Annotated in this window: 60 protein-coding genes and 1 pseudogene (2 of these 61 cut by a window edge); 29 read left to right on the top strand and 32 right to left on the bottom strand. The window is 50.7% G+C overall.

Annotated features, from left to right (window positions below; genetic code table 11):
• From GY634_RS02170 to GY634_RS02110, 13 genes are all read right to left on the bottom strand, one after another.
• Window positions 1-1372, bottom strand: the 5' portion of a protein-coding gene (locus GY634_RS02170) for a class I adenylate-forming enzyme family protein (RefSeq protein WP_166406921.1). The gene continues 143 nt to the left of window position 1, outside the view; the window shows 1372 of its 1515 coding nt (coding positions 1-1372); it begins with the start codon at window positions 1370-1372; the stop codon falls past the left edge of the window.
• Between the two features lie 3 nt (window positions 1373-1375).
• Window positions 1376-1792, bottom strand: a complete 417-nt coding sequence (locus GY634_RS02165) for a PaaI family thioesterase (protein ID WP_166406920.1) — start codon at window positions 1790-1792, stop codon at window positions 1376-1378.
• Between the two features lie 15 nt (window positions 1793-1807).
• Complete coding sequence (locus GY634_RS02160) at window positions 1808-2590, bottom strand: ABC transporter permease (protein WP_166406919.1); 783 nt, start codon at window positions 2588-2590, stop codon at window positions 1808-1810.
• Window positions 2590-3357, bottom strand: a complete 768-nt coding sequence (locus GY634_RS02155) for an ABC transporter permease (RefSeq protein WP_166406918.1) — start codon at window positions 3355-3357, stop codon at window positions 2590-2592. Before GY634_RS02155 ends, GY634_RS02160 begins: the two co-directional genes overlap by 1 nt.
• 17 nt (window positions 3358-3374) lie before the next feature.
• Window positions 3375-4130: an ABC transporter ATP-binding protein gene (locus tag GY634_RS02150; RefSeq protein WP_166406917.1), complete on the bottom strand. Its 756-nt coding sequence runs from the start codon at window positions 4128-4130 to the stop codon at window positions 3375-3377.
• A 22-nt stretch (window positions 4131-4152) separates the two neighbouring features.
• The gene (locus tag GY634_RS02145) at window positions 4153-5214 is read right to left on the bottom strand and encodes an ABC transporter substrate-binding protein (RefSeq protein WP_166406916.1); all 1062 of its coding nucleotides are present in this window, start codon (window positions 5212-5214) and stop codon (window positions 4153-4155) included.
• A 44-nt stretch (window positions 5215-5258) separates the two neighbouring features.
• Window positions 5259-5882, bottom strand: a complete 624-nt coding sequence (locus GY634_RS02140) for a VOC family protein (protein WP_166406915.1) — start codon at window positions 5880-5882, stop codon at window positions 5259-5261.
• Window positions 5883-5890: 8 nt separating this feature from the next.
• Window positions 5891-6979 carry a DUF2817 domain-containing protein gene (locus GY634_RS02135; protein ID WP_166406914.1) on the bottom strand — a complete coding sequence of 363 codons (1089 nt, stop codon included), beginning with the start codon at window positions 6977-6979 and terminating at the stop codon, window positions 5891-5893.
• Between the two features lie 179 nt (window positions 6980-7158).
• Entirely contained in the window at window positions 7159-8355 is a 1197-nt protein-coding gene (metC, locus tag GY634_RS02130) for a cystathionine beta-lyase (protein WP_242683578.1), read from the bottom strand.
• A gap of 299 nt (window positions 8356-8654) precedes the next feature.
• On the bottom strand, window positions 8655-8969 hold the full coding sequence (locus tag GY634_RS02125; RefSeq protein WP_166406913.1) for a DMT family transporter: 315 nt from the start codon (window positions 8967-8969) through the stop codon (window positions 8655-8657).
• Window positions 8970-9068: 99 nt separating this feature from the next.
• Window positions 9069-10010, bottom strand: a complete 942-nt coding sequence (locus GY634_RS02120; protein WP_341352803.1) for a DMT family transporter — start codon at window positions 10008-10010, stop codon at window positions 9069-9071.
• 134 nt (window positions 10011-10144) lie between these two features.
• The gene (gene mdtI, locus GY634_RS02115; protein WP_166406912.1) at window positions 10145-10474 is read right to left on the bottom strand and encodes a multidrug/spermidine efflux SMR transporter subunit MdtI; all 330 of its coding nucleotides are present in this window, start codon (window positions 10472-10474) and stop codon (window positions 10145-10147) included.
• 3 nt (window positions 10475-10477) lie between these two features.
• Complete coding sequence (locus GY634_RS02110) at window positions 10478-10822, bottom strand: DMT family transporter (RefSeq protein WP_242683577.1); 345 nt, start codon at window positions 10820-10822, stop codon at window positions 10478-10480.
• A gap of 97 nt (window positions 10823-10919) precedes the next feature.
• Between GY634_RS02110 and GY634_RS02105 the strand changes: the two genes are divergently transcribed.
• Window positions 10920-11795 carry a LysR family transcriptional regulator gene (locus GY634_RS02105; protein WP_166406911.1) on the top strand — a complete coding sequence of 292 codons (876 nt, stop codon included), beginning with the start codon at window positions 10920-10922 and terminating at the stop codon, window positions 11793-11795.
• A 17-nt stretch (window positions 11796-11812) separates the two neighbouring features.
• Here the strand turns inward: GY634_RS02105 and GY634_RS02100 are convergent, their stop codons facing one another.
• Window positions 11813-13336: an MFS transporter gene (locus tag GY634_RS02100; protein ID WP_242683588.1), complete on the bottom strand. Its 1524-nt coding sequence runs from the start codon at window positions 13334-13336 to the stop codon at window positions 11813-11815.
• Window positions 13337-13371: 35 nt separating this feature from the next.
• The gene (locus tag GY634_RS02095) at window positions 13372-14256 is read right to left on the bottom strand and encodes a DMT family transporter (protein ID WP_166406910.1); all 885 of its coding nucleotides are present in this window, start codon (window positions 14254-14256) and stop codon (window positions 13372-13374) included.
• 142 nt (window positions 14257-14398) lie between these two features.
• Between GY634_RS02095 and GY634_RS02090 the strand changes: the two genes are divergently transcribed.
• Entirely contained in the window at window positions 14399-15139 is a 741-nt protein-coding gene (locus GY634_RS02090; protein ID WP_166406909.1) for a glutamine amidotransferase, read from the top strand.
• A gap of 55 nt (window positions 15140-15194) precedes the next feature.
• On the opposite strand, the gene GY634_RS02085 is transcribed toward GY634_RS02090, so the two are convergent.
• Window positions 15195-15836, bottom strand: a complete 642-nt coding sequence (locus GY634_RS02085; protein ID WP_166406908.1) for a CoA transferase subunit B — start codon at window positions 15834-15836, stop codon at window positions 15195-15197.
• Between the two features lie 5 nt (window positions 15837-15841).
• On the bottom strand, window positions 15842-16549 hold the full coding sequence (locus GY634_RS02080; protein WP_166406907.1) for a CoA transferase subunit A: 708 nt from the start codon (window positions 16547-16549) through the stop codon (window positions 15842-15844).
• Between the two features lie 159 nt (window positions 16550-16708).
• Between GY634_RS02080 and GY634_RS02075 the strand changes: the two genes are divergently transcribed.
• The gene (locus GY634_RS02075; protein WP_166406906.1) at window positions 16709-17254 is read left to right on the top strand and encodes a PAS and helix-turn-helix domain-containing protein; all 546 of its coding nucleotides are present in this window, start codon (window positions 16709-16711) and stop codon (window positions 17252-17254) included.
• 5 nt (window positions 17255-17259) lie between these two features.
• Here the strand turns inward: GY634_RS02075 and GY634_RS02070 are convergent, their stop codons facing one another.
• A complete protein-coding gene (locus tag GY634_RS02070; protein WP_242683576.1) occupies window positions 17260-18234 on the bottom strand; it encodes a LysR family transcriptional regulator in 975 nt (324 codons plus the stop codon).
• 190 nt (window positions 18235-18424) lie between these two features.
• Here GY634_RS02070 and GY634_RS02065 point away from each other — a divergent pair, with 190 nt between their 5' ends.
• The 6 genes from GY634_RS02065 (at window position 18425) to maiA (ending at window position 23590) form a co-directional block, all read left to right on the top strand.
• Window positions 18425-18964 carry a VOC family protein gene (locus GY634_RS02065; protein WP_166406905.1) on the top strand — a complete coding sequence of 180 codons (540 nt, stop codon included), beginning with the start codon at window positions 18425-18427 and terminating at the stop codon, window positions 18962-18964.
• A gap of 15 nt (window positions 18965-18979) precedes the next feature.
• Entirely contained in the window at window positions 18980-19474 is a 495-nt protein-coding gene (locus GY634_RS02060) for a TRAP transporter small permease (protein WP_166406904.1), read from the top strand.
• A 1-nt stretch (window position 19475) separates the two neighbouring features.
• The gene (locus GY634_RS02055) at window positions 19476-20759 is read left to right on the top strand and encodes a TRAP transporter large permease (protein WP_166406903.1); all 1284 of its coding nucleotides are present in this window, start codon (window positions 19476-19478) and stop codon (window positions 20757-20759) included.
• Window positions 20760-20790: 31 nt separating this feature from the next.
• A complete protein-coding gene (locus GY634_RS02050; RefSeq protein WP_166406902.1) occupies window positions 20791-21801 on the top strand; it encodes a DctP family TRAP transporter solute-binding subunit in 1011 nt (336 codons plus the stop codon).
• Between the two features lie 62 nt (window positions 21802-21863).
• Window positions 21864-22877: a fumarylacetoacetate hydrolase family protein gene (locus GY634_RS02045; RefSeq protein WP_166406901.1), complete on the top strand. Its 1014-nt coding sequence runs from the start codon at window positions 21864-21866 to the stop codon at window positions 22875-22877.
• 62 nt (window positions 22878-22939) lie between these two features.
• The gene (gene maiA / locus GY634_RS02040) at window positions 22940-23590 is read left to right on the top strand and encodes a maleylacetoacetate isomerase (RefSeq protein ID WP_166406900.1); all 651 of its coding nucleotides are present in this window, start codon (window positions 22940-22942) and stop codon (window positions 23588-23590) included.
• 585 nt (window positions 23591-24175) lie between these two features.
• On the opposite strand, the gene GY634_RS02035 is transcribed toward maiA, so the two are convergent.
• Genes GY634_RS02035 through hppD form a run of 4 tightly spaced genes read right to left on the bottom strand, consistent with a single transcriptional unit; the run spans window position 24176 to window position 27290 of the window.
• Window positions 24176-24880 carry an SDR family NAD(P)-dependent oxidoreductase gene (locus GY634_RS02035; RefSeq protein WP_166406899.1) on the bottom strand — a complete coding sequence of 235 codons (705 nt, stop codon included), beginning with the start codon at window positions 24878-24880 and terminating at the stop codon, window positions 24176-24178.
• Window positions 24881-24919: 39 nt separating this feature from the next.
• Window positions 24920-25822 (bottom strand): phenylalanine 4-monooxygenase, encoded by a 903-nt coding sequence (gene phhA / locus GY634_RS02030; protein WP_166406898.1) that lies wholly within the window; start codon window positions 25820-25822, stop codon window positions 24920-24922.
• Between the two features lie 29 nt (window positions 25823-25851).
• Window positions 25852-26169, bottom strand: coding sequence for a 4a-hydroxytetrahydrobiopterin dehydratase (locus GY634_RS02025; protein WP_242683575.1), 318 nt, complete (start codon window positions 26167-26169; stop codon window positions 25852-25854).
• 35 nt (window positions 26170-26204) lie between these two features.
• A complete protein-coding gene (gene hppD / locus GY634_RS02020; RefSeq protein WP_166406897.1) occupies window positions 26205-27290 on the bottom strand; it encodes a 4-hydroxyphenylpyruvate dioxygenase in 1086 nt (361 codons plus the stop codon).
• Window positions 27291-27425: 135 nt separating this feature from the next.
• Here hppD and GY634_RS02015 point away from each other — a divergent pair, with 135 nt between their 5' ends.
• Window positions 27426-27905, top strand: a complete 480-nt coding sequence (locus GY634_RS02015) for an Lrp/AsnC family transcriptional regulator (protein WP_166406896.1) — start codon at window positions 27426-27428, stop codon at window positions 27903-27905.
• Window positions 27906-27976: 71 nt separating this feature from the next.
• Here GY634_RS02015 and GY634_RS02010 read toward each other — a convergent pair whose 3' ends face one another.
• The 4 genes from GY634_RS02010 to GY634_RS01995 are packed head-to-tail and all read right to left on the bottom strand — an operon-like array spanning window position 27977 to window position 31583.
• Window positions 27977-28642: an ABC-type transport auxiliary lipoprotein family protein gene (locus GY634_RS02010; protein ID WP_166406895.1), complete on the bottom strand. Its 666-nt coding sequence runs from the start codon at window positions 28640-28642 to the stop codon at window positions 27977-27979.
• Between the two features lie 13 nt (window positions 28643-28655).
• Complete coding sequence (locus GY634_RS02005; protein WP_166406894.1) at window positions 28656-29597, bottom strand: MlaD family protein; 942 nt, start codon at window positions 29595-29597, stop codon at window positions 28656-28658.
• Window positions 29598-30449, bottom strand: coding sequence for an ABC transporter ATP-binding protein (locus tag GY634_RS02000; RefSeq protein ID WP_166406893.1), 852 nt, complete (start codon window positions 30447-30449; stop codon window positions 29598-29600).
• Between the two features lie 3 nt (window positions 30450-30452).
• Window positions 30453-31583 (bottom strand): MlaE family ABC transporter permease, encoded by a 1131-nt coding sequence (locus tag GY634_RS01995; RefSeq protein ID WP_166406892.1) that lies wholly within the window; start codon window positions 31581-31583, stop codon window positions 30453-30455.
• Between the two features lie 141 nt (window positions 31584-31724).
• Between GY634_RS01995 and GY634_RS01990 the strand changes: the two genes are divergently transcribed.
• The gene (locus GY634_RS01990; RefSeq protein WP_166406891.1) at window positions 31725-32324 is read left to right on the top strand and encodes a helix-turn-helix domain-containing protein; all 600 of its coding nucleotides are present in this window, start codon (window positions 31725-31727) and stop codon (window positions 32322-32324) included.
• Here GY634_RS01990 and GY634_RS01985 read toward each other — a convergent pair.
• Complete coding sequence (locus tag GY634_RS01985) at window positions 32321-32623, bottom strand: hypothetical protein (protein WP_166406890.1); 303 nt, start codon at window positions 32621-32623, stop codon at window positions 32321-32323. The genes GY634_RS01990 and GY634_RS01985 overlap by 4 nt on opposite strands.
• A gap of 231 nt (window positions 32624-32854) precedes the next feature.
• Between GY634_RS01985 and GY634_RS01980 the strand changes: the two genes are divergently transcribed.
• The 12 genes and pseudogenes from GY634_RS01980 (at window position 32855) to GY634_RS01920 (ending at window position 46168) form a co-directional block, all read left to right on the top strand.
• Window positions 32855-33901 carry a mechanosensitive ion channel family protein gene (locus tag GY634_RS01980; RefSeq protein ID WP_166406889.1) on the top strand — a complete coding sequence of 349 codons (1047 nt, stop codon included), beginning with the start codon at window positions 32855-32857 and terminating at the stop codon, window positions 33899-33901.
• A gap of 115 nt (window positions 33902-34016) precedes the next feature.
• A complete protein-coding gene (locus GY634_RS01975; RefSeq protein ID WP_166406888.1) occupies window positions 34017-34703 on the top strand; it encodes a GntR family transcriptional regulator in 687 nt (228 codons plus the stop codon).
• 22 nt (window positions 34704-34725) lie between these two features.
• A complete protein-coding gene (gene ilvD / locus GY634_RS01970; RefSeq protein ID WP_166406887.1) occupies window positions 34726-36444 on the top strand; it encodes a dihydroxy-acid dehydratase in 1719 nt (572 codons plus the stop codon).
• A complete protein-coding gene (locus GY634_RS01965; protein WP_166406886.1) occupies window positions 36441-37331 on the top strand; it encodes an NAD(P)-dependent oxidoreductase in 891 nt (296 codons plus the stop codon). The genes ilvD and GY634_RS01965 overlap by 4 nt, the downstream gene beginning before the upstream one ends.
• An 18-nt stretch (window positions 37332-37349) precedes the next feature.
• On the top strand, window positions 37350-38159 hold the full coding sequence (locus GY634_RS01960; protein ID WP_166406885.1) for a hydroxypyruvate isomerase family protein: 810 nt from the start codon (window positions 37350-37352) through the stop codon (window positions 38157-38159).
• Window positions 38150-39109 (top strand): NAD-dependent epimerase/dehydratase family protein, encoded by a 960-nt coding sequence (locus GY634_RS01955; protein WP_242683574.1) that lies wholly within the window; start codon window positions 38150-38152, stop codon window positions 39107-39109. The genes GY634_RS01960 and GY634_RS01955 overlap by 10 nt, the downstream gene beginning before the upstream one ends.
• Before the next feature lie 33 nt (window positions 39110-39142).
• On the top strand, window positions 39143-40192 hold the full coding sequence (locus tag GY634_RS01950) for a TRAP transporter substrate-binding protein (RefSeq protein WP_166406884.1): 1050 nt from the start codon (window positions 39143-39145) through the stop codon (window positions 40190-40192).
• A gap of 24 nt (window positions 40193-40216) precedes the next feature.
• Window positions 40217-40702 carry a TRAP transporter small permease gene (locus GY634_RS01945; protein ID WP_166406883.1) on the top strand — a complete coding sequence of 162 codons (486 nt, stop codon included), beginning with the start codon at window positions 40217-40219 and terminating at the stop codon, window positions 40700-40702.
• Window positions 40695-41990 (top strand): TRAP transporter large permease, encoded by a 1296-nt coding sequence (locus tag GY634_RS01940; RefSeq protein WP_166406882.1) that lies wholly within the window; start codon window positions 40695-40697, stop codon window positions 41988-41990. Before GY634_RS01945 ends, GY634_RS01940 begins: the two co-directional genes overlap by 8 nt.
• 18 nt (window positions 41991-42008) lie before the next feature.
• Window positions 42009-42977: a 2-hydroxyacid dehydrogenase gene (locus tag GY634_RS01935; protein WP_166406881.1), complete on the top strand. Its 969-nt coding sequence runs from the start codon at window positions 42009-42011 to the stop codon at window positions 42975-42977.
• A gap of 483 nt (window positions 42978-43460) precedes the next feature.
• Window positions 43461-45431 (top strand): annotated as a pseudogene (locus GY634_RS01930) (ribonucleoside triphosphate reductase).
• A gap of 5 nt (window positions 45432-45436) precedes the next feature.
• Complete coding sequence (locus tag GY634_RS01920) at window positions 45437-46168, top strand: anaerobic ribonucleoside-triphosphate reductase activating protein (RefSeq protein WP_166406878.1); 732 nt, start codon at window positions 45437-45439, stop codon at window positions 46166-46168.
• Here GY634_RS01920 and GY634_RS01915 read toward each other — a convergent pair.
• The 3 genes from GY634_RS01915 to GY634_RS01905 form a co-directional block, all read right to left on the bottom strand.
• Complete coding sequence (locus tag GY634_RS01915; RefSeq protein ID WP_242683573.1) at window positions 46165-46797, bottom strand: DUF6436 domain-containing protein; 633 nt, start codon at window positions 46795-46797, stop codon at window positions 46165-46167. The genes GY634_RS01920 and GY634_RS01915 overlap by 4 nt on opposite strands.
• Before the next feature lie 19 nt (window positions 46798-46816).
• Window positions 46817-47098 carry a hypothetical protein gene (locus tag GY634_RS01910; RefSeq protein ID WP_166406877.1) on the bottom strand — a complete coding sequence of 94 codons (282 nt, stop codon included), beginning with the start codon at window positions 47096-47098 and terminating at the stop codon, window positions 46817-46819.
• Window positions 47099-47192: 94 nt separating this feature from the next.
• Window positions 47193-48617, bottom strand: coding sequence for an aminotransferase-like domain-containing protein (locus GY634_RS01905; protein ID WP_166406876.1), 1425 nt, complete (start codon window positions 48615-48617; stop codon window positions 47193-47195).
• 198 nt (window positions 48618-48815) lie between these two features.
• Between GY634_RS01905 and cyoA the strand changes: the two genes are divergently transcribed.
• The 6 genes from cyoA to GY634_RS01875 all read left to right on the top strand — a co-directional run bounded on the left by cyoA (window position 48816) and on the right by GY634_RS01875 (window position 54270).
• Window positions 48816-49724 carry a ubiquinol oxidase subunit II gene (gene cyoA, locus GY634_RS01900; RefSeq protein WP_207625458.1) on the top strand — a complete coding sequence of 303 codons (909 nt, stop codon included), beginning with the start codon at window positions 48816-48818 and terminating at the stop codon, window positions 49722-49724.
• 5 nt (window positions 49725-49729) lie between these two features.
• On the top strand, window positions 49730-51706 hold the full coding sequence (gene cyoB, locus GY634_RS01895; RefSeq protein ID WP_166406875.1) for a cytochrome o ubiquinol oxidase subunit I: 1977 nt from the start codon (window positions 49730-49732) through the stop codon (window positions 51704-51706).
• Window positions 51707-51713: 7 nt separating this feature from the next.
• Entirely contained in the window at window positions 51714-52346 is a 633-nt protein-coding gene (cyoC, locus tag GY634_RS01890) for a cytochrome o ubiquinol oxidase subunit III (protein WP_207625453.1), read from the top strand.
• A 1-nt stretch (window position 52347) separates the two neighbouring features.
• The gene (cyoD, locus tag GY634_RS01885; RefSeq protein ID WP_166406874.1) at window positions 52348-52683 is read left to right on the top strand and encodes a cytochrome o ubiquinol oxidase subunit IV; all 336 of its coding nucleotides are present in this window, start codon (window positions 52348-52350) and stop codon (window positions 52681-52683) included.
• Between the two features lie 87 nt (window positions 52684-52770).
• On the top strand, window positions 52771-53670 hold the full coding sequence (gene cyoE, locus GY634_RS01880) for a heme o synthase (protein ID WP_166406873.1): 900 nt from the start codon (window positions 52771-52773) through the stop codon (window positions 53668-53670).
• Between the two features lie 12 nt (window positions 53671-53682).
• Window positions 53683-54270 carry an SCO family protein gene (locus GY634_RS01875; protein ID WP_166406872.1) on the top strand — a complete coding sequence of 196 codons (588 nt, stop codon included), beginning with the start codon at window positions 53683-53685 and terminating at the stop codon, window positions 54268-54270.
• A 497-nt stretch (window positions 54271-54767) separates the two neighbouring features.
• Here the strand turns inward: GY634_RS01875 and GY634_RS01870 are convergent, their stop codons facing one another.
• Entirely contained in the window at window positions 54768-55190 is a 423-nt protein-coding gene (locus tag GY634_RS01870; protein WP_166406871.1) for a F0F1 ATP synthase subunit epsilon, read from the bottom strand.
• 9 nt (window positions 55191-55199) lie between these two features.
• Window positions 55200-56575: the 3' portion of a F0F1 ATP synthase subunit beta gene (atpD, locus tag GY634_RS01865; protein ID WP_166406870.1), read on the bottom strand. The gene runs 43 nt beyond the window's last position; only the last 1376 of its 1419 coding nucleotides appear in the window; its start codon lies off the right edge, out of view — the gene reads right to left on this strand; its stop codon occupies window positions 55200-55202.

The raw sequence follows: 56575 nt of genomic DNA, 5'->3' as shown, positions 1-56575 counted from the left end.
CTTCTTCGTTAATGAGCGATGCATGACGCTTCACCACAAAGGCCGCTGGCACTTTCCCCTTAATAGGGTCTGATACAGCTACGACGGCCACTTGCACCACATCGGGATGTTTCATCAACAGTTTTTCTACATCGCTGGGGTAAATGTTTTCCCCACCGCAGACAAACATGTCGTCTACCCTACCTACAAAGTAGAAAAAACCATCGTCGTCACGGCGCATCACATCGCCGGTTTTGTACCAGCCGTCCTGCAAGGCTTTGGCCGTTTCATCGTCGCGGTTTAAGTAGCCCGGCATGACAGCACGACTGCGTACCCACAACTCGCCTTCCTCGGTGTTATCCGCACCCAAACGCACTTCCACATCAGTAATGGGATGCCCCAACGACAAGGCTGGTCGCGTCAGGCCATCAGGATGCGGTCCGAACACAGCAGGACCCGTTTCAGTGGTACCCCAGTTGTTGTTCACGGTGGCATTGGGGAACAAGGCACTCACACTACGATGCAACTCGTCTGTAATAGGCGAAGAACCCATTGCCACACTCACTACCGAACTGAAGTCATAATGCTTGGGGGATTCCTCCAGCGCTCGTAATGCCATGGCCAACATAGTAGGTACTGCCGTTACCACTTGGCAGTGGTGATCTTGGCAGGCCTGCAAAAAGCTGTGTGCCGTGAATTTCTTCAACAACACCAAGGTGCCGCCATAGGAGGTCACCAGCTTGGACAGGAACAACGCATTCATGTGCGACAACGGTGCAGCACACAACACTTTGGCCTGACTAGTCTGGAAAAACTCGCCCCCATTCACACGCATTTTTTGCAGTGCCCACACATAGCCACCATGGGTTAGGGGCACCCCTTTAGGTACCCCGGTAGAACCCGAGGTGTACAAAATGGTTGCTGCATCGCTAGGCTGCTGCTCCACTACCCCTGCGCTGGCATGAGTCTGACTAACCGTGGTTAATAGCGGAGGCAAACTACTGTGTGCCACACCTTCCGGCAACAAGTGAGCAAACTCGTCATCACACAGTACCGTCTGCACAGCCGCATCACGCACAATGTAGTGAATAGTTTCTGGCGCCAACTTAAAACCAATGGGTACGGCGCAGTAGCCCGCTTGCATGATGCCGTAATAGGCCAGCAAGTATTCGGCACTGTTTAGTCCCATCAGCCCTACACGCGCACCGTGAGGCAAGCCTTGCTGCTGTAAGAAGCCTGCAATCTTAGCGGCCTGGTTTCGTAAGTCTTGGTAGCTAAACACACGCTCTTGGCCTTGTGCATCTACCTCAATTAACCAAGCCTGCTGCGGGTCGACGTGTTCAGCAATGGCTCCACCCAGATTGCTACTTTGTGGAAATTGTTTCGTAGACATAACTTAGCCCTTTTGCGCGCTGTAGCAGCCGCGACCAATGGCCGTCAATCTGCCTTGCTCGTCGTACACATCCACATCTGCTACCCCTACCGAGCGCCCCACACGACGGGCAACGGCTTTAGCAATCAGGTATGGGCCACCGGATGGGCGAATAAAATCGACGCGGAAGTTAATGGTAGGTACAGCACCGCCCACACTTAAGGCAACCGCCAAATCACCCGCGGTATCAATCAATGATGCGATGGCACCACCGTGAAACTGCGTTGCAGCTTTATCGCGAGCTAAATTCGGTAACAGCGGCATTTTCATGTCCACCGACCCCGCTTCCACATTCAAATCTACCACTTCCATGCCACAACTTTGGATGAAGGGTGATTCTTCAATTAGGCTATCGAAGAGTTGACGCAATTCTTGACTCATAGTGTTCTCCTGTTCTTACTGTTTGCTGTATTTCCAAAAAACCAAACGGTGATGCAAGACCCTGACTGAAAACGCCAGTAAGGTCGCTAAAAGTGCCAGCACAAACACAGCTGAAAACATGGCTGTTGCATCAATATCGTAGGAAGCAGCCCGCAGGTAATACCCTATCCCTGCTTTGGCGGCCAAAAACTCCCCCACCACACACAAGATGAAGCTCAAGGCTGCGCAAACCTCTAGGCCACTGAACACATAATCCAGAGCCGACTTAATTTTCACTAAAAACACAATGCGCCAACGCCCACCCCCAAATGCTTTTGCCATGTCTACGAGTTCAGACGACACAGCGCGCATTCCCGCCACCGTATGAATAAACATGACAAAAAACGTACCAATGGCCACTAACGCAATTTTTGACGCCAACCCTATGCCAAACCACACGATGACTAAGGGTGCGATAGCCACTACCGGCATAGCCTGTAAGGCCTGCACGATGGGGTGAAACACGCGATACAGGGTTTCCACTTCGCTCACTACAATGCCAAACAAAAAACCCAAGCTGGCACCTATAACTAACCCCACCAAGGTGGCGATCACCGTGGCAACGAAATGGGTTTCAAACCATCCTTGCCCACCCCATGCCGCCACGTTTTTAAAAACGCTAATGGGGTCTGGCATCAACGTGGGATTCGCCACTACGTACGTAGCCAGGTAATACCAACCTGCCAGCAATATCAACACGCCAACAATGGGAAACACCGTCCGCTGCCAGCGAGGCGCGTAAAAATAGTTGTCACTCATTAGCGTTGCCCCCCTTCCCAGAACACCAGCTTTTCTTTGGCATAGGTAAGCAAAGCGCCACCCACATAGCCCAACACACCTAACAACACCATGGCTGTCACCGCTGTTGTGGTATCTAAGGAGTTCGCCGAGTTATCTATTAAGAACCCTGCCCCGCCCATCCCCACGATGAATTCCATTACTACACACCCCACCAGTGCGAAACCCCAACCCACTTGCAATCCCGAAATGATGGAACCTGCCGCATTCGGTAAGCAGCAATGCCAGTACAGTTTCAGTGCATTGGCGTTTAGGCTTTTAAACAGGTCTAGCAAGACAGGTGGCGTGGCACGTATACCTACAAAAGTGCCTACAAAAATAGGGAAGAAACAAATCAGTGCCACCAATACCACCGTGCTTTTTGTTTCGTACCCTAACCACAGCAAAATCAACGGTGCGATGGCTACTTTAGGCACAGCTTGCAACACCACCACCACGGGGTACATCAACAGCTCTACCCGCTTGTACATAGCCAACACACTGCCAAACCCTATCGCTAGAACCGTACCTAACAAAAATCCTAAAACGGTACTTTGCAAGGTTTGTGATAAATGCGGCCACAGGTCTGCATCCTTAATCAACCCGTGATAAATACGCTCCAACACGGCTTCTGGACCTGGAAAGACGCGATTGGGGATATGAAACAAGGCAATCACGCAGTACCAAATCACAAAAAATGCGACCACTGGCAATAGCGGCAATAGCACTCTTTTCAACGCTTGGTTCATGAGCACTGCTCCCTCACTTACTCGTGATCATCGAAAATTGATCGCAGGTGGTTAGACATAGCGATAAATTCCGGGCTGTATAAGGTGTCGATGCTACGAGGACGAGGAATGTCTATCTTCACGTCGGCCACAATTTTGCCGGGCCTGCCACTCATCACCACAACACGGTCAGATAAGAAAACTGCTTCCTGAATGGAGTGCGTAATGAACAGTACAGATGGCTTTTTCTCTAGCCAAATACGCTGCAGCTCTACCATCATGTTTTCGCGAGTCATGGCGTCTAGCGCTGAAAACGGTTCATCCATCACCAGCACCGACGGGTTACGTATTAACGAGCGAGCAAGCGATACCCGCTGTTGCATGCCACCAGATAGCTCGAAGGGGTAACGATCGTGAAACCCTTTTAGCCCTACCAGATCCAGTAGGTCACGTGCCTGCTCTTGATGCAGACGCGGTGACTTACCCGTTAAGCTCATGGGTAGCAACACGTTATCCAGTGCTGTTTTCCATGGCAGCAATGCTGCCTGTTGGAAAGCCACCCCCACGTCGTCCCGTGCCCCTTTAATGACTTGGCCGTTAAACTCCACCTGACCTGCAGTAGGTTTTAACAACCCTGACACCAAACGCACCAACGTAGACTTACCGCAGCCTGAAGGCCCTAACACCGACACAAATGAGGAAGACTCTACTGATAAGTTCAACTTATCCAGAGCCAACACCTCACCACGTTTACTGGGATAGCTGACAACAATATCTTTCAACGTTAACGACATGACTCAATCCTGACTGTTGGTCTTAGTTAGGTAGCTGCTGCACTGTTTTGCGCACGGCTTCCGCATCAAAATTGTTGATACCTTCAATGAAGCGGTTGGTGTAGAGCGTTTCCACATCAAAATCGGTAGTAGAAATCTGCTCACCTTCGTGCAGTTTCTGTACGAATTTTTCCCAATCAGCTTTGTTGTACTGACCAAAGTTTTCTTTGATGTCGTACAAACCAATGATGTTGTAGGTGCCGTCATTCACTGCCGAGAAGGTATCCACCCACTTGGCTTCGTTTGCCGCATCAGGCCTAGAACTTGGGTCTACTTGCCAGTAGGCTTTCACGCACTTCTCGGTGTCCGTAGCGCACGCTACAAAGGACTTCGCAATGGCACGGCCCATACGTTCTACCAACTCGGGGTTGGACTGAATCAGTTGCTCGCTCGTCGCTACGCCGTTAGCAAACAAATTGGCGAACTCTTCAGGAATAGGCAAACGACGAATGGCGGTGCCGTCTTTTTCCATCATCACGTTTTGCGGTGCAGGCAGATTCAGCGCATCAACACTACCGGACTTCATACGCTGCCACGCGGCAGGGCCCACACCCACGGGCATCACTTGCACGTCTTTCATCCAGGTCACGCCCGCATCGCCCAGCATCAGGCGACTCATAGGCAAGTTGCCCCAGCTCAACGCACCCACACCCATTTTCTTGCCTTTAAGATCGGCCAAGGTTTTGATGTCGCTGTCGGCTAATACCGTGATCTCAAAAATATTGCGTGGGTAGAAGTTATAGAAAAACTGAATAGGGAATTTTTCATCTTTAGCCGCCGCAATCACCGATAGATCGGGGCTCATAATGCCGAACTCTACCGAACCGTTAGCTACCTGTGGCAGCAATACGGCAGTACCTTGTACCGATACGTATTCCAGCTCTAGGCCTTCTTCTTTGAAAAAGCCCAAGGTATCACCAAAGGGAATGGCCGCTTCTACTGCTGACCATGCGGGTGGAAAACCTATACGTACTTTTTCTAAACCGTCTGCTGCGTACACATTGCTGCTGGCTAACAGAGCTAAACCTACTGCGATTTTTTTCATGACTAACACCGCCTCTTTGGAGGAATTTGTTTACTGTGACAATTTCAAGGGAGCTGAATAGCACCCTGTGGCGACTGAATTTTGATCTTCAGTTCTGGTTGTTCTGCGTAGATGACGGGGATAGACACCCCCAAGGCATTCCACAATTGCTGCACTACATTGGGTTCAGGATGAGCCGCCTCGCAGGACAGCAAACTAAACTGATCTGTTAAGCGCTCTGAAGGGTGCTGTGCGTCACCCCAATCAATAAAATAAGGGGCTAATACTCCTAACGCGTTGGGCCTAGGAATCAATAAATGCCAATGCAACATTTCGCCGGTTTGGCTTTCACGGGATAACGCCACCACATCCGCCTCTATACCTACTGCAGCATAGGCTGCCGTTAACGCATCAAAGTCAGATAAGGTTGCTCGCACAATAAACCGGTGTAATGTGGGTTGATGTAGCGCCTCTAGCTCACTGCGCAACACACTGCTCGCGTCCGACTGCTCATCGGGGGCAATCAACTCCACATACGGGCTAGACCCGCCGCCTATTAGCTGGTTGTACGTACCAAACGAACGGTGTTTTCCACCTGTTTCAGCACTTAAACCCGCTTTTAAGGCGAAAGCTTCCGCTAGAGGCGGCAATTTCTTGGCGCCAAACATAAAATGATCAATTTTTCGCATGATGTTTTCTAGTTCATACTGTGCAGTGCACGTTCACTAATACGTAGTCCTTCTTGCAGGACATCTTGTCGCCACGCAGAGGCTAACGGACAAAACGCATCAAAAGCTTCTGCCTTTAAACGCTCTCGTTCGGCATCACTGAGGCTAGTGTCAAAACGCAGTCGGTTATCGGCTTGCAGACCGCTAATGGTGTATTCGGGTGGTGTAGTACCAAACTCAATCACGGCCCCTACAAAACGCGCTTCACCCACAAAGCTGCGTACACCGTTAAACACCAAGCCTGAATATTTAGGCCGTTCGCTGCCATCAAAACCGGCTTTGGTTTCTATATTGTCTTGGCCCCACATGTCGCAGCATTCGCGCCATTCGCTACTACCCGGCTCGTTAAAGCACAGATAAAACGCTTGACCGTACTCTCCAAGGCCAGTGTGCCAATCAATAAACACCACCTTGTCTTTATGCTGCAGAAATTTCTGGGCTACATTTTCTAACGCGTGGTTTGACCATTGGCGGGCATTACCGCCATAAATCAACCCTTCCGCAATGTCGTATTGCCCATCGAACAACGCACGGAAAAAATTGTTTTTCCCCTGTTCAGAAATCCATTGCTGCAAGGCGTGAGCGTTTGCTTGCTGCTGCTGTGGCGAGGTGGCACCGCACAACAACGGATGTATTTGGGCATACAGTGGGTTGGCGGGCGTGGGGGTAGAAAAATCGATGAAGTTTCGGTTTAGGTCTACGTTGCGTTCGTTAGTACGCAGCATGTATGAAAAACCATAGGGATTCACTGCATGCACTAACACTACGGCAACCCCAGTAGGCAAGGCTATGGTTTTATTACCCACTGCATCTAAAAAAGCCGTGAGCAATGCCGACGACGCATAGCCTTCTAAACCATGGGTTCCGCACAGCATTACCAGCACCTGCTTCGCATGTGGATCACCAATGTATACGGCGTCCTGCGTTAGTGTTTCACCCGTTGCACCTAGATAACCTGGTAACTCTTGGCTAAACACTCTGGTTTGTGCCACATTTTTTGCTGCTGCCAAAAATGCGGATCGTGCCTCGTCATAACTCTGAGAGTAATAGTCGAGCATGCTGCTTCCCCCTGCCTACTGCTTAATAAACATCACCAATACTTTTTTTAGTTATGAAAACTGCAAAAAGTATTACAAAAATTTATCACGCCTAAAGGTAAGTCCCGAACGAGGAATTATGTATATGCTTATAGCGACTTACCAGTTTCGCCTAGACCTACACCATGCCGATGCACGATTTACGCCGCGTAGCGACGCATCTGCACAAAGGCTTGCTGCAGATCGTTGATGAGGTCTTCGATGTTTTCTAACCCCACATGAATCCTGACTAGCTGCCCTTCTTTGGGGTAGTCATCATGGATATGTGATGCAGGTCTGGCCACCAAAGGCACCACCAAGCTTTCAAACCCCCCCCACGACAAACCTATACCAATAATGCGTAGGGAATCAAAAAACACCGCCAACTTTTCTTCAGGCATGGGCTCAAATACAAATGAAAAAAGCCCTGAAATATCACGAAATAAGCGCTTGAAAGTGGCATGACCGGGGTGTGACTCTAAACCCGGACAACACACTCGCTGCACCTCTGGTTGTTGCTCTAACCAACGCGCCACACTTAAGGCTGACTGCCCATGTTGGCGCAACCGCACATCTAAGGTACGCAACCCACGTAATGCCTGATAGAGATCATCAGGTGATGCTGTCTGCCCAAAACGGGTGACCGAGTTGGACAACACATCCCAGGCTTTCTCTGTACATGAGGCCACACCCATAATGCAATCTGAGTGACCACCTATGTATTTACTCACGGACTGAATAGAGATATCCACACCGTGCTCTAGGGGCTTAAACAACAAAGGTGTAGCCCACGTGTTATCCATCAACACCATGGCGCCGCGCTGGTGTGCGGCATGTGCGAGCTCATCAACATCGCACATTTCAAACGAAATAGATCCTGGCGCTTCTAAGTACAAAGCACAGGTGTTTTCCTTAAACCGGCTCAATACATCTTCTGTTTTCAGGCTGGAAAAAAACTCTACCTCTACCCCCAACTGCGTCAGTACATTTTCTGCAAACTCACGCAGTGGCCAGTACACAAAATCCGTCAACAACACATGGCTGCCCGGTTTACATACTGCTAACAACGAATGTGTGCAGGCTGCCAAGCCGGAAGGAAAACAAAATGAGCGATATGCCCCTTCTAATTCAGCGATAGCTGATTCGAATGCCGCGGTGGTTAACGTGCCAAAACGTCCATAGTTGGCTTGTGGTTTGGCGTTAAACGGCAACTTCGCCCGCTGCCGCCACTGCGCTAGGGTTTGAGCCAGCACCGTCGTACCTCGCACTATAGGTGGGTTCACGTACTGCAAAGAGGACTCCCCTCCCCGGCCTACCTGCGTCAACATAGTCTGCGTAGAACTTCCTGATTCACCCACTTTTTTCTCCAGAAAACAATTCTTGTGAAATTTCACTTAGTAGAATAATTTACTAATATTTATTAATTATGTGGTTTATTTTTCGTTAATTAATACTAATAACAAAATTTCAACAAAACAACCCACATTAGGGTAATCCTATACGCATGACACCACCGTTCTACGTGTGCACCACACTCAAGAACCGTAGAAAAAAAGGAATACAGGGGATAAAGACGAAAAAAAGCAGCAGATGGTAGAACCTTCTGCTGCTTCATCGTGTACCTGCGTTGACACAGGTATAGAGGTAATACGGCGCGTTATGAGGCCAGCTTCATCATCACCAAGCCAGACACAATCAGCACAGCGGCAATAATACGCATCGCGCTGGCGGGCTCGCCCAGTAAGGTTAACCCCAGAATAAATGCTCCTACAGCACCTATACCGGTCCAGATGGTATACGCCGTGCCCAATGGCAACGTACGCATGGCCACCGCCAACAACCCGAAGCTAATAATCATGGCAACAATCGTTACCACCGATGGCCCTATGCGCGTAAAACCATTGGATAGCTTCATGGAATATGCCCAGACTACCTCGAACGCACCCGCAAGAATTAACAAGAACCATGCCATTTGGCTTTCTCCTAAAAAGCCGGGCCGTCCCGGAAAACACTACACGCTGGATGGTGAGAGGTCGTCCTCTAAAAAAATTTTATCTGTAGGGGGGTAATGCTACAAGTTACGCTGGCTTTTTGACCACACTTTTTTTTGTAACCAGGCCTGCCCATTTACCAAAAATACGCCAACCAACACTAAGCAAGCTCCTAACAAAAACGATTTTTCTACTCGTTCATCCAGTAGCCATGCCCCCAACACTAGCCCGAATATAGGCGTCATAAAAGTCAGTACGCCTAATCGCGCAGCTAAATAACGCTCTAGCAACCAAAACCAAATGAAATAGCTCAGCAACGACACCAGCACAATCTGAAAGAGCATACTCAGCCCTAACGTAGCACTGGGCGTAATCGTGGTCTGCCCTGTCCCTAGGACAAAGGCCAGCACTATCACAAAGGTTAGCCACATCTGACAAAACAACACCTGCGTCACCGGTGCCGTTTTAAGTTTGGTGGTACGTAGCACAATGGTTGTGCCACCCCATAACGCCCCTGCCGCCAAGGCGAATACATCACCTAACCAACTTAATGGATGAGCATCTGACGCTGGAACCGCACCACTGAAAGCAGGCCACAAAAAAGCGAGCGCTATGCCCGCAAACGCTAAGCTTATTCCTATCCATTGCAGGCGATTTAAGCGCTCATCAGGCAAAAAGCCATGCAGGCCAATAGCGACAAAGATGGGTGCGGTATACAGAAACACCACAACGTGAGAGGTGCTGGTATAGCGTAGTGCTTCAGCAATAAGCAGAAACTCTAGCCCAAATAAGGAGCCCACCACTAACCCAGAGCGTCCAAACACACCTGGCAGCCATGCGTCGTGCAGCCAACACCTGTGTATAACAAAGATGAGTACAGCCACCACCCCAGAGCGCAACGCTACTTGCAAGGCAGGTGCCATGTATTCGGCGGCACCTTTAAGTGCAATTTGCTGCATTGCCCAAATCAGGCACAACACCACCATGATGGATACTGCTGAGCCATCAACTGCTTTTCTCATTTTGATGCCAAACCTTGCTCACAATCTAATGCTTCATGGTAGCGATTTGGCATCAAAGAGATATAAAGTGAACACCCACTTTACTTAGCGCACAACCCTCATCTACAGCCTGTGGACAAGGCCACACTCAGCAATTACGCGAGTTTCAAGATTGAGGCACCCAGCACAATAAACCCAATACCTACGTATCCAGAGCGGTTCAAACGTTGTTGGAAAAACACGCGACCAGCCATGGTTGTCAAGAAGATACCGGTACCACCCCACAACGCATACGCGATAGACAAATCAATGCCCTGTACAGCTTGCGAAAGTGCAGTGAATGAAAGAAGAATACTGGCTATACCAAGAAACCCAACCCAGCGCTTCTTAAAACCATCTGAATATTTGATGAATATGTTAGCGGTCACTTCCAAAAGGATAGCGGCCAACATGAAAAAATAGTGAATCCATTCTGCGTTTTGCATGGTTTATGACTCCTCCACCTGATGTGGAACACCGAGATTCACCAGCATCACACCTACTAGTAATACGCCCATACCAACCAGCTTTAGCGTACTAACTTGTTCACCGAAAAATCGGAATCCGATAAAAGCAATGGCGATCAATCCAATAGTTTCCCAGGTGGCATACGTCAGGGCCATTGGTAGATACTGCATCGTCGTTGCTAAAAAATAAAAAGACAAGCCAATCATGGCATACATGAACAACAGAGCTTCCCAAGATCCAGAGTCGGAAACCAGCTTCATGGTGGTCACACCACTTATCTCTGCTGCTATGGCTGCCAACAGGAACAGCCAAGGTTTGACTAACACGATAATCCTCAAATAACGCGGAACACGGGGCTATTCTCCTCTCTCTATATGAAAATCCAAAGATGACTCCCATCTATTTTTAAGATAGCATCAAGGTATGCAATGGAGCCTAGAACAACTTCGACAATTTGTGGTCACTGCCGAGCAGGGATCAATCAGCGCGGCGGCACGACATTTGGGCAAGGCCCAATCGGCCGTTAGTACCGCTATTTCCCTGCTGGAAGCTGACTTAGGCGTAGAGCTATTCACACGTAGCGGACGCAGCGCCCAGCTCACTGAGCCAGGGCGCGTGCTGCTCATGGAAGCGCGTGAACTCTTGCGCCAAGCACAAGAACTAGAACAACGCGCGCAATCGCTCGCTGCAGGGGACGACGCGTCATTGTCTCTCGCCTTAGACGAAGCCTTACCCTACACCGCAATACGCACGTTAATACGCGAAATTTCTGATAGGTTTCCACAGTTAGAACTCACGTTGTTAAACGGCACTGCCGCCGAGGTAGCCGGCTATGTGGAGCAACAACGTGCGGACATTGCCTTTCACTACGACCGTGAAATGCTGCATGACTGCTTTGATCAGCGCCACATTAGCACTGTGCCACAGGGGATTTTTGTCGCCAGCGGTCACCCGTTATTGCAGCAACAACCCGTAAGTCGTAAGGACCTGATGCAATATCGCCAATTGGTAATGCATACCGATGGCGACGAAGAAACGGCCTACAGCACAAGGCTGTGGCATTCAGATAGTTTTTACAGTATTGCCGAGATGGTGGCCGACGATGTGGGTTGGGCGATTTTGCCGCTAAACGTGGCGACGGACGACAGCTACCCTAAACCACTTAAGCAAGTACACTGCCCGTCCCTCACTCTGCCGCTATTATCAGTGCGTATGTTGTGGCTACAGGGGCAAGCCCTCAACCCAACAGCCCGTTGGGTTGAGAAACGCTTTGCCGAGCTACTCAAACGCCCGGTATAGCACTATTGCCATAGTACTTAAGCGGCCTGCTTAGCAGCAGCGTTCACTTCTTCATGTGGCCGATAATGACGCAGTACGCGCCACACCACGATACTCAGTAGCGCTACCAAAGCAGCAGCAGAAAACAGTACTGTGCTATGAGCGCTGGAATAGGCTTGCTGTGCTGCTGCCACCAGCGCATGGCCTTGCTCTGCACCCAACTGCTGTGCCATCAGCATGGTTTCACCAATAGATAAGCCTGCCTTACTGGCTACCTCTGGTGGCAAGCCTGCAGGCAACTGTATATGGTTGGCGTAATTAGCAGTTAGCACCAAACCAAAACCCGCAATCCCTAAGGCCGAGCCCAAGTCGTAGCTGCTGGCGCTTAACGCCCCTGCCGCTCCGGCTTTTTCTTCTGGCGTGCTACCCATAATGGCCACAGACGATGCGGTCAGACCCACACTTAACGACAAGCCTAAACCTATCAACATAATGTTGATACCTATGCCGCCTTGGCTTAAATCGCTCGCCCCCAGCCCAAATAAACTTAAGCCAGAAATCAGCAATGACAAGGTAGCAATAGGACGCAACCCTACCCGTGCTAACAACATGCTCCCTAACGGACCGCCCACGGCCGAGGACACCATCAATGGCAGCATAAAGAGTGCAGCAGTTAAGGGGCTTTTACCCAATACAAACTGCAGTTCTTGCGCAATAGTAAGCTCTACACCGGCCAACGCCCCCATCACCACGGTTGCCATTAACACACCCGTACTGAGTGCTGGTAACGCAAACAGGCCCATGTCCAACATGGGGGATTCGGCATGTAGCTGCTTTCTTACAAACCACGCCAGCAGCCCTACCCCAATCGCGCAAAACAGCAGGCTATGCATCCAATCGCCATCCGGTTTAAAGCCAGATTTCACGCCATACACTGCTGCCAACAAACCTACCATCAGAATCAGCGCTTGGCCAATAGTCCAATCCCCTTTACCTGTGACAAAACGGCGTGGAATCAGCACATAGGCCATAGGGCCTACGATCAGCATGATGGGTACATTCACCAAAAACACCGAACCCCACCAAAAATGCTCCAGCAATGCTCCGCCCACTAATGGGCCCATTGCAGCCCCTGCAGAACCTACCGCGCTCCATAAGCCCAGTGCTAAGGCTCGCTCTTTATCGTCTTCAAAGCTTTGTCGGATGATGGCAAGCAAACATGGAATGACCATGGCAGCACCACATGCCATCAAAGCACGCGCCAAAATTAAGGTCGCAGACGACCACGCGTAAGCCGCCAAAATAGACATGGCTGTAAACACGACAATCCCCCACAGCAGCAACAGCCTATGGCCTATGCGGTCAGCCAGTGTCCCCATAGGGATCAATAGGCTCACCATCACGAGGGAGTACAAATCAATAATCCACAGCACTTCTGTGCCGCTAGCCTGCAAAGCTAAGGTAAGAGAGGGGATGGCAATGTGCAGAATCGTGAAATCCAACACGATGGGGAAAAACACCAGCATCACCGCCACCAATACCAGCCAGCGATTATGTGTCACTTGTGACAACGACTTCTCCAGATACACAACAGCGACTAGGTCGCTTCAGTTCGAGCGTGTTTTTTACGTCGTGGCAATTTGAATTCACTGACCAATACGCCCAATACGATCAGTGCGCCACCTACAATGGCAATAGCCGGCAACCTATCGCCCGCTATACGCCCTACTATGCCGGCCCATACGGGCTCACTGGCATAAATGAGAGTGGCCCGTGTGGGCGTCACCGTACGCTGCGCCCAGTTCATGGTGTATTGAATCACCATGCTACTTAAGCCCAACCCTACAGCAGCTACCAACCACACCCACGAGAACTCAGGTATGGATTCACCAGCAAAAGGCATACAAAGAAATGACAGCACCCCAGCCATCCCTGTTTGCACCACGGTAATGCGTTGCACATTAACCTTACCGGCAAAGTAACCAATCAATATCACTTCTACTGCAATGGCAAACGCCCCAATCAGCGTGGCAATTTCACCAGCACTTAGGCTAAAACCCGCCGTAGTAGGTCCAGCCAATAACACCAAACCTAGAAACGCCAGCGTCACCCCTATCAAGGTCATGAAACTCGGCGCCTTACGCCATACCAACCACTGCAACAAGGGCACTATAGGTACATACAACGCCGTAATAAAGCCTGACATGCTGCTGCTAACCGTTTGTAGCCCATAGGTTTGCAACCCGTAGCCGGCAAAGATACTGGCCCCAATGACCGTGCCTGCCAAGAACTCTATACGTGTAATACCGCGCATGGCGCGCCTGAACACCATCCAACCGATGATGCCTGCCGTCACAAAACGCAAACCCACAAAAAACAGCGGGCCGCTGTACTGCATGGCAGTGTGTATGATCAGAAACGTTGTTCCCCACAACATGGTCACTGCGACCAGCGCTAATTCCTGCTTACTCAACGAAAACATGGTGGGGACTTATAGATAGAAGAAAAATGTACATCACAACTTAAGCTGCTATCTTATAGTATTCATTGCTGACTGCGTACTGCGATGTCAGATAACGGGCGATCACCTCCTTTCTTTTTGCGTTTTTTACACACACCACATCATGCAACACAAGGTTCTGGCTATTCTACAAATGGGTGACCCACCGCTGGATATACAGCAGAAGTTAGGCGTGCAGTCGGATTGGATGATTGCTGCCTTACCCGACACCACGCTCACGGTGAAGGTGCTGCGCCCCGCTTCAGGTGACGTACTACCTGAGCCCGCTACGCTAGCAGGTGCTATTTTGACGGGTTCCACATCAATGGTGACGGACCGCGAGGACTGGAGCGAATACAGCGCCGCATGGGTACGGCAAGCCATGGAGCAACACATGCCGCTATTAGGTATTTGTTATGGCCACCAGTTAATGTCACACGCCTTAGGCGGTGTAGTGGACTATCACCCTGCTGGCCGCGAAATAGGCCAACTGCCCATACAGTTGCATGAGGGTGCCAAACACGACCCTCTACTGGCTGACTTACCCCAGTCGTTTATGGCAAACCTTACGCATGAACAAAGCGTATTACAGCCACCTACGCACGCTACTGTGCTGGCCTCATCAGAACACGATGCGCACCAGATTTTGCGCTATAGCCCTGAAGCATTGTCGCTGCAATTTCACCCAGAGTTTTCTACCGAGGTCATGAGCTATTTCTTAAGCCGTCGCGAAGCGCTCTTTAGCACCGAGGGTTATGACATTCCTGCCATGTGTGCCGCTTTAGCTGCCACACCCGTAGCGCGAAAAATTTTGCATGATTTCGTTGATCTGTGTGCCGCTACTCACTCTACTGCGTACGTATAAAAAAATGGCTGAGCCTTTACAGGTTCAGCCATTTTTGTGCAGTAGTGCCATTACATTAACGCAGCAATGGAACACCAGTTTGAGACTGGATTTCTTCGAAGCTTACGCCTTCAGCCAATTCAACCAGCTTCAGACCTTCAGGGGTAACATCCATTACGCCTAGGTCAGTAATGATGCGGTCTACTACGCCCACACCAGTCAGTGGCAATGTGCACTCTGGCAGGATTTTCAGGTCGGTAGTGCCGTCTTTTTTACGCGCTACATGCTCCATCAGCACAATCACACGTTTAACACCGGCTACCAAGTCCATCGCGCCGCCCATGCCTTTCACCATTTTGCCCGGAATCATCCAGTTGGCTAAGTCACCGGTGGCCGTTACCTGCATAGCGCCCAGAATAGACAAGTTCACTTTACCGCCACGAATCATGGCAAAACTTTGATCACTACCAAAAATAGAAGAACCTGGCAGTGTAGTAACTGTTTGCTTACCGGCGTTGATCAGGTCGGCGTCTACTTCGTCTTCGGTAGGAAAGGGACCAATCCCCAACATACCGTTTTCACTTTGTAGCCAGACTTCAATGCCAGCAGGCACATGGTTAGCCACCAGAGTCGGAATACCAATACCCAGGTTCACATAGAAACCATCTTGCAACTCTTTAGCTGCACGCGCAGCCATTTGATCTTTGGTCCATGCCATGACTATCAAGCTCCTGCCTTGGTGGTAATGGTGCGCTGCTCAATGCGCTTCTCGGGATTGGAGTTATGCACGATGCGATGCACATAAATGCCAGGCAAATGCACATCATCAGGCGCCAACTCGCCCACTTCCACGATTTCTTCCACTTCCACGATGGTAATTTTGCCTGCAGTAGCTGCCGCAGGGTTGAAGTTACGTGCGGTATAGCGGAAGCGCAGGTTGCCAGACTTGTCGGCTTTATGAGCTTTAATCAGTGCCACATCCGCAACCAACGACTCTTCCATCACGTAGGTTTCACCATTGAACTCACGTAGCTCTTTACCTTCTGCCACCAAGGTACCTACGCCAGTTTTAGTGAAGAATGCAGGAATACCTGCGCCCCCTGCACGCAGCTTTTCAGCCAACGTACCTTGAGGTGTAAATTCCAGTTCCAATTCGCCGGATAAAAACTGGCGTTCGAACTCCTTGTTTTCCCCTACATAGGAAGAAATCATCTTCTTGATTTGTCGGGTCTCTAGCAGTTTGCCTAGACCGAAGCCATCCACACCTGCATTATTGGAAATGGCAGTCAGGTTTTTCACACCAGAGTCACGCAGCGCATCAATCAATGCTTCAGGAATGCCACATAGGCCAAAGCCGCCTACAGCCAAAGTCTGGCCGTCAGCTACTACGCCTTTCAGAGCTTCCGCCGCCGAAGGATAGAGTTTGTTCAAGGTAAGTCCTCCGTCAATAATTATTCATCAAGTCTATCGTGCCACACTTTACAGATAATGGTAGGTAGACTTGGCAGCTTAAGGTGCTTGCTATGATAATTTACCAAGATGCACTACGTAAGCGCATACGTAGTTTTTCGTACAGGAGCTGCTTTGTCAATGCTGGAAGATTACCGATTAGCCTTTGAAATGGCACCAATCGGTTTGGTTATCTCGCGTCATCGCACCATCGTAGAGTGCAATCAACGGGTCTGTGAGATTTTCCAGACTACCCGTGATGCACTGGTGGGGCAGTCATTTCTTACGCTATACCCCAGTGCCGACGAATTCGAACGCCTAGGGTTACGTATCCCCCCCATTATGAATGCCACCGGCCTGTACTCGGACAGCCGCATCATGAAACGCTCTACTGGGCAGTTCTTCTGGTGCCATGTGACGGGCCGCGCCTTTGACCGTGAGAAACCGCATGACGCAGGCATTTGGAGCTTTGAAGACATTAGCGAGCAACGCCCTATTTCCGAACACCATCTCACGGGTAGAGAGCGTGAGGTCGCCGCGCGCGTGTTAGAAGGTAAAAGCGCCAAAGTCATAGGCAAAGAACTGGGTATTAGCCACCGCACGGTGGAAATTTACCGTTCACGCCTGATGCAAAAATTTGGTGCCAGCTCTACCGCTGACCTCATACAGAAAATGCTCAGCGTCTAGTTTTGCTACTCCGCTTTGGTTTTTCGCTCGCGTACGCTGGCTTTGAGCATAGGATGCTGAGCCATATACTCGTGCAAGAAATGAATAAAACTGGTGGCAGCAGGTGACAAGGCACGCCCTTGGCGGGTGAACAAATAAAAGCTGCGTGTAATCACTGGCCTATACAAGGCCCGCATCTCTAATTGATAAAGCTTCACCAATGGCGTCGCATAGGCCACGCAAATGGTGACGCCTAAGCCAGCATTCACCATTGCTAACGCGGTAGACATAAAGGTCACTTCATTGGCTGGTTCTAATACCATGCCGCGGATGGCGCCGTATAAGTCCTCTGACAAACGCTCGATAAACTGCCCTTGCAAGGAAATGAGCGGGTATTGTGTTAAATCAGACCAGCACACCCTGCGTAGCTTTTCCAAAGGATGCCCTGGGGGGAATACCGCCATAAATGGGCCCTTGAATAGCGCCTCGGCATGAATGTCGGAGTTATTATCACGCTCAGGCCCTAAACCTAAATCCACCTCGCCGGAAAACACACGGGACACCACGCTTTCCACTGCGCAATCCACCAACTTCACCCGTATACCCGGGTAACGCTGGGTATAGGCGGCGATAATGCCGGGCAATAAGGTAGACGACATCAACTGCGGAGCGGCAATACGCACCAACCCACTTTTTAAGTCTTTCAGGTTGGCTGATTCATCTAAAGCATGATCTAAATCATTCAGCACCTTGCCAATAATAGGTAGCAGATCTTCCCCCACCTCGGAAAGCTGCAGCCTACGTGTGCTTCTATCTATAAGCACCAGACCCAATGCCGTTTCTAATTCTTTGATTAACGCACTGACTGCAGACTGACTCACAAACAGGCTTTCCGCCGCCAGTGAAAAGCTGCCCGTACGCGCCACGGCCACAAAGGCACGCAACTGCCGTAAGGTCACGTTACGCTTGCTACGCAAAAGCTGTAATTGATCTGCAGACACGTGTTTTTCCTTATCTAATGGTTACCCCTAATTTATAAGGTAAATTGATATAACAATCCATAAATATCATTTGTTTTATAAGTAATAATGCCTTGTAATAGGTTCGTCACTGTGTGATCTGGGCCACTTTTGGCTCCTAATGTGGCTACACGGCCCACATGGTCACAGCTCTACCTTTAAGGGGACATCCATGCAAATCAAAAAAATTCACCACGTTGCTTACCGCTGTAAAAACGCTAAGGAAACTGTGGAGTGGTACGGCAAGTACCTGAACATGCGTTTCATTCTGGCTATCGCTGAAAATGAAGTGCCTTCCACTAAAGAACCCGATCCTTACATGCACGTATTCCTGGATGCAGGTAACGGCAACGTATTGGCGTTTTTTGAGCTGCCTACCCGCCCTGAAATGGGCCGTGATACCAACACCCCTACTTGGGTGCAGCACTTGGCGCTGGAAGTAGATTCCGTAGACGACCTGATGCGCACTAAAGCCATTCTGGAAGCCGATGGTATCTCTGTAGTTGGCCCTACTGATCACACTATTTTCAAATCCATCTATTTCTTTGACCCTAACGGTCACCGTCTGGAACTGGCTGCCAACACCGCCACCCCAGACATGAGCAAGAAACTGGACGATGTGAAATGGGCCATGTTGGAAGAGTGGGACCGCACCAAAAAAGCCCCACAACATGCACAGTGGATGCATGACGGCAGCTATCAGGCCAACTAAACCTCTGGATCACGCATGTTTCTTAAATCCCTGACACATTGGATCAACAAGGGGCTAGAGCTGTTTCTAGTCGTTTGCCTTGCCATTATGGCCATCTTGGTATTTGCCAATGTGGTTTTGCGCTATGGCTTCGACTCGGGTATTGCGGTTTCGGAAGAATTAGCACGACTGTTGTTCGTCTGGCTAATCTTCCTTGGCGCTGTGCTGGCAACCCGTCAGCACGCCCACATTGCTTTTAATTCCTTTCTGGCCAAACGCACGCCTACTTGCCGCAAACTCTTGGTTGCGATCAGCAGCCTCTTGATGCTGGTTGGCGGTGTTATTTTTGTTATTGGCGGTTGGAAGCAAACCTTAATCAACATGGACAATAGCTACCCCGTGCTCGGTATTTCCTATGCATGGCTGTATGGCACCGCTATTGTTTTTGGTGTGGGTTTGGTTTTAAGTACCATTTTGAATTTGTGGGAAAGCGTCACTAGCCCCACAGGTTTCCCTGGCGGAGACGAATAACATGACCGCCGTATTATTGTTTCTCGGCATTCTGGTTGGGCTGATTTTCATCGGCATGCCCATCGCTTTTGCCCTGCTTTTTTCTGCCATCGGCATCATGATGGCCACCGACTCGTTCGATACCCAAATCGTGGTGCAGAACGCTATTGGCGGTGCTGATAACTTTATTTTGATGGCAGTGCCTTTTTTCATTCTGGCTGGCGAATTCATGAACGCTGGCGGTTTGTCTAAACGCATTGTGAATTTAGCGAGCGCCTTCTTCGGCCACTTGCGTGGTGGTCTGGGCTACGTCACGATTTTTGCCGCCTTGTTATTAGCCAGTTTGTCCGGCTCTGCTGTGGCGGATACGGCTGCATTGGCAGCAATCTTGATGCCTATGATGCGCCAAGCGGGTTACGACCCAGCGCGTGCTGGTGGCCTGATGGCTGCCGGTGGGATTATTGCCCCCGTCTTGCCACCTTCCATTGGTTTACTACTGTTTGGTGTGGTCACCAACGTGTCCATTACCCGCCTATTTATGGCTGGTATTGTGCCCGGTATCTTGATGGCCGTATCGCTGATCGTGGCGTGGTATTTGGTGTCTCGCAAAGATACTACCGCCACCATTAACCCTCGCGTTCCTATGCGTGAGCGTTTAAAAGTGGTGTACCAAAGTTTCTGGGCACTGCTGATGCCAGTCATCATTATTGGTGGTTTGCGCTTTGGTATTTTTACTCCTACCGAAGCGGCGGTAGTCGCAGCAGCCTACGCACTGTTTGTAGGTACTGTTATTTACCGTGAACTGACATGGAGCCGCATTTATCACTGCTTGTTGATGTCTGCACGCTCGTCAGCCGTAGTACTGATTTTGGCTGCGCTGGCGATGGTAGCTTCTTACATGATCACCATTGCCGACATTCCTTACCAAGTTGGTGAGTGGATGGATGTCTTTACCGACAACCCCATCTTGTTGGTCGCCGTCATGATGGCTGTAGTGTTCACCGCTGGTATGGTGCTAGACATGATCCCATTGGTGCTGATTTTTGCCCCAGTGTTCGTGCCTATTGCCGTGGATGCAGGTGTAGACCCTGTGTACCTAGGCGTGCTGTTTGTGATGAACTGCGCGATTGGCATGATCGTCCCCCCAATTGGGGTAGTACTGAACGTAGTAAGTTCGCTTGGCAAGATCAGCATTGAACGCGCAACACGTGGCGTGATGCCTTTCTTGATCGCTGAACTGATTATTTTGATACTGCTTATTTTGTTCCCACAGCTGGTGATCACACCTGCTTCGTGGTGGCGTTAAACACAATACTTATTATTCTGGAGATATCCCTATGCGCACTACGCTACTAAAAAAACTGGGTGTATTACTGGTTACTGGCTTGCTGTCCAGCGCAGCTATTGCTCAAACTATTGATGCAAAGTTTGCAGTAACGCTGCCTAAAAACTCCCACCAAGGTTTGGGTGTGGCCAAGTTTATTGACTTGGTAAAAGAGAAAAGTGATGGCCGCATCAAAATCCGTCCTTACTACAACGCAGCATTGGGTAACGACGTACAAGTAACCTCTGCATTGCAAGGCGGCACCATTGAATTTACCGTGCCACAAACCTCTACCCTAACCGGTATGGTGCGTGAGTTTGAAATTCTGGACTACCCATTCTTGTTCGCGAACGAACAAGAAGCCGACACCATTTTGGACGGCGCTATTGGCCAACGCTTGTTAGACCAATTGCCAGAAAAAGGCTTGGTGGGCTTGGCGTACTGGGAAAACGGCTTTTTCAACGCCACCAACAGCAAGCACCCTATTACCAAGCCCGAAGACTTTGAAGGCCTGAAGTTCCGTGCTGTACAAGCCAAGATTTCTCAAGAAACGCTAAAAGCACTGGGCGCAAACCCCGTGTCCTTAGCGGTACCTGAAATCTACACGGCATTGGAAACCCGCACGATTGACGGCCAAGGTACACCTACTGCAGTAACTTCTTCCCTAAAACTGGGTGAAGTACAGAAATACCTGTCGTTGACCAAGCACTCCTACGGCGCATTCTTGCCGCTGGCATCCAAAAAGTTCTGGGACAAGCTGTCTGAAGCTGATCAACAGATCATCAAGGAAGCCGCTGAAGAAACCCGTATTTACCAGCGTGAAATTGCTCGCCAACAAGCCGCTGAAGCCCAAGCTGCACTGGCTGCTCAAGGCTTAGAAGTGAACGAAGTAAGCGATGCTGAAATGATCCGTTTCCGCGAAAAAATGCAACCTGTATGGGAAAGCTTTAACGCCGAGATTGGCCCTGAGTTCGCCGCTGAAACCTTTAGCGAAATCGAGAAGCTGCGCGCTCCTGCTAACTAATTTGTAAGGGCTGCGGCCTAGCCCAGCCCTTGCCCACCAATACCGAATAAGGAAAAGTCATTATGAAACTTGCTACCCTAAAACAAGGTGGCCGTGATGGTACCCTGATCATTGTAGACCGGACATTGACACGCTACACGCCCGTGCCCCAGATCGCTGCCACCCTGCAAGCTGCCCTGGATAACTGGGAGCAGGTTGAGCCTCAACTGCAAACCGTTTACGACGCGCTAAACCGTAACGACGTTGCTGATGCAAAACCCTTTGATAGCAACGCTGTGCACTCTCCACTGCCACGCGCTTACCAATGGGCTGACGGTTCCGCTTACGTGAACCACGTTGAATTGGTACGTCGTGCTCGTGGCGCTGAGTTGCCCGCATCGTTCTGGACTGATCCCCTAATGTACCAAGGCGGTTCGGACTCCTTCATTGGCCCACGTGATGATATCCCTGTGCCTTCTGAAGAATGGGGCATCGACCTAGAAGCTGAAATTGCTGTGATCACTGGCGACTTGCCTATTGGTGCTACACCAGAACAAACTGCGGGTGCTATCCGCTTGTTGATGTTGGTGAATGACGTATCGCTGCGTAATTTGATTCCAGGCGAACTGGCTAAAGGCTTTGGTTTCTTCCAATCCAAACCCGCTTCGGCGTTTTCACCAGTAGCCATCACTCCCGACGAATTGGGTGATGCGTGGCAAGACACCAAAGTACACCGTCCATTGACCGTACACCTGAACGGCAAACTGTTTGGTAACCCTGATGCGGGTACCGACATGACATTTAACTTTGCGCAATTGGTAGCGCACGTTACCAAATCACGTGAAGTAGAAGCAGGTTCTATTATTGGTTCGGGTACGGTGTCCAACAAGCAAGGTAACTTGCACGGTTCTTCTATTGAGAACGGTGGCGTGGGTTACTGCTGCTTGGCCGAAGTACGTATGTACGAAACCATTGAAACCGGTGCACCGCAAACTCCTTTCTTGAAGTACGGCGACACTGTGAAAATTGAGATGCTGGATGCGCAAGGCCAAAGCATTTTTGGCGCTATTGAACAACGCGTAGTACCAAACTCCTAATCCACTAGGTATGCCCGCTTGCAGCACGCAGGCGGGTAGCCTTCACCGGCCTAGATATCCCCATGAAACTATATAGTTATTTCCGCAGTTCTGCGGCATATAGGGTTCGTATTGCCCTCGCATTGAAACAGTTGCCATTTGAGATCATTCCCGTGCACCTGTTGCGCGATGGCGGGCAGCAATATCAGCCTGCTTATCTGGCAAAAAACCCTATGGGAATAGTACCCAGCCTAGAAACCGATGACGGCCTAACGTTAACGCAATCCTTGGCCATTATTGAGTATCTGGACGAGACTCACGCGAGCACTGCCCTACTGCCTACAACAGCAGCCGAACGCGCTCGTGTACGTGCGTTGGCCTTGACCATTGCTTGCGATATTCACCCCATTAATAATCTGCGCATCTTGAAGTATTTGCAGAACACGCTGGGTGTGAGTGCCGATCAAAAAAATGAATGGTATTTACACTGGCTGAAGCAAGGCTTGGCCGCCGTAGAAGCCATGTTGGCCAATGATCCGCTGACAGGCACATTCTGTCACGGTGATACGCCAGGGCTTGCTGACTGCTGCTTGGTGCCTCAGGTGTTTAATGCCAAGCGTTTTAATTTGCCTATGGAAGACTATCCTACGATTAACCGTATCGTAGATGCTTGCGAAGCGCTACCCGCGTTTCAACAAGCTGCGCCAGCTCAGCAACCTGACGCTGAGGCATAAAAGGTGGTGGCTGTATTCATCGCATATGCCGAGGGACTGCGGAACAACTTTTTGTGATTTGGCGTACAAATTAAAAAATACTTTCGCAGCCTTAGGCTACAGCAGACAGTCGTGAGTAAATGGGCTTGTAAACCCAACACCTACCCGCTCACTCTGTATTCATCGCACACGCTGGGGAACTGCAGGAAAGCTTTTTGTGATTTGTACACCAAATCAAAAAAGTTTCCTCTCCGTCCCCCTGATGAGTCTGAATGTTACTAGATTTACTGCCCTTACTGTAGTGGCAATGCTGCCTGTATAACGGGGAACTGGGCAAAGGGACTCTCTCCTGAGCCCGTCACAAAAATCTGTCTAGCCTTCAATAGCTACCATCGCAAAAACCGTGGCAAGCGACGAAGGAAAGGCGGATGGAAGTGTTTTTTTATTTGGTTTACAAATTAAAAAATACTTTCGCAGCCTTAGGCTACAGCAGACAGTCTTGAGTACGTGGGCTTGTAAACCCAACACCTACCCGTTCACACTATATTCATCGCACACGCTGGGGAACGGCAGGCTTTCCCCCGACCGCTGCCCGTTATGCCTAGATTAGCTAAGCCCTGTCACAGGCACACTAGCACCATGAATAGCGCTAGCATCTTCAGACGCTAAAAACGCCATCACTGCCGCCAATTTCTCGGGACTGACCCAACGAGCTGGATCCGCATCAGGCATTGCTGCACGGTTTTGAGGTGTGTCGATGATGGTAGGCAATACGCAGTTCACGTTAATGCCTTTTTCACGTAACTCGGCTGCCATGCTTTCGGTAATGCGGCTTACGGCACTTTTTGCTGCAATGTAAGCGCCCATATCCGCCAAGCCTTGGCGAGACGCAAATGCGCCTACGTTCACCACCTTGCCACGGCCTTGCAACAACATATGCGGTACAACGGCTTGTACGGTATGCAGCAAGGTCATGACGTTCATGTCGTATTGCTGTTGCCATGCATTCAGCGGCGTGGCGTGTACGGGTTCACCCATGTGAAAGCCACCTGCCACGTTACACAACACATCAATACTGCCAAGCTTCTTCACAGCAGCTGCTACCCCTTGCTGTAAGGCATCAGGCTGCATCAAGTCGGCAAGCACGTAGTGCACGTTATCGCCTTCTGGCGCAATGGCTTCCAACGCCTTACGATTACGCGCCACCAACACCAAGCGTGCGCCTTTTTGCGCAAAGTGCTGCGCCACCGCTTGGCCCAAATTACCACCAGCACCACTAATCATCACCACCGGTGAGTGTGTATTTTGCATGTTTACTTCCTGACTACACTAAGAGTTCAGCCTGCTCGCTTACGCCACAGACTTTTTGTTTGCATGATAACGGCCTGATCCACGGTGATACACCTTGTCTTCCGACAATAGGATGCCAGGGTCCAAATCAGGACGGGACGCAATACGGTTGTACACGGGCTGGAAATCAATAGCCGAAAGCTCTAATAACGCTTCCAAGTCTTTGATCACAAAGTAGCTTTCTTGAAAATCGTCTATACGGTAATTAGTACACATTACCCTGTCTAAATCAAAGGCGATGCGATTAGGGGAATCGTCTTCTAAGCTAAACACGCTTTCTGTGCGCGACGAGGCAATGCCTGCACCGTAAATGCGTGGTGAGCCATCTTCCATAACTAAGCCGAACTCAACGGTGTACCAGTACACACGAGCCAAACGGTGCAATACACCCAGTTCCTTAGCGCGCAAACCACCTTTACCGTAGGCTTGGATGTAATCAGCAATGGCAGGGTTCATCAGCATGGGGACATGGCCGAACACATCGTGAAACACGTCGGGTTCTTCTAGGTAATCCAGCTCATGCGCTTTACGGATGAACTGCCCTGATGGAAAGCGTCTATTGGCTAAGTGCTCAAAGAACACATCATCAGGAACCAGCCCAGGCACCGCCACTACTTGCCAGCCAGTGTGCTTCATCAGCACTTCACTGAGCTGTTCAAAGTGCGGGATTTTATCGGCAGAGATAGGCAGCTTTTTCATGCCCTCTACAAATTCTTTACAGGCGCGCTGTGGCAACAGTTTGGTTTGTCGCTCGAACAGTGTTTTCCAAACGCCATGTTCTTCGGCAGTATAGCGATCCCAGCCTTGATCTATGGTCCAGTCGGCGCGTTCAGGCTGGAAATTTTCGCCTGCTGCCAAGCCGTGCTTACTACTGTCCTGCGTAGTATGTTCCTGCTCTAGCATGTGGGTATCCTCCTGCTGTCACGCCTGACTTAGGCCTGATCAGCTGACGCTGCGCAGCGCGCAAAAACAGCATCGATAATATGAGCCAACGCGATATCGCGTTGGCTTAACCCATCTGCATCGTGCGTGGTTAGCACGATTTCCACACGGTTATAGACGTTGTTCCACTCGGGATGATGATCATGCTTTTCGGCATGCAGCGCCACTTGCGTCATGAATGCAAAGGCTTCCGTGAAGTCATGAAACACAAACTTGCGTCGGATTAACCCGCCGCGCTGTGCTTCATACTGCCAGGAAGACAACTGCTCCAATGCGATTTGTCTTTCCTGGTCGTCTAATTTCAACATGATCATCATTCCTTGAGGGTTACACGCGATATGGTCTATTCAGCTGTTGCTGTGCCCAACACACCGCGTTCAATTTGGTCACGCTCAATGGACTCAAATAGTGCCTTGAAGTTTCCTTCGCCAAAGCCTTCATCGCCTTTACGTTGGATAAATTCAAAAAACACAGGGCCTAGCAATGTGCCTGAGAAAATTTGCAACAACAGACGTCGTTGACCACCTTCAGCCGTACCATCCAACAAAATACCGCGTGCTTTGAGTTCGTCAGCGTTTTCACCATGCCCTGGGATACGTGACTCTAGCATTTGATAGTACGTGGCAGGTGGTGCTTTCATGAGTGGCACACCTGCTTTAATCAACTGGTCCACGCCGTGGAAGATGTCGTCACACAGCAGCGCAATATGCTGAATTCCTTCCCCGTTGAACTGCAGCAAAAACTCTTCAATTTGGCCAGACCCTTGAGCCGATTCTTCATTGAGAGGAATACGAATTCTACCATCTGGGGCTGTCATGGCTTTGGATACCAGACCGGTATATTCACCTTTAATGTCGAAATAGCGAATTTCACGGAAGTTAAACAGCTTCTCGTAGAAATCAGCCCAGAACGACATGCGCCCACGGTACACGTTGTGGGTAAGGTGGTCGATGAATTTGAAACCGTAACCAACAGGGTGGCGGTCTACACCTTCGATAAACTCAAAGTCGATGTCATAAATAGACTGGCCGTCAGCGTAACGGTCGATTAGGTACAACGGCGCACCACCAATACCGCGGATGGCTGGCAAACGCAGCTCCATAGGGCCTGTTTCGATCTCGATTGGACGCGCACCTAGCTCTAAGGCACGGTTATAGGCATGGTGAGCATCACGCACACGAAAGGCCATACCACAGGCACTTGGGCCATGTTCAGCGGCAAAGTAAGCGGCTTCGCTGTTAGGCTCGCGGTTCACGATGAAGTTGATATCACCTTGACGGTATAGCGATACATCTTTTGAACGGTGCTTGGCCACCTCGGTAAAGCCCATCAATTCAAAAGTACGCTCCAGCAGACCCGGTTCTGGGGAAGCAAACTCTACAAATTCAAAACCATCCAGACCCATTGGGTTTTCAAACAAATCCGCCATAACCATCTCCTGAAAAACAGACTTTTAGATATGTTTATTTTAAGACTCAAACACCGCACTAAAAATGCAAAGACAGCTCAGTTAAACCCTATAATACGCAAGATTCCTGCATAAACTAGGCGTTTAGTTAAAGAAATGAATGAATTCAAGCTAGATAAAACCGACATACAAATTCTACGCTTGCTGCAACTGCAGGCACGCGCTTCGTTTGACGAACTGGCCTCGCAAGTAGGACTGTCTTCTTCTGCCGTATTACGGCGTGTGAAACGCCTAGAAAACGAAGGGATAATCCTAGATTACCGTGCCACTATTCTGCCCGAAGCCATTGATATTGGCCTGACTGCCTATATTAGTGTGCGTCTAGAAAAACAAAGCTCACACGCCAAAAATAGCCCGCGCGACATGTTTAGGTCGTTAGTGCAATCATGGTCTGAAGTGGTGAGCTGTGTGTCGTTAGCGGGGGAAATGGACTACATGCTGCGTGTGGTGGTGCGGGACATGGCGCATTTTTCGCGATTTTTATCCGATAAACTGCTGCGCCATGAAATCGTACGCGATTGCCGCACCAGCTTTGTACTGGAATGGGTAAAAGAAGATAAAGGCTTGCCGCTGTAGGCAGTGGCGGCTGTCTTCATCGCACACGCTGGGGACTGCGGAACAACTTTTTTGATATGGGGCCCTTATGATTACTCGTAGTGTCGTAACCAGCTATCAATTTCAACCGCTAAGGTACGGCTGGCTTCAGCTAAGGCTTTTGCGCCACCCGCAGCATTCGCCTCAGATGCATCAATAGCACTGACAAACGTGCGCTGAGCCAAAAGCTTATCTCCCCCCACCCCGGGTTCTATTAAGGTAGCACGTAGTTGCACCACGCCTTTGCTATCTTGAGGATTTTGGAAGATTTGCTCGAAATTCTCTATATCCACACGTAACACCAGCGGATACTGATCCCCAGCACGCATGCGCGATAGGCTGAACTCGGTATCCAAAATAGGTCTACCTTGCTCTAACTTCTGGCGCAACTGCAATCCAAACAACTGCTCAATAGGACGGCTCCAGCGTGCTTCTTGGTAAGCACGTAATTGCTGGTCTACGTCTACAAAACGGTACAGCATGGCTGTACTGCCTGGCATCAAACCTTGACCGCTAATAGCCGCCACCATCACAGGGCGTTTACCCACAGGCAAGTCCACTGGCTTGCCAATAGCAGGGCCTAAATCGTACAAGGTTGCCGTTGCCGGCGGTTTTGGTAGTACCGAGCAAGCCGATAACAATACCGCTGCTACGAACAAGCCAGCTTTAATAGCGATGTTCTTCTTCATGATGTGCTGTTTTCCTTGTGTCGCAATCATTGTTATCCCCTTTTTAGTGAGCTACCGGTGCGCTAAAACCGCGTTCCCCCGGCCCCGGCTGACTACTATCCGGACCGTATAGGAAGCGCTGCGGATTGCTAGACACTTGGTGAATCAGCACTTTCACTTCTTGTACTGCACTGTTCACCTCTTCCATCATGCGTTGCAAGCTAGGCAGCGTAGCATTACCCAGCTCTTCGCCCACTAACGACAACGACCGTGCTGACTGCTGCAATTGCGGAATCACGCCACCCGGCGCACGCATATTTTGCACGATGCCACTCACGTCCTGCCCCATTTTGGCCAGATTACCTGCTGCCTGCCTAATGACCTGCATGTCAGACTCTATGTCTTTGGAAATCGTTGCCACTACTGGTTTTAGGCCTTCCATCACATCAGATGCATTCTGTGCGGCTGAGCCCATAGATGAGATAGCCTGCATCAACACTTGCTGATTTTCTTTGTTGAGCAAGGTGTTCAGGCTAACAACGGTTTCTTGTATCTCACCTAAGAACTCTGGCCCCATCTCTACCAATCGGCTTAAACGTGAAGGACGCATTTCTAAGCGCTTGATCCCACTAGCCGTTTCACCTAGTACAGGCCGCGCTACGGCATCATCGTCTAGCTCTATGTAGGCCAAACCGGTTACCCCTTGGTAGCCCAATGTGGCATAGGTTTTGGCTGAAATAGGCGTGGACTCTTCTACCTTGATCTGAATAATGACCATGCCATGCTGTTCATCATTAAAACCTATAGAGGCTACTCGCCCCACCGTCACCCCTTTGTAGCGTACGGCGGCTTGTGGCTGCAAACCGGTTACGGCTTGAGTGCTGGAAAGCTCGTAATCTACATACGTACCCTGATCACGGGTCAGCCAATACGCCAGTACGCTTAATAGTGCTGCAACCACCAGCACAAAAACGCCAGCTGCCATGGCATGCGATTTATTTTCCATTTAATTCGACTCCGGATGCTGCGTCGAGGCGGTCTGTGCCGCCGCTGAAGATTGCATGGGTTCGCGTGCTCGACGGCCTCGTTCACCCAGAAAAAATTGTTCTATAAAAGGATGCTGGAACTGCACCACTTCATCAGTAGTGCCTTCCACTATCACTTTTTTCTCTGCCAACACGGCTACCCTGTCACTTAGGGCGTACAGCGTATCCAAGTCATGCGTCACCATTACCACCGTGAACCCCAGCTCTTTGTGCATGGCTAACAGCAGCTCACAAAACTCATCCGAGCCACGCGGGTCTAACCCTGCAGTAGGTTCATCTAACAACAATAAGGGTGGGTCCATAATCAGGGCGCGTGCCAACGCTACCCGTTTAATCATGCCGCCTGATAAGTCTGAAGGCATACGCGAAGCGTGTTCAGGCTTTAGGCCCACCATTTGCAACTTCACCATGGCCGCATCGCGAATAACGGACTCTGGCAGGCTTTGCTGCTCGCGCAGTGCGAAAGCCACGTTATCCAAAACGTTAAATGCGGAATACAACGCACCACGCTGAAACAGCATACCTATACGAGCCGATGCACCTTCAGGGGGTAACGATGCTGGGTCTTGCCCTGCAATGCGTACCGTGCCCTTGGTAGGACGTGTTAAGCCCAAGATATGACGCAACAACACCGTTTTTCCGGTACCAGAGCCCCCTACAATCGTCATGATCTCGCCACGACGTATTTGTAAGTCCAAATCTTGGTGCACTGCGAACGCTTTATCGCCAGTGCCAAATACCGTCCACAGCTTTTTAATATCCACCAAGATATCGCTATTGTTGCCACCTGATTGGGCCTGTGTCTGCTTCATGACTTAGAACCCCACGCTTTTAAACAAAATGGCGAATACAGCATCCAGCAAAATCACAGCCGTAATGGACGTCACTACCGACGCGGTCGTACCCGAACCCAAGCTCTCGGTATTCGGTTTCACCCACAAGCCCCAATAACACCCAATTAAGGCAATCGCCGCACCAAACACCGCCGACTTAGCGGTAGCCAACCACACGTTAGCCACCTGCACCGCATTCGGTAAAGCCTGTACAAAATAAGCAGGAGACAAGCCCAAGCTAGCCTCAGAGGCCCACATACCCCCCAACAATGCGGCTAGCGTTGTCCACACGCTCACCAACGGCATGGCCACAGCAAGCGCCAACACCCTAGGCATCACTAACCGGTAACCATGGGAAATACCCATCACTTGCATGGCATCTAGTTCTTCATTGACGCGCATCACCCCAATTTGAGCGGTAATGGCAGAACCCGATCTACCCGCCACTAAGATAGCCGCCAACAAGGGACCTAATTCACGTATTAGTGAAATACCCAAAATATTGACGATAAACGCATCTGCTCCAAACTGGCGTAACTGTAGGGCCAATAAATACGCCACTACCACGCCAATTAAGAAGCCCACTAAGGCGGTAATGGGCAAAGCTTGCGCACCCATTCTGAACAAATGCGCCGAAAAATCGTGCCATGGGCCACGTGAAGGACGACGTATCAGTTTCAGTACGTCTAGCAAAAACTGCCCCAACAGCGCAATCATGCCTTTGGCGTGATTCCACCCGTTAAAGGCCATGTTGCCCAGTGACACAAAAGCGCGCTGCGTAACTGTGCATTCTTCTTCATGCACTGGCTCTACCGTTAATTCGGCAACGCGCTCAAGTATGCCCTGTTGAATATCAGTAACGTGCAATTGCTCGGGCCACTGTCGCCCCCAGCAATCCCACAGAATTTGTGCGGTGACATAATCCAGCCCGTGGGCATCGCTAAGGTCCCATACCGTCTGCGTACTGCCTGCTGCTTGACGCAACTGTGGAAGCAAACGTTTACTGTGCTTTTCATCACTTAATACGCCGGCCTCCCACTGGCCTTGCAAACGCACTGTCGTGGTTTGGCCAGAGGCTTCGGTTACGATGACGGCATTCTGGGTAAGCCCCATATATCACTCTATCCTGTATTTTGCCCTCGCTATTTTAACGGTAAGAATCAAAATGGGGGATAGGGAGCATTGTCACAGAATTTAATTTGTTGCCCGTAGTAAAATCAGCGCACCTATTCACCCTGACATAAAGGTAGAGACATGGCACGGGACACTACTTCCCTTCCACACGATCCACCTCCTGTAGGCCAGGCTATTCAAGCCATACGCGCCCAACAGAAGCTCTCACTGGACGCCCTGTCTAAACGATCAGGGGTGTCTAAATCTATGTTGTCACAAATAGAACGCAACCTGACTAACCCCACCATTGCCGTGTTGTGGAGGTTGGCACAAGCGCTAGAGATCAGTGTGGGTGATATTTTAGGTTTGGGAATGGAGGCAGTATCGTCTGCCGAGCCTAACATTACGCTGCAATCGGCGCACTCCACCCCTGTGATCAAAAACAAGGATGGCACCTGTGAGTTACGTATCTTGGGGCCTATAGACTTGGCAGGCATCACCGAATGGTATGCCCTTACCGTAGAACCTGGTGGTGTGTTGGCGTCTGAGCCACACGAAGCTGGCACCCAAGAACACTTAACAGTGCTCTCGGGGTTATGGCAAGTGAAGTCCGGCAATAGCGAGCAACAATTACACGCTGGCGAAACCGCCCGTTACCCGGCTGACCAGCCCCACGTTATCAGCAATATTGGCACTACCGCTGCAACCGCGTGGCTGGTGGTGGAATCCATTAAGCGTTAAGCCGCTTTGACGTTTAGTTGGCTAGCGCGCACTGGAGTATTAAAAATATAACCGCGTCTCGCCACACGTAATACTGCCCCCAACATATCTTCGTTTTTCTGATTCTTATCCATCGTTGTTACGGTTGCATCCAAAATAATCACATCTACACTGTGCTCTTTCAACAGATGCAAATCTGAAGACGAACATTGTTTAACGTGATGCAGATTGGTGGGTCGTAGCAACCCATCTAGATGTCGCGTATGACAGGAAGACAAGCTAAACGCTTCCAAATCAGAGCCTAGGAATAAGATATCCATGATAGTTATGCCCCTCAAGCACTAACAATTCAGTAAAACGAACGATGTTCTATATATAGAACATAAAATTCATAATATAGAACGGCATTCACCAAATCAAGCACCAACTGCCATAACGCAGCCAAACTCCCACAATGCTGTCTATGCCTGCTGTTTCTGCACACTTTTTGACACCTAACTAGACATGCAGCCGTGGTATTCTGCTTTTTTATTTTGGGTTAGATTGAACTCATGCCAGAAGACTTAATCCCTGTCTCTAGTGACTTGCTCATCAAATACTCTGTCGGTCTGGGTATCGCCATATTTTGCTTAGCAGGTGCAGTCTGGGCAGATGTACGATTACGTCGCATACAAAACCTGACACGAAAAATCACCTTTCATGTCATACAAAGTGTCTTCCTGTGCTCGCTTGCCTTAACAGTGAAGCAATACGCTGAGTACGCCATTGTTGACTACAAACTACGTGCTGCTAGCTCAAGCGCCATTGATTTCCTCACGGTGTTAGTCATCGCCCTGATCATTTTGCGTCAGGTGTCACTACTCATCACGCTCTTTGAGAAGCACCAAATCAGCAAAGGCAGCGACCCCACCTCTACACGCGTGGTTGCCAGAATGCTGAAGATCACTGTGTTTGTGGTGCTACTGTTAATGTTTGGCGAACATTTCGGGCTCAGCCTATCAGGCTTGATGGCTTTTGGGGGTATTGGAGGTATTGCGATTGGTATGGCCGGTAAGGACATACTGAGTAACTTCTTCTCAGGGGTGATGCTTTACTACGATAGACAGTTCAATATAGGGGACTGGATTAGCTCACCCGACCGTAATATCGAAGGTACGGTAGTAGAAATTGGCTGGCGTATTACTAAGATTAGAACCTTTGATAATCGCCCGCTGTATGTGCCCAACTCACTGTTTTCTACTATTAGTGTGCAAAACCCTGGGCGCATGACTAACCGCCGTATTAATACGCAAATTGGTCTGCGCTACGAGGATTCTGCCAAAATACGAGTGATTGTGGACGATATCAACGCCTACTTGAAGGCCAACCAAGACATAGACCAAACCCAAACCATCTTGGTGTACTTCGATGCTTTTGCCGATTCTTCGTTAAATATCATGGTGTATTGCTTCACCAAAACCACGGCCTGGGCCGAGTGGCTAGGCATACAGCAAGACGTGTATTTGAAAATTATCGACATCGTGCAACAACATGGTGCCGACTTCGCCTACCCCACACAAACGCTTTACGTGAACAAGCAAAACGCACCAGCTGCCTAGAGCTAGTCGCTACGCACTAAAACCAACATCAAGGGAAATCCCGGGTGTTGGTTTTTTTTGTCTGCCCTTATCTTTGATCAAAGATCAAAAATCATATTATTTTTTGTGGGTACATATGGACGCACATCTTCCCGGCACTACAGGGCCTATAGTTCGCACTTCTGTTCACGATGCGGTGTATCAAGTGCTGCGCAACCGCATCATGCACGGCGTTTACCGTGCTGGACAGGTGCTAGGCATACAAGAACTGGCCGATGATTTGGACACCAGCACCATGCCCGTGCGTGAAGCACTGCGCCGACTTGTTGCCCAGCAAGCACTAGAGCCCATGCGCAGCCGCTCGTCTCGTGTGCCTCTGATTACCACCGAACGACTAGAAGACTTGCGCCGCTCTCGTGTGTTAATTGAAGGCGCTGTCACCCAATGGGCGACTGGCAATGTGAACGAGGCTGACTTGGCGTTGCTCACCCAACTGGCCAAGGACATACACCACAGCCGTAGCCAGCCCGACGGTATGACCACTAGCCTTGAGTTAAACCGCCAGTTTCATTTCTGCATTTATCGCTATGCCCAGTCTCCCGTGATGCTGGGCATGATCGAAAGCCTATGGTTGCAATCAGGCCCCTATTTACGAGAGGTGCGCGAACACTGTGGCCCAGAGCGCACCCCTATTGATGATCACCACGAAACCATCGTGAACGCCTTACGCAAAGGCGATGCCAAGGCCGCCCAAGAAGCCTTGCAAGCCGACATTAGCTGGCCATTTGAACAGCTACTGCAATTACAACAACCCACAGACTAAGCTTTTGTGGAGGAGACACCCCATGTTGCACAAACACCGTTCCCGCGTCGTGACCAACGGCCCTACCCGTGCGCCACACCGTGCTTTTCTGCGCGCTACAGGGATGGATGATCACTCGCTGGAAAAATCCTTTGTAGGTATCGTCAGCACTACAGGTGATAACACACCTTGCTCTATGTCCTTAGCGCCGCAGGCCGATAACGCCCGCTTAGGCGTAGCCGAAGGTGGTGGCGTGCCCATTAGTTTTTCTACCATTTCGGTCTCAGACGGCACCTCTATGAACCATGCCGGTATGCGTATGAGTTTGGTATCGCGTGAAACCATTGCCGACAGCGTAGAACTGATGGTGCGTGGCCATGCCTATGACGGGTTGGTGGGATTTGCTGGATGCGATAAAACGCTGCCTGGCATCATGATGGGGATGGTACGCACTAACGTACCGTCGGTATTTGTGTACGGTGGCTCGATGCTACCCGGCTTTGATGGCGAAACCGGCCAAGACAGTACGATTCTGACCACCATTGAAGCAGTAGGTCGTTACCAAAGCGGCACCATCAGCCTAGATCAATTACGAGGCATAGAATGCAGCTCATCGCCTACAGCAGGCGCTTGCCCCGGCCAGTTTACGGCCAACACCATGGCTATGGTGGGCGAGACGCTGGGTTTATCGCTGCTAGGCTCATCCATGACACCAGCGGTATACAGCAGCCGCTTGGCCTTAGCACGTCGCGCTGGCCGCCAAGTCATGTCCATTTTATCCACAGGCGTCCCCTTGCCTCGCGATCTGGTCACACGCGAGAGCTTAGAAAACGCCTGTGCCGTCGTAGCAGCTACGGGGGGGTCTACCAACGCTGCGCTGCATATTCCTGCCATTGCCAACGAAGCAGGCATACGTTTCACCCTAGAGGACGTGGGCCGTGTCTTTGAACGCACCCCACTGATTGCCAACTTACAGCCCGGTGGCCGTTATTTAGCGCGCGACCTAGATCGCATTGGTGGCACGCCGGTTGTCTTAAAAGCACTGCTCAAAGGCGGTTTCTTGCACGGCAATACCCTTACCTTGGAAGGCAACACCTTAGCTGAAGCCTTGGAACACTTCCCTGATCCCGATAACAACATCGTGTTCTCCTGCGCCCAACCACTACACCCTAGCGGTGGCGTGGTGGTACTGAAAGGCAATCTGTGCCCCGATGGTGCGTTGCTAAAAATTGCCGGTCTGAAATCGCTACAGTTCACGGGCAAAGCCAGAGTATTTGAGAACGAAGAAGCCTGTATGAAAGCCGTTTCCACACAGGCCTATCACGATGGCGATGTACTGGTTATACGTAACGAAGGCCCCATGGGCGGCCCTGGCATGCGCGAAATGCTAAGCGTGACCGCCGCGCTGTATGGTCAGGGCAAAGGCGAAAAAGTCGCCCTGCTGACAGATGGCCGTTTTTCTGGCGCTACCCGTGGCATGTGTATTGGCTACGCTAGCCCTGAAGCCGCCATGGGTGGTGCTATTGGCTTAATTCAAGATGGCGACATTATCCACATTGATGCCGCCGCCCGCAGTCTTAGTTTGCAAGTCAGTGACGAAGAGCTGGCTCTGCGCCGCGCGACTAAACCGGTAGTAGACCGTGCTCCTTTAGCTGGCGTGCTAGAAAAATACGCCAAATTGGTAGGCCCTGCTAACGAGGGCGCTACCACCCACTCAGGTAATCTGGATTGGCCTTACGACCCAGCGGAGGACGACGCATGAAACTCGCATTTTGTGGTCTAGGCCTAATGGGCACTGCCATGGTGAAGCGACTGCTCGCGGCGGGCCATCAGGTGAATGTGTGGAATAGGTCCCCCGCCAAAGCAGAAGCCTTGGTCGCGTTAGGCGCACGAGCCTGCAGCACACCACAAGAAGCCGCCACTGATGTAGACGGCGTTCTGCTGTGTTTGCTGGATGCCAAGGCGGTGCAAGAGGTAGTGTTTGGCGACTCCGGCGTGGTACATGCACCATCTGTGGCTTGGGTGGTAGACCACTCCAGTATTGCCCCGGCCATCACGCAACACGTAGCCCAGAAATTGCATCAACAGAAACACGCGCAATGGTTAGATGCGCCGGTATCCGGTGGTGTGGCTGGTACTGAGCAAGGCACACTGACAATCATGGTGGGTGGCGATGCCCAAGCACTACAGCACGCCACGCCCGCCATGCTGGCTTATGCCGCTCGCATTACCCACATGGGTGCTTCGGGTACAGGCCAAACCGCCAAACTGTGCAACCAAACCATTGTGGCAGCAACACTCAATGCCATCGCCGAGGCCTTAAGCCTTGCCCGCGCTGCCGGTATGGATGCGTCCAAACTACCGGAAGCACTACAAGGTGGTTGGGCAGATTCCAAGTTATTGCCCTTGTTTACGCCACGTATGCTGCAAGCGCAGCACCACATTGTGGGTGCGTTAGACACCATGCTTAAAGACATAGACAGCGCACTGGATCTTGCCAAACAAACGCGTACTCCCACTGCTCTCGCCGCTACCGTACAGCAAAATTTGCGCCAAGCCAGTGCCTTAGGGCTGGGAGCGTCTGAGATCTCAGCCTTAATTTGCCTGAGCCACCCAGACAGCCTGCCTAGTTTTCAAGCTCAAGCCTAACCACAGGAACCCGCTACCATGCATTTTGCTGCCAACCTCAGTCTGCTGTTCCCTGACGATGTAAGCTTTGCTGAGCGCTGTGCACGCGTTGCCGCTCAAGGGTTCAACCATGTGGAAATGCTGTTCCCCTACGATTTGCACCCACAAGAATATCTATTACCACTGCAAGATCACGGGCTACAACCCTTACTGATCAACACTCCCATAGCAGACGACCACTTTGGCTTGGCAGCGTTACCGAATTCAAAAGACCGCTTCAAAGCGGATTTTGATCGTGCGTTACATACAGCCCAAAGCCTAGGTGTGCCAGCCATCCACGTAATGGCGGGGATCACGCAGCATCTGGACGCACAGCACTGGCAAGAGACATTACAGGAAAACCTACTTTACGCCTTAGCGCAAGCGGCTGGTACGGGCATCACCTTGCAACTGGAAGCGTTAAATAGGCGCGACTTACCCGGCTATGCCTACTGGAATCCAGCCGATGTGCTGGCCATTGTGCGCCAGATGAACTCACCACAACTGCAGTTGCAATTCGATTTCTATCACAGCTTAGTAGAGGGCTTACCTTTGCTGGAAACCCTGCAATCCTGTCGCGATGTGGTGTCGCACGTGCAAATTGCAGACCCCACCAAACGTCACGAACCTAACTTGCAGCAGTACCCTGAAATGCTGCAAGCCCTGCAATATTTACTCAACACGCAGTATCGCGGCAGCATAGGCTGTGAGTACAAACCTGCCGCCAAGTTTGAACAAGGATTGAAGTTTCTTGTGATTTTGCAGCAAGCAGGGCTATGCACCGCACCGGAGCACACATCATGCATATAGTCATTACCGGAGCAGGCGGCTATATAGGCCATGCACTCAGCAGTTGGTTAAGCACACAAAGCCACTTTGCGGGTCGCCCCATTACGCGTTTAAGTCGCACCGATCTCACGCTACCGCCCTTAGCGCAAACGCCCGCTTTTCTGCACGATATAGAAGGTGATCTGTGCCAAGCCGCGCTACGCGAACAACTGTTGTCTGAGCCCGCAGATTATGTCTTTCATCTAGCTGGCATTACCAGTAAGCGTGCAGAAGAAGACCTCGCACTAAGCCTAGCGGTCAACCTACAAGCCTCGGTAGCCTTGTTTGAAGACCTGCGTCAACAATCTACAAAAGCTACTGTAGTATTCACTAGCTCTATTGGCGTATTTGGCACGCCACTGCCCGATCACATTGACGATCACACCACCATACAACCCACCTTAAGTTACGGTACACACAAACGTATGGTGGAACTGCTGATTGCCGATTACAGCCGCTTAGGCCACCTAGACGGGCGAGCTGTGCGACTGCCCGGCATCATCGCTCGCCCCCTACAAGCCATTGCCGCGCTATCCAGTTTTTCCAGTGACCTTGTGCAGCATCTTGCCGCCGGCACCCCCTACACCTGCCCGGTGTCTAAAGACGCTGCCAACTGGCTGATTTCCCTGCCCTGCTGTTTACAACAATTGCTGCATGCCGCGTTGTCGCCCGCTGCAGCCTGGCCTACTAGCCGCGTCGTCACACTGCCAGCACTACGCGTACTTACCGGTGAATTAGTACGCGGTTTAGTCGCTCTGTATGGCACAGAGAGAAAGCATCTAGTGAGTTGGCAACCCAACGCGCAGATTGAAGTGCAATTTGGTTGTTGGCCCACCTTAGACACGGCCTTGGCCGACCAGCTGGGTTTCACGCACGACCACAACGTCGAAACCCTACTACACAGAGCCCTTCTGACCACCCCATCAGCTTGATACATAAAACATAGAGAAACGAGGAGACTTATTATGCTGAAACTCTGTAAAAAACTACTGTACTGTTCTGGCCTTGTTCTGTCGCTGGGCAGCACTCAAGTCGCCCATGCCAAGCCCACCGAACTGACAGTATCCGTCTGGCTACCACCCACCCACTCTCTTGTGGCGGGCTTTATTGTGCCTTGGCTTGCAGAAATTGAAGAACAAACTGAAGGGCGTGTTAAACCTCGTCTCTTGCCCAAACCGGTGACCAACCCTGCGGGCCATTACGATGCGGCTCGCAATGGTTTGGTAGACATTACCTTTATTTCGCATGCCTACTACCCGGGTCGTTTTGAGCTAACCAAACTGGCCTCGCTGCCACTGACAGGCAACCATGGCGAAGCCCGTTCGGTGGCCGCATGGCGTATTTATGACAAGTACCTAGCAGAAGCTGGCGAACACCGTGGCGTCAAACTCTTAAGCATGTACGGCCATGGCCCAGGCTTAGTCATGACTGGCAACAAACCCATTCGCACCATTGAAGACTTTGATGGCCTAAAAGTACGTGTAGGCGGCGGGATGGCTGCCGACGTCGCCCAAGCCCTGAATATCAACCCTGTGGTCAAACCCGCCCCTGACTCCTACGAGTTACTGAGCACTGGTGTGGTAGATGGCCTGTTCTTTCCCGGTGAATCCTTAGCGGCCTTCAAACTGGATGAGGTGGTGCGCCACATCACACGTTTCCCCGGTGGCTTATATGGTGACTCGCACGGCCTGATCATGAACCAACGCGCCTACGACAACCTAGAACCTCAAGATCGTGAAGTTCTGGATAGATTAAGTGGCGAATACGCTGCTCGCATGGCGGGTGCAGCATGGGGTGGTGCTGATGCAGGCTCCCTTAAAGCTGGCCAAGAAAAAGGCGTAGAAATCATCGAAGCAGATAAGGCTCTGGTGTCTGCGGTTCGTGAGCGCACACAGCGTTTTGAGCAAGCATGGCTAGATGCGGCTGCAGCGAAGAACATCGACGGCCCAGTGGTGTTGGCCGAGTTCCGCGAGCAACTGCAACAGCTGGATGCGGAAATAGACAGCCGTCCTTAATCCCTGCCTTTGAATCAGGAAATCATGATGAATGCTCTGCTTCGCTCCTTGCTTTGCGTCATGCGGCGCATCGCCGAAGTGACACTCTTTCTGATGATGTGCCTCACCATGCTGGACGTGGCGGGACGCTATTTCTTCAATTTTCCGGTGCTAGGTTCAGTGGAGCTTACCGAGTTGCTGATGGTGGGTGTGATCTTTTCAGGGATCGCACTCTCCTCGGCCTCTAAGGGCCATATCACGGTGGATCTGGTCGCTATGGCGCTGCATGGCCGTACCCGCTGGCTACAGCAAGTACTAGGCGACTTAATCTCCTTTAGCATCATTGCATTGCTGGCAGTGGTGAGCTGGGGCAAAGCCGCTGAAATCGCCGATTACGGGGATAAAACTGCCGTTTTGCTACTGCCTATCGCTCCAGTAGCCTATTTTATGGCAGTGATGCTAAGCGTCACTACGCTGTATCACTTGCTGCAACTGCTACAAACCATATTCAAAGGGGCTAACCATGACTGAAGCGCTATTAGGCTTTGCCGCCATGCTTGCCCTCATCATGCTGCAAGTACCCGTGGCCTTTGCCATGGCTCTAGTAGGATTAGTGGGCACCGCCCTCATACGAAACTGGGATTCTGCCTATGCGATGGCCGGTTCCATGGTGTATGAAAGCGGGTTTCAATACACCCTATCAGTGTTGCCCTTGTTCATCTTAATGGGCAACTTTATTACCCAAGCCAGGCTCTCCAAAGAGCTGTATAACGCTGCTCATGCCTTCTTAGGACATCGACGTGGCGGGCTGTCGTTATCGACTATTTTGGCCTGTGGTGGGTTTAGTGCAGTATGCGGTTCCAGTTTGGCCACTGCTGCCACCATGTCTAAAGTAGCGTACCCAGAAATGCGCCGCTTTGGCTACGACCCCGCCTTAGCGACTGGCTCTATTGCGGCTGGTGGCACATTGGGTATATTGCTGCCGCCGTCTATTGTGATGGTGGTGTACTGCATTCTGACAGAGCAAAGCATAGGCAAAATGTTTGCTGCTGGTTTGATACCTGGCGCACTCGCTATTTTGTTGTACTTACTGGCTTCAGCGTGGGTGACATGGCGTAACCCGGCTGCAGGCCCTGCCGCTGGCGAACGCCAAGGTTGGGCATTACGCTGGCAAGCCATCAAGAAAGTGTGGGGCTTATTGGTGTTGTTCGGCATTGTGATGGGTGGTATTTATGGCGGCATTTTTACCTCTACCGAAGCGGCGGGTATAGGTGCCTTTGGTGCCATGCTGTTCTCGCTGTTACGCGGCACCTTAACCTGGCGCAGTTTGTCGGAAGTGTTGATAGAGTCCACTCAAACTACCGGTATGCTGTTTATGGTGATTATTGGCGCACTACTGTTTGCCAACTTCATCAACTTCACCTCGCTGCCCGATGACCTCAAAATGCTGGTCATGCAGTTTGATCTAAGCCCTTATACCGTCATTATCCTGATCAGTCTGCTGTATATCGTGCTGGGCGCGGTATTAGAAAGTATGTCCATGATCTTGCTTACCGTACCGGTGTTTTACCCGCTGGTGCAGTATCTAGGTTTTGATCTGATTTGGTTTGGCATTATTGTGGTGGTGGTCACAGAAATCAGCTTTATCACGCCCCCCTTTGGCATGAACGTTATTGTGTTACGCAGCCTACTGCCCGAGGTTCCTTTAGCAACCATGTACCGTGGGGTTATGCCCTTTGTATTCGCCGACATTATCCGTCTGGCCATTTTGATTGCTTTCCCCGTACTGTCGTTGTACTTACCTCGCTACCTAGGCTAATTGTTTGTTGGAGCCCCTATGACTGTTTCTTCTCCCCGCGTTGCTGTGTGTGCACGCGTTTTCCCCGAATCCTTAGCAACATTGGAAGCCGCTGGTTTTTCCGTACACGCCCACCACGGCGACAGCGCTTTACAAGGAGATCAACTGGTAGCGTGGGCCAACGGCGCAGACGCTTTATTGGTGTCCGCCAGCAGCCGCGTGGATGCGGCCATGCTGGACCAACTACCTACGTTAAAAGTCATCGCCAACATTGGCGTGGGCTACAACAACATCGATGTAGCCGCCGCCACAGCGCGCGGCATTGCCGTCAGCAACACACCCGATGTACTCACTGAAACCACCGCCGACCTAGCGTGGGCATTGATGTTTGCCGCTGCCAGACGCATCAGCGAGTCTGAGCGCTGGTTACGCGACGGTCAGTGGAAATCCATGGCCTTAGATGGCTGGCTAGGCGTAGACATTCAAGGCAGCACCTTAGGGATTATTGGCATGGGCCGCATCGGCGGTGCCGTAGCCCGTCGCGCCATGGGTTTTGGTATGCGGGTGCTGTATCACAACCGCACGGCTTTACCGGCAGAAGACACTCCCGGTGTGACGTGGGTAGAAAAAGAAACCCTACTTAAAGAGGCCGACCACGTCATCTTAGTAGTGCCTTACTCCCCCGCCACCCACCATCTGATCGGTGCTAACGAGTTGGCCTTGATGAAACCCACCGCTGTGTTGGTCAACATTGCTAGGGGTGGTGTGGTGGACGATGTGGCGTTAGCGCATGCCCTACAGAGCGGCCAACTTGGTGCGGCTGGCGTGGATGTGTTTGAAAACGAACCCAACATTGCCAAAGAACTACTGGCCGCTCCCAACGCTGTGTTGACACCCCACATAGGCAGCGCCACCAAACGCACACGCTTAGGTATGGTGGATTTAGCCGTTACTAACTTGCTGGATTGGCAGGCTGGCAACGCCTTACGTAATTCGGTGAATGGGTAGACGGCATACATTGTGTCTGCCGTAGCCTAAGGCTGCGAAAGCATTTTTAAATTTGTAAACCAAATTGAAAAATACTTCCCCCCGCCTTTCCTTCGTTGCATGCCACGGTTTTTATATGGAGGTAGTTGTTAGCTGTGTGTACTTTTGTAGCGAAACACACTGCCGCTAAAGAAAGGGCTGTAAGCCTATCTAATTGGGATACATCGGGGAAGGCGGAGGAAAACTTTTTTGATTTGGTGTCTCAAATCACAAAAAGTTGTTCCGCAGTCTCCCCAGCGCGTGCGATGAATACAGCCATTACCCTGAGCCAGTATTACGAGTAGCCCTCCCTCAGACTTCAGCCGCTAATCCCCCGTGTGCCTCATCCACCCAAACCACAAACCCACAAGTTTTTAATCCAGATCAAAGTTTATTCTCCCGCTAGCACCTATGCTCTAAACCACTATATATAGTTTAAAAATACATTTTAAACACAACATGTAGATGGAGAGCGTTATGACACTGCTGCCTGATCACACTCTGGAAGAAGGGAATCACCCGCTCCCAGACCCTGTTGTAGAGGTAGGCAACACCATGGAGGAATACCTGCACAGGCGTGATTGGCGCATCAATGCCAACGCTAACCAAGGGTACTCACTGGGTGGATTAATCTTAAACGTAGCAGGCAAAGTAGTAGCCAATTATTGGCTAAGCCATATCTACCCCGCCGAGGTAGGCCAAGCCCATAGAGACGCCGATCTGCACATACACGATCTAGATGTATTTTCCGGGTATTGCGCCGGCTGGTCGCTACGCACCTTGCTGCATGAAGGCTTAAACGGCGTTCCCGGTAAAGTGGAATCCGCACCACCCAAACACCTTTCTAGTGCCGTAGGGCAAATCGTTAACTTCTTGGGTACGTTGCAAAACGAATGGGCAGGCGCCCAAGCATTCAGTTCGTTTGACACCTATATGGCACCGTTCATACGCAAAGGCAACTTACCGTATGACGAGGTGAAGCAGTGCATGCAAGAACTGATCTACAACCTGAATGTGCCGTCGCGTTGGGGGACACAAACCCCCTTTACTAACCTAACATTTGATTGGGTATGCCCCGAAGATCTACGTGAGCAAACGCCGGTCATTGGCGGCGAGGAAATGCCCTTTAACTACGGCGATCTACAAGCTGAAATGGACATGATTAACCGTGCCTATATGGAAATCATGACTCAAGGCGATGCCAAAGGCAGGGTGTTCACCTTTCCTATTCCCACCTACAACATCACCCGCGACTTTGATTGGCATAGCGAGAATGCAGACCGCTTATTTGCCATGACCGCACGCTACGGCTTGCCCTACTTCCAAAATTTCATTAATTCAGAACTTGAGCCCAACATGGTGCGTTCCATGTGCTGCCGCTTGCAGTTAGACCTGCGTGAGTTACTGAAACGCGGTAATGGTTTATTTGGATCCGCCGAGCAAACCGGTTCTGTAGGCGTGGTCACCCTCAATTGCGCGCGTTTAGGCTACCTGTACGCCGGTGACGAAACCGCCCTGTTTAACCGTTTAGATGCTTTACTGGAGCTGGGTAAAACCAGCTTAGAAATTAAACGCCGCGTCATACAGCAGCATATGGACGATGGCTTGTTCCCTTACACCAAACGCTATCTAGGCACCTTGCGCAATCATTTCTCTACCTTGGGTGTAAATGGGATTAACGAAATGATCCGTAATTTCACACTGGATCAGCACGATATCACCACCGCCTGGGGCCATGATTTTGCTGTGCGTTTGTTAGACCACGTACGTGAACGCATGGTGGCTTTCCAAGAAGAAACAGGCCATTTGTATAACCTAGAAGCCACCCCTGCCGAAGGCACTACTTATAGGTTTGCCAAAGAAGACCGCAAACGCTATCCAGATATTTTGCAGGCCGGCACGCCGGCAACACCGTATTACACCAACTCATCGCAGTTGCCTGTGGGCTTTAGTGATGACCCTTTTGAAGCCTTACTGCATCAAGATACCTTGCAGTGCAAATATACAGGCGGGACGGTGCTGCATCTCTACATGACTGAAGCCGTGTCCTCGGTAGACGCCTGCCGCAGTTTGGTTAAACGTAGTCTGGAAAACTTCCGCCTGCCCTATATCACCATCACCCCTACGTTTTCCATTTGCCCCAAACATGGCTATTTATCGGGTAGGCATGAGTTCTGCCCAAAATGTGATGACGAGTTGTTAGCCCATCAACCCCCTGCTCTGCATTAACCCATTGGAGTACTGACTATGACTAGCAAACAGCCCCCTGTTTTACGTAACGAAGACAGACAACCCTGCGAAATATGGACCCGTGTTATGGGCTATCACCGCCCCGTGTCGTCGTTCAATATAGGCAAACAAGGAGAGTTCCACGAGCGTTTACACTTCACCGAACAGCCCATGCACGTCAGCAACCCTCTGCGCAAACGGGCTTAACCACCATGCCATCCGCCTCGCCCACCCCATGGCCCATACGCCCTGGCCGCTCACTTAAAATCGGTGGCTTGACGCCATTTAGTGCCACCGATTACCCTGGCCAATTAGCCGCCGTTGTCTTTATACAAGGCTGCCCATGGCGTTGCCATTATTGCCACAACCCACATCTGCTAGAACGTACAGCCCACAGCCCCCTTGCGTGGCCAGACATACTAGCTTGGTTGGCCACACGCCAAGGCTTACTTGATGCTGTCGTGTTTAGTGGTGGCGAGGCATTATTAGACCCTGTCTTACCACGTGCCATGACAGAAGCCCGCGAATTAGGCTTTAAGGTGGGGCTACATACCGGTGGCGCGTACCCTGAAGCCCTAAAAGGCGTGCTGCCTTATGTGGATTGGGTGGGCTTGGATATCAAAACTAACTTTGACGACTACGCTACGATTACGCAACTGCCGCGCAGCGGTGAAGCGGCTAAACGTAGTCTAGAAATTCTGCTGCAAAGCGGGGTTAGTTACGAATGCCGTACTACTGTGCACCCCGATTTACATAGCGATGACCAGCTATGCAACATGGCGGATGACTTAGCAAAAATGGGGGTAGCGTGCCTAATCTTGCAACGTTTTAGACCTGAAGGCTGCACCAATGACAGCCTTAGCCCCTTTAGCACAACGTCATTTCCTACCCCACAGACGATAGAACACCTATCTGGCTTATTTAGCCATTTTGCGGTGCGTTAAGGCTTGGCGGCCGGCTCCGTCCACGGGCAATAACAGCCCACAGCCAAGAAGCCTGCGCGCTGATTCACTGTTTCACCCGCCACCAATCTATCTAATATAGGCTCTACAAAACTGTTGGCCGATGTACAAACCATGCCCAAGCTATAGGGACCAGCATAGACTAAGCGTCCGGTCTCGTCCCAAATCCCCACCGAAGGGCTGGCTGGAATGTGCTCCATGCCTGGCACATAATCCAAAGGTGTTAATTTGCCTTGAAGAAAAACAGGTAGTTCACCCGTAGAACCTGGCTTTTGCACGCTATAGAAATCAATATTGGCGCGCTTATACATACTGATTAAGTAGCTCAGGTGCGCACCGGTTTCTCTATTACAGTACGTGCAGTCTGGGTCCCAGAAATGCACCATCCGAATTCTTCCTGTGGCTCCCGCTATTTCTAGGGGTAATTGCAGTGCCGTATCTTCAAATACCACGGCTTGCTCGGGATAGGCGCTGAGGCCACTGATGCCAAAATAACGCCACAACGCATCCCCCATGCCAAACAAGATCAGCATGCAAACGCTAACAAAGATTCGTAATGCATTACGGCGCAAAAAACCTGGGCGCTCACCCGCAGAGGATGGTGTTTTCATTATGCAGTTAACCCATCACTCACGGCTGCTGCCCAAATTTACGCACATATTGCTTAGTCATTTCTTGGCATGACTTGGCCAATTCCTGCTGCGCAATCAACGAGCGGCTAGGATCTACGCTACGCTCGCGGCATTTAAGAATAGCTTGCTGCTCAGCTGCCTGCACTGCTGGAGTTTGTGGTCTAGACATGACATAAGCCAAGACGGCCAACATCGCAATAATAAAAAGACCACTTCCCGCCATAATAATGTGAAAGTGCAAACGCGAACGTCTTGGCCCTTGGCCTTGCTGAGACGACATACTTCATCCATTTTTTAACCCTACATGCCTTTTATTTTACTGCATACAAGACTTTCTTGTATGCATTTACAAAAAACATGTAGGGCAAAAATGACTACACGATAGCAGCAATTCGCTGTGGTTTATCAGCAGATAGCAAAATATCTGACAATTTCTCTAGGGCTACTTGCAGACGTGCATGATCTGACGCGCCACCCAGTGCTATACGAATAGCCCCCGGCGACGACTCAAATGGGCAAAACACATCTGAACTGGTCACCCCCAAACCTTGCTCTTGCGCCGTTTGTATCAACCGGTACTGATCCAACTTCGGTGATAGCTCTAGCCACAGGTGCAATCCATAAGGGTGAGCAATAGGCTTACCCGGCAAGATTTTGGCAGCAATTTTTTGTCGCTGCCCTGCATCTTGGCGTATTTGACGCATCCACTCTTGCGCCGCACCCTCTTGTATCCAGTGCGTAACGCTAGACACCATACTTTGTGCAGGCATCAGACTTAATGAACGCAAGGCATCCAAAATAGGCTCTATAGGCTCAGAAGGCGGTACGACCAAATAGGCCGTGCGTAACCCGGGCGCCAAGCACTTAGACAAGGTAGACACATAAAACACCGGTGGGCCGGCTCTATCTGACAGCCCCAATGCTGCAATAGGCGGTGCCGCATCACCGGCCAGCAGCCAATAGGGATCGTCTTCAATCACCGCCACGTCATGGCGTTTAATAACCTTATAGATAGCCTCACGACGCGCTTGCGACATAGTCGCTGTGGTGGGGTTATGAATAGTAGGTACTAAATACAGCAGCGAAGGCTTGTTTTCACTACATACTTTTTCAAGTTCGTCAGGCAACATCCCTTCCGCATCGGCAGACACCGTGACTACCCTACGCTGTAATACACGTATGGCGGCCAAAAAGCCGGGGTGCGTCAAACTATCTACCACCACCACATCGTCTGGCTGGGTACGCGCTAGTAGCAGCGCACTTAATGCTGCCTGAGCCCCTGAGCAGATCACAATGCGATCACCATCCACATTGCTTAGCATGGGTTTTAACCATGTGGCTGCAGCTTGGCGGTCTTGGCTTAGACCTGCGCCTAAGCGATAACTCATAAAGTCGCCATTAGACATCAGCTTTTGCACATAGCTCATGGCTGACAACATCATGCGACTAAACAACGCACTGCCTAATAAAGGAGGCGTATTCATGCTGAGGTCCACGGTGCCGTGATCCTCAGCGTGCGTACAGGAAATATAGGAGCCCCCTGCTCCGTATGCATCCATAAGACCGGCCGCGCGTACCTCTGCATACGCACGTGTAACCGTTGTAAGATCTACACCCATCGCTTGCGCCAGCTCTCGCTGAGGCGGCAAACGGTCCCCTGGGCGCAACACGCCATCATGTACCGCATTGATGATTTGGTTGGAAATCTGTTGATAAAGGGATCCTTCTCCGTCTTGGAAAGGCCTAACCCAAGAGGAGTTTGGTTTTTTTAATTTGCGGATTGTGGTTGGAACTTCCATAACGGAAACTCACCTCCTCTATACAAAACCCCATAAAATTACCATACAATAGCGAACTTGCATGGAACATTCTTTACACTTGTATGGTGCTGACTCTTCTTCTTACATAGCCATCATACCAAGAGTAAGTGCAACGTCCCTGTTGTTGCGTCAATTCACGCTCATCTTCTTGGAAAAACCATTACACAAGGTCTAGGCATGATGAAAACTTGCTGGAACCGTGCCCGTTATGCACTCATGGCTTTTATGCTTTTGGGTCTTAGCGGATGCGACTGGGTGCTGTTCAACTCTAAAGGAGCTGTAGGCATTGCCCAACGCGACCTAATTATTATTTGCGTCGCGCTTATGCTTATTGTGGTGATTCCCGCCATTGTCATGTCGTTTGTCTTTGCATGGCGATACCGGGCTTCTAATCAAAAAGCTAAATACACACCAAACTGGACTCATTCCACAAAAATTGAAGTTGTGGTTTGGGGGATTCCTCTGATCATTGTTTGCATTCTTGCATTCATTGTGTGGAAATCCACCCACGAATTGGATCCTTACAAGCCTCTAGAGTCGACAGTAGAACCACTGCAAGTGGAAGCCATTGCTACCGACTGGAAATGGGTTTTTGTTTACCCAGAGCAAGGCATTGCTACTGTTAACGAGTTGAAGTTCCCTGCGAATCGTCCTTTGGCATTCAGCATCACTTCCAACTCCACCATGAATACTTTCTTCATCCCTCAGTTGGGTGGTCAGATTTATGCCATGGCGGGTATGCGTACACAGTTGCACCTGATTGCTGACGAAACCGGCGTATTCCGCGGCATGTCTGGCAACTACAGTGGTCTTGGTTTCTCTCAAATGCACTTCTTGGCAACCGCTACAACGGATGCTGAATTTGACGCATGGGTAGACGAAGTACGTGAGTCCGACAAAACACTGGACATGACTAGCTTTGAGCAATTGGCTCAGCCTACTCGTCATTACTACCCTATTACTTACTTCGGTTCTGTTGAGCCCCTGCTGTTCAAGAAAGTAATAGATCAGTTCATTGGTGTAGGTGCTAACACTACACCGGCACCGGCACTTGATGCCGAGCCATCCCAAACAACGAAGGAGTGAAGGTCATGTTTGGAAAACTGACATGGGACGCCATACCGACGCACGACCCTATCGTCGTGGTGACCCTGATCGGTATCGTGTTGGGCGGAGCTGCCCTACTTGGTGCGATCACCTATTTCAAAAAATGGGGCGTACTCTGGCGTGACTGGTTCACCTCTGTAGACCACAAACGCATCGGTATCATGTATATCGTTGTCGCTATCGTCATGTTGATTCGCGGCTTTGCCGACGCACTGATGATGCGCGCACAGTTAGCTGCTGCCGGCCCCGGTAGCGAAGGCTTCCTGCCCCCTGAACACTACGACCAGATTTTTACCGCCCACGGCGTGATCATGATCTTCTTCGTCGCCACACCGTTTGTTGTGGGTCTGATGAACGTGGTTGTTCCTCTGCAGATCGGCGCTCGAGACATGGCATACCCATTCTTGAACGCGTTCAGCTTCTGGATTTTCGTAGTCGGCGCTGTGCTGGTTATGTTGTCCTTGGGTGTAGGTGAATTTGCTCAAACTGGTTGGGTAGCATACCCGCCACTATCTGGGATTGAATACAGCCCTGGAGTGGGGGTGGATTACTACATATGGGCCTTACAGGCATCCGGTCTAGGTACATTGCTGACTGGGGTTAACCTGTTTGTGACTATCCTGAAAATGCGTGCACCAGGCATGAGCCTGATGAAAATGCCCGTATTTACATGGACTTCCTTTGTTACGTGCGCGATTATTATTGCTGCGTTCCCCATTCTGACTGTAGCTCTGGGCGCACTGACACTAGACCGTTACTTAGACTTCAACTTCTACACCAACACCTTGGGCGGCAACCCCATGATGTATGTGAACTTGGTGTGGGCATGGGGTCACCCTGAAGTGTATATTTTGGTGCTGCCAGCCTTCGGTATCTTCTCCGAAGTGACAGCTACCTTTGCACGCAAAAAACTGTTTGGCTATAAATCCATGGTGGGCGCGACCATTGCTATTGGTCTGTTGTCCTTCGTTGTGTGGCTGCACCACTTCTTTACGATGGGTTCAGGCGCCAGCGTCAATGCCTTCTTCGGCATTATGACCATGATTATTGCCGTCCCAACTGGGGTGAAAATCTTTACATGGCTGTTCACGATGTACCGTGGCCGCGTAGAGTTCTCAGTACCTATGATGTGGACTATCGCTTTCTTGGTGACTTTCACCATCGGCGGTATGACAGGCGTGTTGTTGGCTATTCCTGGTGCTGACTTTGTTCTGCACAACAGCTTGTTCCTGATTGCTCACTTCCACAACACTATTATTGGTGGTGCGCTGTTTGGTTACTTTGCTGGTTTCTACTTCTGGTTCCCGAAAATGTTCGGCTTCAAGCTCAATGAGCGCTTGGGTCGTTACTCCTTCTGGTGCTGGGTAATTGGCTTCTACTTGGCCTTTATGCCTCTGTACATGCTGGGCTTCATGGGCATGACACGTAGGCTGAACCAATACGACAACCCTGCATGGCAACCGTACCTGTACGTAGCCTTTGTTGGTGCACTGTTTGTATTGGCTGGTATCGGCTTCATGCTGCTGCAGTTGTACGTCAGCTTCCGCGACCGCAACAAAAACCTGGATGTTACTGGCGACCCATGGGATGCCCGTACATTGGAGTGGGCAACCTCTTCTCCTCCAGCGTTCTACAACTTTGCTGTTACTCCCGTGGTTGATGATCTGGATGCGTTCCATGCCGCTAAAGAGCGTGGCTTACCGCCTCCTCCTAAGCACTACGAGCCTATCCACATGCCACGTAACACAGGCGTACCGCTGATTGTTAACGGCTTCCTGTTGGTAATGTGTTTCGCGCTTATCTGGCACATCTGGTGGTTGGCTGCAGGCAGTTTCGCTGCGACCATCATTACCTTCATCGTTCGCTCTTACAACGATGATGTGGACTACTACGTCCAGCCTGATGAAATTGAACGTATAGAGAATGCGCATCATCAAGCTGCGCTTGCACAGAAAGGTTGATAGCAACATGTCGACTATGACTCAACAATCCGCTCATTCGGCTGCTCACGGCGATCACGCCCACGCAGACGATCACTCACACGACCAGGGCTCCACAAAAGTCCTGGGCATGTGGATATACCTCATGTCTGACCTCGTACTGTTTGGTACGTTGTTCGCTTCTTTTGCGGTATTAAGCAATGCGTTTGCCGGTGGTCCCACCAGCAAGGAACTGGTTTCACTGCCGTTCGTGCTGGTTGAGACCTTTGTTCTGCTGTTCTCCAGTATCACCTACGGCTTTGTCATGCTGGCGGTACACCGTCAAGATAAAGCAGCTGCTCTGCGCTGGTTATGCGTAACCTTTGTATTAGGTGCATCCTTTATTGGCATGGAACTCTACGAGTTCCAGCACCTGATCGCTGAAGGTGCTGGCCCTACCCGTAGCGCGTACTGGAGTGCCTTCTTCACCTTGGTGGGCACACACGGTATTCACGTTACTGCCGGTTTGATCTGGATGGCTGTGGTTATCCATCAACTGACTACACGTGGCCTAACACCTACCAACATCACACGCCTGTCGTGCCTGAGCATTTTCTGGCACTTCTTGGATCTGGTTTGGATTTGTGTGTTCACCGTCGTGTACCTGTTTGGAGCTCTTTAACATGTCACATTCCTCCACTAGCCGCGCAGGAGAAAGCCACGGCAGCGCCAAGTCGTACGGCATTGGGTTTGTTCTGTGCGTGATTCTGACTGTCATCCCTTTTGCACTGGTGATGAACCCAGTGCTCAGCAAACCAGCCACCATGTTGATCGTGGTAGCGTTTGCAGTAGTTCAGGTGATTGTTCAGTTAGTGTTCTTCTTGCACATGAACCGCTCGTCTGAAAACGGCTGGAACTTAGCCAGTTTCGTTTTCACTTTAGTTATTTTGTTCATTGTTATTGCATTGTCGATCTGGATCATCTGGAGCATGCATTACCACATGATGATCAACGGATAAGTTCAGCCCTGAACTGTTAATCCGTTCGCTCTTCGCACCCGGCCGGCCCTACGGCTGGCCGGATGCTTCCTGCTACTGGAGCGCACTATGAATCATGCGACCCTCACCGCCGTCACCGCTTCCCGTTGGTCCCAGTTCTGGGTACTAACCAAGCCCAAGGTGGTACAACTCATCGCTTTCTGCGCCTTCATCGGAATGATGTTGGCCCTCCCTCACTGGCCCGATCGTGCCGAGTGGGTACGTATTCTGCTGGCCTGCTTTGGTATTTGGCTGGTAGCGTCTGCTGCCGCCGTTGTGAACTGCTTTGTAGAAAAGTCCATTGATGCCCGTATGAAACGTACGGCATGGCGTCCTACTGCTCGCGGCGAACTCTCTGATCGCCAAGCACTGCTGTTCACAGCCATTCTGTGCTCGCTAGGCTGTTTTATTCTGGCGACCTACGCCAATATGCTCACTATGTGGCTGACCTTGGCTACATTCGTGGGTTATTCCATTATCTACACCATTATTCTGAAGCCTCTCACCTCACAAAATATCGTGATTGGTGGTGCCTCAGGTGCGATGCCCCCACTGCTGGGCTGGGCAGCCATCCGTGGTGAAGTACATATGGAAGCCATTATTCTGTTCTTGATTATCTTCGTCTGGACACCGCCGCACTTCTGGGCGCTGGCAATGTACAGGGTTGAAGATTACAAGCGCTCTGGCCTGCCCATGCTGCCCGTTACTCACGGCATGGACTACACCGCACGTCATATCTTCCTCTACACAATTGCCCTGTTTATCACGACATTGCTGCCTGTGTTCTACGGCATGAGCTCGTGGCTATACCTGCTGACTGCCATTGTGCTGAGCGGCGTATTTTGTGCCTACGGCTATGCTCTGTGGAAAAACTACTCCGACGATTTAGCGAAAAGAACCTTCCGTTGGTCTTTATGGCACCTGAGCGGGATTTTCCTTGCCCTGTTGCTAGATCACTACCTGCTGTAAGAGCTGTTTGTTATGCCCTGGATTCGTACTCTGCTTCTGTGTATTCCCCTACTTTGGTTAAGCGCTTGTTCTGATGACAAGCCTAGCTTTCATGCCATGGACTTCAGCCAAGTAGAGTACGCGCAAGATTGGCACATGCCTGACGACACTGGCCGCTACACTAGCGTGGCTGATTATGCTGGCAAAGTCGTGTATGTGTTTTTTGGTTTTGCACATTGCCCTGATGTCTGCCCCACCACTATGGTGGAAATGGCAGAAGTAAAAGAGAAACTGGGTAAAGACTTCGATAAGCTGCAAGTGCTATTTGTGACAGTAGACCCCGAGCGGGACACACCAGAAATCATGCGCGCCTACTTAGATAGCTTTGACCCTAGCGCACATGCTCTTATTGGTAGCCCAGAAGAAGTAGAAAAGATGGCCAGTGACTTCAAAGTGTTTTACCAACGTGTAGCTGGGCCTACCCCAGAAAGCTACACCATGGATCATGCTGCTGGCGCTTATGTGTTCGATCCCAAAGGTAAATTACGCCTGTACATCAACTACGGCACGCCTGTGGATAACATTGTTGATGACATACAGCTGCTTATTGATGGGAAATGAAAAATGTAGGGCCTAGCCTCTACACTCATTTGCTCTCAATTTCCGCTCTACAGCCGCCACAACGCGGCAGCCAAACACGTAGAATAGCCAGATGCCCTGTACAACCGTACATGGGCATTTTTTATGTCATGCGGGACGACTAACTCCCTGCGCGCATTCCGCCCGAAACGCGCATATAACCTATGATTTCAGAGTTTTAATCCCTTTAGGTATAGAGGGTTTACAAAGCGCTAGTATCACATCCAGAATTTGGTGTTTACAGCGTCTCTACGACACTTTACACCTCACCACAACCCATACCCACAGGCTTTTAATTCACGCTGCTCTGCAGCGCTAAAAATCGCTATTCACAGCCTCGCATAAAGCCAGTCAGAAACTGTGGACAACTTAGTAGCCAGAATTCAAAAACCCCTGCTAATTTGCATCAGCAGGGGTTTTTTTAGATCGCTCTATGATCCGTAGATCATACACCGCTCAGGCTACTGCCCTATCACCAATTAGTGACCTGGGTTTTGCTTGAAGCGACGTGCTGCAGCTGCTTGAGCGGCCAACATCGCCAACTCAGCTTCTACTACAGCAATATCCGCTTGATCTTTGGTATTGCGCAGAGCTTCTTCGGCGCGCTCGCGGGCTTCCAGAGCTTTGGCTTCGTCTAGATCAGCAGCACGAATCGCTGTGTCAGACAGAACCGTTACTTTAGAAGGCTGAACCTCGAGAATACCGCCAGCAACGAAAATCACTTCTTCACTGTTGTCGGCCATAACGATCTTCAGCATACCCGGACGAATCCGAGAAATCAGTGGGGTATGGCCGGGCAAAATACCCAGCTCGCCGGATTCACCAGGAAGCACAACAAACTTGGCTTCCCCGGCAAACAGCGATTTTTCCGCACTGACCACATCAACTTGAAGTGTAGCCATGAGTAATCCTTACAGTGTTTTCGCTTTTTCGAATGCTTCGTCGATGCCGCCAACCATGTAGAAGGCTTGCTCTGGCAGTGCATCACACTCACCATCAACGATCATTTTGAAACCGCGCAGTGTTTCGCTCAATGTAACGAATTTACCAGGCGCACCTGTAAACACCTCTGCCACGTGGAAAGGCTGAGACAGGAAGCGCTGGATCTTACGAGCACGAGCAACGATCTGTTTGTCTTCTGGAGACAGCTCATCCATACCCAGAATCGCGATAATGTCACGCAATTCGTTGTAGCGTTGCAGAGTTTGCTGTACGCCACGAGCAATTGCGTAGTGCTCTTCACCAACCACTTGAGGATCCAACTGACGGCTTGTAGAACCCAGTGGGTCAACCGCAGGGTAGATACCCAGAGCAGCAATGTCGCGAGACAACACAACTGTGGAGTCCAAGTGCAAGAAGGTTGTTGCTGGGGATGGGTCAGTCAAGTCATCCGCAGGAACGTAAACAGCTTGAATAGAGGTAATAGAACCAGTTTTAGTGGATGTAATACGCTCTTGCAGTTTACCCATCTCTTCTGCCAGTGTAGGCTGGTAACCCACGGCGGAAGGCATACGACCCAACAGCGCGGATACTTCAGTACCGGCTAGAGTGTAACGGTAGATGTTATCTACGAAGAACAGAATGTCACGACCTTCGTCACGGAATTTTTCCGCCATTGTCAGACCGGACAACGCTACACGCAGACGGTTACCTGGAGGTTCGTTCATCTGACCGAACACCATGGCTACTTTGGATTCGCCGATGTTGTCCAATTGAATAACGCCAGCTTCTGCCATTTCGTGGTAGAAGTCGTTACCTTCACGAGTACGCTCACCCACACCTGCAAATACGGACAAACCACTGTGCTGCTTAGCGATGTTGTTGATCAGCTCAAGCATGTTCACGGTTTTACCCACACCAGCACCACCGAACAGACCTACTTTACCGCCTTTAGCAAAGGGGCAAACCAAGTCAATCACTTTAATACCGGTTTCAAGCAGTTCCACGGATGGGGACAGCTCGTCAAATTTAGGGGCATCCTGGTGAATAGCGCGACGCTCTTCAGTAGGGATTGGGCCAGCTTCGTCGATTGGGCGACCCAGCACGTCCATAATACGGCCCAGAGTGGCGGAGCCAACTGGAACGGAAATAGGTGCATTGGTGTTGCCAACTTCCATACCACGACGCAAACCGTCGCTGGAACCCATAGCAATCGTACGTACTACGCCGTCACCCAATTGCTGCTGAACTTCAAAGGTCAAACCTTCTTCAGCGAACTTGGAGCTTGTATCTACAAGCTTCAACGCGTCGTAAACCTTAGGAATGCTGTCGCGGGGGAACTGAATAT

Origin of the sequence: Paenalcaligenes suwonensis (assembly GCF_011290505.1) — a bacterium.
Classification (GTDB): Bacteria; Pseudomonadota; Gammaproteobacteria; order Burkholderiales; family Burkholderiaceae_B; genus Paenalcaligenes; species Paenalcaligenes suwonensis.
Note: the sequence above shows the minus strand (reverse complement) of the source record. Positions and strands in the feature narration are given on the sequence as shown.

What these genes read in the sequence shown, in the direction of transcription:
- cyoA (WP_207625458.1), top strand. Translation starts at nt 48,816, where the DNA reads ATGATGAAAACTTGCTGGAACCGTGCCCGTTATGCACTCATGGCTTTT.
- GY634_RS02105 (WP_166406911.1), top strand. Translation starts at nt 10,920, where the DNA reads ATGCAATGGAGCCTAGAACAACTTCGACAATTTGTGGTCACTGCCGAG.
- GY634_RS02055 (WP_166406903.1), top strand. Translation starts at nt 19,476, where the DNA reads ATGACCGCCGTATTATTGTTTCTCGGCATTCTGGTTGGGCTGATTTTC.
- GY634_RS02155 (WP_166406918.1), bottom strand. Translation starts at nt 3,357, where the DNA reads ATGAACCAAGCGTTGAAAAGAGTGCTATTGCCGCTATTGCCAGTGGTC.
- cyoD (WP_166406874.1), top strand. Translation starts at nt 52,348, where the DNA reads ATGTCACATTCCTCCACTAGCCGCGCAGGAGAAAGCCACGGCAGCGCC.
- GY634_RS02005 (WP_166406894.1), bottom strand. Translation starts at nt 29,597, where the DNA reads ATGGAAAATAAATCGCATGCCATGGCAGCTGGCGTTTTTGTGCTGGTG.
- GY634_RS02010 (WP_166406895.1), bottom strand. Translation starts at nt 28,642, where the DNA reads ATGATTGCGACACAAGGAAAACAGCACATCATGAAGAAGAACATCGCT.
- GY634_RS01990 (WP_166406891.1), top strand. Translation starts at nt 31,725, where the DNA reads ATGGCACGGGACACTACTTCCCTTCCACACGATCCACCTCCTGTAGGC.
- GY634_RS02050 (WP_166406902.1), top strand. Translation starts at nt 20,791, where the DNA reads ATGCGCACTACGCTACTAAAAAAACTGGGTGTATTACTGGTTACTGGC.
- GY634_RS02090 (WP_166406909.1), top strand. Translation starts at nt 14,399, where the DNA reads ATGCAACACAAGGTTCTGGCTATTCTACAAATGGGTGACCCACCGCTG.
- GY634_RS01920 (WP_166406878.1), top strand. Translation starts at nt 45,437, where the DNA reads ATGCCATCCGCCTCGCCCACCCCATGGCCCATACGCCCTGGCCGCTCA.
- GY634_RS01945 (WP_166406883.1), top strand. Translation starts at nt 40,217, where the DNA reads ATGATGAATGCTCTGCTTCGCTCCTTGCTTTGCGTCATGCGGCGCATC.
- GY634_RS01905 (WP_166406876.1), bottom strand. Translation starts at nt 48,617, where the DNA reads ATGGAAGTTCCAACCACAATCCGCAAATTAAAAAAACCAAACTCCTCT.
- GY634_RS01995 (WP_166406892.1), bottom strand. Translation starts at nt 31,583, where the DNA reads ATGGGGCTTACCCAGAATGCCGTCATCGTAACCGAAGCCTCTGGCCAA.
- GY634_RS01870 (WP_166406871.1), bottom strand. Translation starts at nt 55,190, where the DNA reads ATGGCTACACTTCAAGTTGATGTGGTCAGTGCGGAAAAATCGCTGTTT.
- GY634_RS01980 (WP_166406889.1), top strand. Translation starts at nt 32,855, where the DNA reads ATGCCAGAAGACTTAATCCCTGTCTCTAGTGACTTGCTCATCAAATAC.
- GY634_RS01960 (WP_166406885.1), top strand. Translation starts at nt 37,350, where the DNA reads ATGCATTTTGCTGCCAACCTCAGTCTGCTGTTCCCTGACGATGTAAGC.
- GY634_RS02150 (WP_166406917.1), bottom strand. Translation starts at nt 4,130, where the DNA reads ATGTCGTTAACGTTGAAAGATATTGTTGTCAGCTATCCCAGTAAACGT.
- GY634_RS02060 (WP_166406904.1), top strand. Translation starts at nt 18,980, where the DNA reads ATGTTTCTTAAATCCCTGACACATTGGATCAACAAGGGGCTAGAGCTG.
- GY634_RS02035 (WP_166406899.1), bottom strand. Translation starts at nt 24,880, where the DNA reads ATGCAAAATACACACTCACCGGTGGTGATGATTAGTGGTGCTGGTGGT.
- GY634_RS01935 (WP_166406881.1), top strand. Translation starts at nt 42,009, where the DNA reads ATGACTGTTTCTTCTCCCCGCGTTGCTGTGTGTGCACGCGTTTTCCCC.
- cyoC (WP_207625453.1), top strand. Translation starts at nt 51,714, where the DNA reads ATGTCGACTATGACTCAACAATCCGCTCATTCGGCTGCTCACGGCGAT.
- GY634_RS02145 (WP_166406916.1), bottom strand. Translation starts at nt 5,214, where the DNA reads ATGAAAAAAATCGCAGTAGGTTTAGCTCTGTTAGCCAGCAGCAATGTG.
- GY634_RS02085 (WP_166406908.1), bottom strand. Translation starts at nt 15,836, where the DNA reads ATGGCATGGACCAAAGATCAAATGGCTGCGCGTGCAGCTAAAGAGTTG.
- GY634_RS01910 (WP_166406877.1), bottom strand. Translation starts at nt 47,098, where the DNA reads ATGTCGTCTCAGCAAGGCCAAGGGCCAAGACGTTCGCGTTTGCACTTT.
- GY634_RS01950 (WP_166406884.1), top strand. Translation starts at nt 39,143, where the DNA reads ATGCTGAAACTCTGTAAAAAACTACTGTACTGTTCTGGCCTTGTTCTG.
- GY634_RS02045 (WP_166406901.1), top strand. Translation starts at nt 21,864, where the DNA reads ATGAAACTTGCTACCCTAAAACAAGGTGGCCGTGATGGTACCCTGATC.
- GY634_RS02000 (WP_166406893.1), bottom strand. Translation starts at nt 30,449, where the DNA reads ATGAAGCAGACACAGGCCCAATCAGGTGGCAACAATAGCGATATCTTG.
- GY634_RS02065 (WP_166406905.1), top strand. Translation starts at nt 18,425, where the DNA reads ATGCAAATCAAAAAAATTCACCACGTTGCTTACCGCTGTAAAAACGCT.
- GY634_RS02025 (WP_242683575.1), bottom strand. Translation starts at nt 26,169, where the DNA reads ATGTTGAAATTAGACGACCAGGAAAGACAAATCGCATTGGAGCAGTTG.
- cyoE (WP_166406873.1), top strand. Translation starts at nt 52,771, where the DNA reads ATGAATCATGCGACCCTCACCGCCGTCACCGCTTCCCGTTGGTCCCAG.
- maiA (WP_166406900.1), top strand. Translation starts at nt 22,940, where the DNA reads ATGAAACTATATAGTTATTTCCGCAGTTCTGCGGCATATAGGGTTCGT.
- GY634_RS02075 (WP_166406906.1), top strand. Translation starts at nt 16,709, where the DNA reads ATGCTGGAAGATTACCGATTAGCCTTTGAAATGGCACCAATCGGTTTG.
- GY634_RS02160 (WP_166406919.1), bottom strand. Translation starts at nt 2,590, where the DNA reads ATGAGTGACAACTATTTTTACGCGCCTCGCTGGCAGCGGACGGTGTTT.
- GY634_RS01975 (WP_166406888.1), top strand. Translation starts at nt 34,017, where the DNA reads ATGGACGCACATCTTCCCGGCACTACAGGGCCTATAGTTCGCACTTCT.
- GY634_RS01985 (WP_166406890.1), bottom strand. Translation starts at nt 32,623, where the DNA reads ATGGATATCTTATTCCTAGGCTCTGATTTGGAAGCGTTTAGCTTGTCT.
- mdtI (WP_166406912.1), bottom strand. Translation starts at nt 10,474, where the DNA reads ATGCAAAACGCAGAATGGATTCACTATTTTTTCATGTTGGCCGCTATC.
- ilvD (WP_166406887.1), top strand. Translation starts at nt 34,726, where the DNA reads ATGTTGCACAAACACCGTTCCCGCGTCGTGACCAACGGCCCTACCCGT.
- GY634_RS01940 (WP_166406882.1), top strand. Translation starts at nt 40,695, where the DNA reads ATGACTGAAGCGCTATTAGGCTTTGCCGCCATGCTTGCCCTCATCATG.
- GY634_RS01915 (WP_242683573.1), bottom strand. Translation starts at nt 46,797, where the DNA reads ATGAAAACACCATCCTCTGCGGGTGAGCGCCCAGGTTTTTTGCGCCGT.
- hppD (WP_166406897.1), bottom strand. Translation starts at nt 27,290, where the DNA reads ATGGCGGATTTGTTTGAAAACCCAATGGGTCTGGATGGTTTTGAATTT.
- cyoB (WP_166406875.1), top strand. Translation starts at nt 49,730, where the DNA reads ATGTTTGGAAAACTGACATGGGACGCCATACCGACGCACGACCCTATC.
- GY634_RS02135 (WP_166406914.1), bottom strand. Translation starts at nt 6,979, where the DNA reads ATGCTCGACTATTACTCTCAGAGTTATGACGAGGCACGATCCGCATTT.
- GY634_RS02095 (WP_166406910.1), bottom strand. Translation starts at nt 14,256, where the DNA reads ATGTTTTCGTTGAGTAAGCAGGAATTAGCGCTGGTCGCAGTGACCATG.
- GY634_RS02140 (WP_166406915.1), bottom strand. Translation starts at nt 5,882, where the DNA reads ATGCGAAAAATTGATCATTTTATGTTTGGCGCCAAGAAATTGCCGCCT.
- GY634_RS02165 (WP_166406920.1), bottom strand. Translation starts at nt 1,792, where the DNA reads ATGAGTCAAGAATTGCGTCAACTCTTCGATAGCCTAATTGAAGAATCA.
- GY634_RS01875 (WP_166406872.1), top strand. Translation starts at nt 53,683, where the DNA reads ATGCCCTGGATTCGTACTCTGCTTCTGTGTATTCCCCTACTTTGGTTA.
- GY634_RS01965 (WP_166406886.1), top strand. Translation starts at nt 36,441, where the DNA reads ATGAAACTCGCATTTTGTGGTCTAGGCCTAATGGGCACTGCCATGGTG.
- GY634_RS02125 (WP_166406913.1), bottom strand. Translation starts at nt 8,969, where the DNA reads ATGGCATGGTTCTTGTTAATTCTTGCGGGTGCGTTCGAGGTAGTCTGG.
- phhA (WP_166406898.1), bottom strand. Translation starts at nt 25,822, where the DNA reads ATGCTAGAGCAGGAACATACTACGCAGGACAGTAGTAAGCACGGCTTG.
- GY634_RS01955 (WP_242683574.1), top strand. Translation starts at nt 38,150, where the DNA reads ATGCATATAGTCATTACCGGAGCAGGCGGCTATATAGGCCATGCACTC.
- GY634_RS02015 (WP_166406896.1), top strand. Translation starts at nt 27,426, where the DNA reads ATGAATGAATTCAAGCTAGATAAAACCGACATACAAATTCTACGCTTG.
- GY634_RS02120 (WP_341352803.1), bottom strand. Translation starts at nt 10,010, where the DNA reads ATGAGAAAAGCAGTTGATGGCTCAGCAGTATCCATCATGGTGGTGTTG.